At 72.3% G+C, this 52,816-nt stretch carries 49 protein-coding genes; 40 read left to right on the top strand and 9 right to left on the bottom strand.

Annotated features, from left to right (window positions below; translation table 11 throughout):
* The first annotated feature begins 140 nt into the window (after nt 1–140).
* Nucleotides 141–1,379 carry an MFS transporter gene (locus tag ACFWY5_RS31345; protein ID WP_379636221.1) on the top strand — a complete coding sequence of 413 codons (1,239 nt, stop codon included), beginning with the start codon at nt 141–143 and terminating at the stop codon, nt 1,377–1,379.
* Between the two features lie 164 nt (nt 1,380–1,543).
* On the opposite strand, the gene ACFWY5_RS31350 is transcribed toward ACFWY5_RS31345, so the two are convergent.
* The gene (locus tag ACFWY5_RS31350) at nt 1,544–4,540 is read right to left on the bottom strand and encodes a BTAD domain-containing putative transcriptional regulator (protein ID WP_379636223.1); all 2,997 of its coding nucleotides are present in this window, start codon (nt 4,538–4,540) and stop codon (nt 1,544–1,546) included.
* 115 nt (nt 4,541–4,655) lie between these two features.
* On the opposite strand from ACFWY5_RS31350, the gene ACFWY5_RS31355 reads away from it, so the two are divergent.
* From ACFWY5_RS31355 to ACFWY5_RS31370, 4 genes are all read left to right on the top strand, one after another.
* Complete coding sequence (locus ACFWY5_RS31355) at nt 4,656–5,660, top strand: sugar ABC transporter substrate-binding protein (protein ID WP_379636225.1); 1,005 nt, start codon at nt 4,656–4,658, stop codon at nt 5,658–5,660.
* Nucleotides 5,657–7,138 carry a sugar ABC transporter ATP-binding protein gene (locus ACFWY5_RS31360; protein ID WP_379636227.1) on the top strand — a complete coding sequence of 494 codons (1,482 nt, stop codon included), beginning with the start codon at nt 5,657–5,659 and terminating at the stop codon, nt 7,136–7,138. The genes ACFWY5_RS31355 and ACFWY5_RS31360 overlap by 4 nt, the downstream gene beginning before the upstream one ends.
* Nucleotides 7,135–8,067, top strand: a complete 933-nt coding sequence (locus ACFWY5_RS31365; protein ID WP_379636229.1) for an ABC transporter permease — start codon at nt 7,135–7,137, stop codon at nt 8,065–8,067. The genes ACFWY5_RS31360 and ACFWY5_RS31365 overlap by 4 nt, the downstream gene beginning before the upstream one ends.
* Before the next feature lie 75 nt (nt 8,068–8,142).
* Nucleotides 8,143–8,967 (top strand): SAM-dependent methyltransferase, encoded by an 825-nt coding sequence (locus ACFWY5_RS31370; RefSeq protein WP_379636231.1) that lies wholly within the window; start codon nt 8,143–8,145, stop codon nt 8,965–8,967.
* 12 nt (nt 8,968–8,979) lie between these two features.
* Here ACFWY5_RS31370 and ACFWY5_RS31375 read toward each other — a convergent pair whose 3' ends face one another.
* A complete protein-coding gene (locus ACFWY5_RS31375; RefSeq protein WP_379636233.1) occupies nt 8,980–10,281 on the bottom strand; it encodes an aspartate aminotransferase family protein in 1,302 nt (433 codons plus the stop codon).
* A gap of 105 nt (nt 10,282–10,386) precedes the next feature.
* On the opposite strand from ACFWY5_RS31375, the gene ACFWY5_RS31380 reads away from it, so the two are divergent.
* Genes ACFWY5_RS31380 through ACFWY5_RS31440 form a run of 13 tightly spaced genes read left to right on the top strand, consistent with a single transcriptional unit; the run spans nt 10,387 to nt 23,182 of the window.
* Complete coding sequence (locus ACFWY5_RS31380) at nt 10,387–11,400, top strand: Gfo/Idh/MocA family protein (protein WP_379614175.1); 1,014 nt, start codon at nt 10,387–10,389, stop codon at nt 11,398–11,400.
* Nucleotides 11,397–12,323, top strand: coding sequence for a Gfo/Idh/MocA family protein (locus ACFWY5_RS31385; RefSeq protein ID WP_379614177.1), 927 nt, complete (start codon nt 11,397–11,399; stop codon nt 12,321–12,323). Before ACFWY5_RS31380 ends, ACFWY5_RS31385 begins: the two co-directional genes overlap by 4 nt.
* A complete protein-coding gene (locus ACFWY5_RS31390; RefSeq protein ID WP_379636235.1) occupies nt 12,320–13,177 on the top strand; it encodes a fumarylacetoacetate hydrolase family protein in 858 nt (285 codons plus the stop codon). The genes ACFWY5_RS31385 and ACFWY5_RS31390 overlap by 4 nt, the downstream gene beginning before the upstream one ends.
* Nucleotides 13,174–14,721, top strand: a complete 1,548-nt coding sequence (locus tag ACFWY5_RS31395) for an ABC transporter substrate-binding protein (RefSeq protein ID WP_379636237.1) — start codon at nt 13,174–13,176, stop codon at nt 14,719–14,721. Before ACFWY5_RS31390 ends, ACFWY5_RS31395 begins: the two co-directional genes overlap by 4 nt.
* Nucleotides 14,721–15,680: an ABC transporter permease gene (locus ACFWY5_RS31400; protein WP_379614183.1), complete on the top strand. Its 960-nt coding sequence runs from the start codon at nt 14,721–14,723 to the stop codon at nt 15,678–15,680. The genes ACFWY5_RS31395 and ACFWY5_RS31400 overlap by 1 nt, the downstream gene beginning before the upstream one ends.
* A complete protein-coding gene (opp4C, locus tag ACFWY5_RS31405) occupies nt 15,677–16,546 on the top strand; it encodes an oligopeptide ABC transporter permease (RefSeq protein WP_184970046.1) in 870 nt (289 codons plus the stop codon). The genes ACFWY5_RS31400 and opp4C overlap by 4 nt, the downstream gene beginning before the upstream one ends.
* Complete coding sequence (locus tag ACFWY5_RS31410) at nt 16,543–17,520, top strand: ABC transporter ATP-binding protein (RefSeq protein ID WP_379636240.1); 978 nt, start codon at nt 16,543–16,545, stop codon at nt 17,518–17,520. The genes opp4C and ACFWY5_RS31410 overlap by 4 nt, the downstream gene beginning before the upstream one ends.
* Nucleotides 17,517–18,530, top strand: coding sequence for an ABC transporter ATP-binding protein (locus ACFWY5_RS31415; protein ID WP_379636242.1), 1,014 nt, complete (start codon nt 17,517–17,519; stop codon nt 18,528–18,530). The genes ACFWY5_RS31410 and ACFWY5_RS31415 overlap by 4 nt, the downstream gene beginning before the upstream one ends.
* Entirely contained in the window at nt 18,490–18,921 is a 432-nt protein-coding gene (locus ACFWY5_RS31420) for a RidA family protein (RefSeq protein ID WP_379614191.1), read from the top strand. Before ACFWY5_RS31415 ends, ACFWY5_RS31420 begins: the two co-directional genes overlap by 41 nt.
* Nucleotides 18,911–20,428, top strand: a complete 1,518-nt coding sequence (locus ACFWY5_RS31425; protein WP_379636244.1) for an amidohydrolase family protein — start codon at nt 18,911–18,913, stop codon at nt 20,426–20,428. The genes ACFWY5_RS31420 and ACFWY5_RS31425 overlap by 11 nt, the downstream gene beginning before the upstream one ends.
* Nucleotides 20,425–21,288 carry an IclR family transcriptional regulator gene (locus tag ACFWY5_RS31430; RefSeq protein ID WP_379614195.1) on the top strand — a complete coding sequence of 288 codons (864 nt, stop codon included), beginning with the start codon at nt 20,425–20,427 and terminating at the stop codon, nt 21,286–21,288. Before ACFWY5_RS31425 ends, ACFWY5_RS31430 begins: the two co-directional genes overlap by 4 nt.
* Complete coding sequence (locus ACFWY5_RS31435; protein WP_379636246.1) at nt 21,285–22,112, top strand: amidohydrolase family protein; 828 nt, start codon at nt 21,285–21,287, stop codon at nt 22,110–22,112. The genes ACFWY5_RS31430 and ACFWY5_RS31435 overlap by 4 nt, the downstream gene beginning before the upstream one ends.
* Nucleotides 22,109–23,182, top strand: a complete 1,074-nt coding sequence (locus ACFWY5_RS31440) for an alanine racemase (protein ID WP_379636248.1) — start codon at nt 22,109–22,111, stop codon at nt 23,180–23,182. Before ACFWY5_RS31435 ends, ACFWY5_RS31440 begins: the two co-directional genes overlap by 4 nt.
* Here ACFWY5_RS31440 and ACFWY5_RS31445 read toward each other — a convergent pair.
* The gene (locus tag ACFWY5_RS31445) at nt 23,125–23,604 is read right to left on the bottom strand and encodes a hypothetical protein (protein WP_379636250.1); all 480 of its coding nucleotides are present in this window, start codon (nt 23,602–23,604) and stop codon (nt 23,125–23,127) included. The genes ACFWY5_RS31440 and ACFWY5_RS31445 overlap by 58 nt on opposite strands.
* 66 nt (nt 23,605–23,670) lie before the next feature.
* Between ACFWY5_RS31445 and ACFWY5_RS31450 the strand changes: the two genes are divergently transcribed.
* The 10 genes from ACFWY5_RS31450 to ACFWY5_RS31495 all read left to right on the top strand — a co-directional run bounded on the left by ACFWY5_RS31450 (nt 23,671) and on the right by ACFWY5_RS31495 (nt 32,950).
* Nucleotides 23,671–24,486: an SDR family NAD(P)-dependent oxidoreductase gene (locus tag ACFWY5_RS31450; RefSeq protein ID WP_379636252.1), complete on the top strand. Its 816-nt coding sequence runs from the start codon at nt 23,671–23,673 to the stop codon at nt 24,484–24,486.
* Between the two features lie 126 nt (nt 24,487–24,612).
* On the top strand, nt 24,613–26,196 hold the full coding sequence (locus tag ACFWY5_RS31455) for an exo-alpha-sialidase (RefSeq protein ID WP_379636254.1): 1,584 nt from the start codon (nt 24,613–24,615) through the stop codon (nt 26,194–26,196).
* 126 nt (nt 26,197–26,322) lie between these two features.
* Nucleotides 26,323–27,084 (top strand): DeoR/GlpR family DNA-binding transcription regulator, encoded by a 762-nt coding sequence (locus ACFWY5_RS31460; RefSeq protein WP_379614207.1) that lies wholly within the window; start codon nt 26,323–26,325, stop codon nt 27,082–27,084.
* Nucleotides 27,081–28,268: a 1-phosphofructokinase gene (gene pfkB, locus ACFWY5_RS31465; RefSeq protein WP_379636256.1), complete on the top strand. Its 1,188-nt coding sequence runs from the start codon at nt 27,081–27,083 to the stop codon at nt 28,266–28,268. The genes ACFWY5_RS31460 and pfkB overlap by 4 nt, the downstream gene beginning before the upstream one ends.
* Before the next feature lie 2 nt (nt 28,269–28,270).
* Nucleotides 28,271–29,356, top strand: a complete 1,086-nt coding sequence (mtlA, locus tag ACFWY5_RS31470) for a mannitol-specific PTS transporter subunit IIC (RefSeq protein WP_379636258.1) — start codon at nt 28,271–28,273, stop codon at nt 29,354–29,356.
* The gene (locus ACFWY5_RS31475; protein WP_379614213.1) at nt 29,353–29,661 is read left to right on the top strand and encodes a PTS lactose transporter subunit IIB; all 309 of its coding nucleotides are present in this window, start codon (nt 29,353–29,355) and stop codon (nt 29,659–29,661) included. The genes mtlA and ACFWY5_RS31475 overlap by 4 nt, the downstream gene beginning before the upstream one ends.
* Nucleotides 29,654–30,070 (top strand): PTS sugar transporter subunit IIA, encoded by a 417-nt coding sequence (locus ACFWY5_RS31480; protein WP_379636260.1) that lies wholly within the window; start codon nt 29,654–29,656, stop codon nt 30,068–30,070. The genes ACFWY5_RS31475 and ACFWY5_RS31480 overlap by 8 nt, the downstream gene beginning before the upstream one ends.
* Entirely contained in the window at nt 30,067–31,062 is a 996-nt protein-coding gene (locus ACFWY5_RS31485) for a zinc-dependent dehydrogenase (RefSeq protein ID WP_379614217.1), read from the top strand. Before ACFWY5_RS31480 ends, ACFWY5_RS31485 begins: the two co-directional genes overlap by 4 nt.
* 12 nt (nt 31,063–31,074) lie before the next feature.
* Nucleotides 31,075–31,353 carry an HPr family phosphocarrier protein gene (locus tag ACFWY5_RS31490; protein ID WP_379614219.1) on the top strand — a complete coding sequence of 93 codons (279 nt, stop codon included), beginning with the start codon at nt 31,075–31,077 and terminating at the stop codon, nt 31,351–31,353.
* On the top strand, nt 31,346–32,950 hold the full coding sequence (locus ACFWY5_RS31495) for a phosphoenolpyruvate--protein phosphotransferase (RefSeq protein WP_379636263.1): 1,605 nt from the start codon (nt 31,346–31,348) through the stop codon (nt 32,948–32,950). Before ACFWY5_RS31490 ends, ACFWY5_RS31495 begins: the two co-directional genes overlap by 8 nt.
* Here ACFWY5_RS31495 and ACFWY5_RS31500 read toward each other — a convergent pair.
* The 3 genes from ACFWY5_RS31500 to ACFWY5_RS31510 all read right to left on the bottom strand — a co-directional run bounded on the left by ACFWY5_RS31500 (nt 32,929) and on the right by ACFWY5_RS31510 (nt 35,772).
* Nucleotides 32,929–33,144 (bottom strand): hypothetical protein, encoded by a 216-nt coding sequence (locus ACFWY5_RS31500; protein ID WP_379636265.1) that lies wholly within the window; start codon nt 33,142–33,144, stop codon nt 32,929–32,931. The genes ACFWY5_RS31495 and ACFWY5_RS31500 overlap by 22 nt on opposite strands.
* A gap of 182 nt (nt 33,145–33,326) precedes the next feature.
* The gene (locus tag ACFWY5_RS31505; RefSeq protein ID WP_379614225.1) at nt 33,327–34,322 is read right to left on the bottom strand and encodes a hypothetical protein; all 996 of its coding nucleotides are present in this window, start codon (nt 34,320–34,322) and stop codon (nt 33,327–33,329) included.
* Nucleotides 34,323–34,896: 574 nt separating this feature from the next.
* The gene (locus ACFWY5_RS31510) at nt 34,897–35,772 is read right to left on the bottom strand and encodes a hypothetical protein (protein WP_379614229.1); all 876 of its coding nucleotides are present in this window, start codon (nt 35,770–35,772) and stop codon (nt 34,897–34,899) included.
* 658 nt (nt 35,773–36,430) lie between these two features.
* Here ACFWY5_RS31510 and ACFWY5_RS31515 point away from each other — a divergent pair.
* Genes ACFWY5_RS31515 through ACFWY5_RS31550 form a run of 8 tightly spaced genes read left to right on the top strand, consistent with a single transcriptional unit; the run spans nt 36,431 to nt 45,312 of the window.
* Complete coding sequence (locus tag ACFWY5_RS31515; RefSeq protein ID WP_379614231.1) at nt 36,431–37,819, top strand: exopolysaccharide biosynthesis polyprenyl glycosylphosphotransferase; 1,389 nt, start codon at nt 36,431–36,433, stop codon at nt 37,817–37,819.
* Complete coding sequence (locus ACFWY5_RS31520; protein ID WP_379614233.1) at nt 37,819–39,114, top strand: O-antigen ligase family protein; 1,296 nt, start codon at nt 37,819–37,821, stop codon at nt 39,112–39,114. Before ACFWY5_RS31515 ends, ACFWY5_RS31520 begins: the two co-directional genes overlap by 1 nt.
* Complete coding sequence (locus ACFWY5_RS31525; RefSeq protein WP_379636268.1) at nt 39,111–40,640, top strand: lipid II flippase MurJ; 1,530 nt, start codon at nt 39,111–39,113, stop codon at nt 40,638–40,640. Before ACFWY5_RS31520 ends, ACFWY5_RS31525 begins: the two co-directional genes overlap by 4 nt.
* Nucleotides 40,637–41,341, top strand: a complete 705-nt coding sequence (locus ACFWY5_RS31530; protein WP_379636270.1) for a polysaccharide deacetylase family protein — start codon at nt 40,637–40,639, stop codon at nt 41,339–41,341. Before ACFWY5_RS31525 ends, ACFWY5_RS31530 begins: the two co-directional genes overlap by 4 nt.
* A complete protein-coding gene (locus ACFWY5_RS31535) occupies nt 41,338–42,468 on the top strand; it encodes a glycosyltransferase (protein WP_379614239.1) in 1,131 nt (376 codons plus the stop codon). Before ACFWY5_RS31530 ends, ACFWY5_RS31535 begins: the two co-directional genes overlap by 4 nt.
* Nucleotides 42,465–43,109, top strand: a complete 645-nt coding sequence (locus ACFWY5_RS31540; protein ID WP_379636272.1) for a hypothetical protein — start codon at nt 42,465–42,467, stop codon at nt 43,107–43,109. The genes ACFWY5_RS31535 and ACFWY5_RS31540 overlap by 4 nt, the downstream gene beginning before the upstream one ends.
* On the top strand, nt 43,106–44,209 hold the full coding sequence (locus ACFWY5_RS31545) for a GNAT family N-acetyltransferase (protein ID WP_379614243.1): 1,104 nt from the start codon (nt 43,106–43,108) through the stop codon (nt 44,207–44,209). The genes ACFWY5_RS31540 and ACFWY5_RS31545 overlap by 4 nt, the downstream gene beginning before the upstream one ends.
* On the top strand, nt 44,206–45,312 hold the full coding sequence (locus ACFWY5_RS31550) for a glycosyltransferase (protein ID WP_379636274.1): 1,107 nt from the start codon (nt 44,206–44,208) through the stop codon (nt 45,310–45,312). Before ACFWY5_RS31545 ends, ACFWY5_RS31550 begins: the two co-directional genes overlap by 4 nt.
* A 22-nt stretch (nt 45,313–45,334) precedes the next feature.
* Here the strand turns inward: ACFWY5_RS31550 and ACFWY5_RS31555 are convergent, their stop codons facing one another.
* Nucleotides 45,335–47,158 (bottom strand): glycosyl hydrolase, encoded by a 1,824-nt coding sequence (locus ACFWY5_RS31555; RefSeq protein WP_379636276.1) that lies wholly within the window; start codon nt 47,156–47,158, stop codon nt 45,335–45,337.
* 419 nt (nt 47,159–47,577) lie between these two features.
* Between ACFWY5_RS31555 and ACFWY5_RS31560 the strand changes: the two genes are divergently transcribed.
* From ACFWY5_RS31560 to ACFWY5_RS31575, 4 genes are all read left to right on the top strand, one after another.
* Complete coding sequence (locus tag ACFWY5_RS31560) at nt 47,578–48,705, top strand: ATP-grasp domain-containing protein (protein ID WP_379636279.1); 1,128 nt, start codon at nt 47,578–47,580, stop codon at nt 48,703–48,705.
* Nucleotides 48,702–49,940, top strand: coding sequence for an NAD(P)-binding domain-containing protein (locus ACFWY5_RS31565; RefSeq protein WP_379636281.1), 1,239 nt, complete (start codon nt 48,702–48,704; stop codon nt 49,938–49,940). The genes ACFWY5_RS31560 and ACFWY5_RS31565 overlap by 4 nt, the downstream gene beginning before the upstream one ends.
* Complete coding sequence (locus ACFWY5_RS31570) at nt 49,931–50,245, top strand: hypothetical protein (protein WP_379636283.1); 315 nt, start codon at nt 49,931–49,933, stop codon at nt 50,243–50,245. Before ACFWY5_RS31565 ends, ACFWY5_RS31570 begins: the two co-directional genes overlap by 10 nt.
* 71 nt (nt 50,246–50,316) lie before the next feature.
* Nucleotides 50,317–50,868: a C40 family peptidase gene (locus ACFWY5_RS31575; RefSeq protein WP_379614255.1), complete on the top strand. Its 552-nt coding sequence runs from the start codon at nt 50,317–50,319 to the stop codon at nt 50,866–50,868.
* A 224-nt stretch (nt 50,869–51,092) separates the two neighbouring features.
* On the opposite strand, the gene ACFWY5_RS31580 is transcribed toward ACFWY5_RS31575, so the two are convergent.
* Together ACFWY5_RS31580 and ACFWY5_RS31585 are read right to left on the bottom strand one after the other, a co-directional pair.
* Complete coding sequence (locus ACFWY5_RS31580) at nt 51,093–51,362, bottom strand: hypothetical protein (RefSeq protein WP_379614257.1); 270 nt, start codon at nt 51,360–51,362, stop codon at nt 51,093–51,095.
* A 257-nt stretch (nt 51,363–51,619) separates the two neighbouring features.
* Nucleotides 51,620–52,768 (bottom strand): S8 family serine peptidase, encoded by a 1,149-nt coding sequence (locus tag ACFWY5_RS31585; RefSeq protein WP_379614259.1) that lies wholly within the window; start codon nt 52,766–52,768, stop codon nt 51,620–51,622.
* Nucleotides 52,769–52,816 lie beyond the last annotated feature (48 nt).

Consider the following 52,816-nt stretch of genomic DNA (forward strand, 5'->3'; position numbering starts at 1 on the left):
GTTTCGCCCCCTTCCTGCGCGGGCCCCCCCGGGGGGGCGACAGCTTTCCACGCATCAAACGCCCCCCCTGTGCCGGGGCGGGCCGGCCGCGCGCCCCTCCTCGTGCTCGGCGCCCCGCCGCTGTCCAGGGAAGGAGCGCGATGAAGGAACTGTTGCTCGACCGGACCTACCGCCGCCTCTGGCTCGGGCAGAGCGTCTCGCTGGCCGGCGACTACCTGTTCACCACGACGATGGCGCTGTGGATCGGCACCGTCCTGCTGCGCGACCAGCCGTACGCGCCGAGCGCGACCGCGGCCAGTCTGCTCATCGTGGCCGTGGTGACGGTGGCGGGCGCGCCGGTCGCCGGAGCGCTGGTCGACCGCTGGGACAAGGTACGCGTCGCCAGAACCGCCGACGCGGTCAGAACGCTGATCGGCGGCGGCTTCGCGATCCTGGCCTGGCTGGCGGGCTCGCTGCCCGTCGGGCTGACGCTGGCCCTGTGCGGGCTGGCCCTGGCCGGGCAGTCCGCGGCGACGCAGTTCTTCAACCCCGCCCGCATCGTCATCCTCAGCGACGTGGTCTCCGATGACCGGCGCGAGCAGGCGGCGAGCTTCGCCCAGGCGAGTTCCGCGATCGCGATGATCGCCGGTCCCGCGCTGGCCGGCGCCCTGTTCGCCGCCGCCGGCCCCGGCGTCTGCTTCGGCCTCAACGCGGCCACCTTCGCCTGCTCCTTCCTCGCCCTGCGCGGGACCCGCGTGCCCATGACCGAGGCCCGCGAACGCCACCTGGGCCGGGAGATGCTCGCGCCCCTGCGCCTCCTCGCCCGCGACCGCACGCTGCGGGCCGTACTCGGCGCCGGCATGATCGTCATGCTGGGCGCGAGCGCGTTCGGCTCGCTCAACGTCTTCTTCGTCAGGGAGAACCTGAGCGCCGACCCGGCCTGGTTCGGCGTGATCAGCTCGGCGCTGGGCGCGGGCATCCTCACCGGCGCGCTCGGTTCCGCCGCGCTCCACGCGCGGCTGGGCAAGGAGCGGCTGTTCGCCGGCGGCCTGCTGCTGTGCGGCCTCACCTGCCTGGTCTACGCGCGCCTCGACAGCGCGCCCCTCGCCGCCCTGGTCATCTTCGGGTACGGCGTCGCCGGCGGCATCGTCGAGACCGTGATGTCGCCCATCCTGCTGGCCGCCACCGGCCGGGACCATCTCGCCCGGGTCCTGTCGGTCTTCACCTCGGCGCTGCGCCTGGCCTCGATCACCTCACTGGGTCTGGTGGGCTGGCTGGCCGGTGGGCGGGGCCGTATCGACCTCATCCTGCTCGGAGCGGCCGTGATGTTCCTGCTGGCGGGCGCGCACGCGGCCCTCTACCTGCGGCGGCCCGGCCCCGAGGGCCGGGCCGGCGCTTAACACCACTCGTGGTCGCCCGGACATTCGCCGGCGACGACGGTCTGGGCCGGGGGCGCGTGCGGCGGTTCGAGGTGGGCCGCCGCGGCACTGCCTCCGAGTACTACGGCGACGCTGAGCAAGAGTGCGGAAAGACGGCGCTTCATCGTCATGTCCTCCAGGACGGGTTAGGTGAGGTTGAGTGCCTTCTCCAGCCAGGGCTGGGCGCCCAGGCGTCGGAAGGCGGTGATGGCGAGGTCAAGGTGCTCGTTCGCGTCCTCGCCGCCCAGGCGGGCGAGCGCGAGGTGGGCACGCCCGGCGAGCAGGAGGTCCCCGAGCCGGTCGGCCCCCGCTAGGGACGAGGCGAGCGTCTCCCTGCCGAGAGGCCTGTCCACGTCCGCCAGCGCCTCCCCCAGGCTCAGCAGCACCCAGGCCTCGCCGATCTGGTCGCGCTGCTCCCTGGTGAGCCGGAGGGCGAGCCTGCCCGCCTCGACGGCTTCGAGGTTCTTGCCCAGCTCGTGATAGGTGTCGGCCAGACGTTTGGTCAGCAGGGCCTTCGTGCGCCTGCCCAGGGGGTGGGCCAGTGCCCGCACCAGAGGCCCTTCGGCCTGGTCCGGGCGGCCCACGGTGGTGTGGTGGAAGGCGATGCTGCCGAGGGTCACCGCCTCCGCGGTGGTGTCGCCCACCCGCTCGAAGACGGCGACCGCCTCCCACAACTCGGCCACGACGCCCTCGTGGTCGCCCTGGTAGTCGCGGGTGACGACGTCGTAGCGGCGGGTGAGGGCCAGGCCGTACTCGTCTCCGACCTCCTCGAAGATCCGCATGGCCGCCGCCAGCGTGGTCCCGGCCTCGGTGAGCTGGCGGCGCTGGTGGTGGATCTCGCCGCGCGACAGGAGCATCGCGGCCTCGCCGCGCCGGTCGCCGGTCTCCCCGCACGCGGCCAGCGCCGCGTCCACGACCGTTCGCCAGTCGTCGAAGTAGCCGGACATCTCGTAGAGGTAGACCGGGGTGGCGGCCAGCTCCCAGGCCAGGCCGGCCCAGCCGAGGCGGGCCGCCTGGGTGACGAAGGCGACCACGGTCGCGCGTTCCGCGTCGAGCCAGGCCATCGGGTCGGCGTCCAGCTGGGGCGGGGGTTCCAGGTGGTGGCGCGGTGCCGTACCCCGGACGATCATGAGGTCGTGGCGGGGATACTCGTGCCCGCGCGCGTGCTCGGCCAGTGCGAGCAGGCCGCCGATCGCGCGGGTGAGGGCCTCGGCGCGCTGGTCCCGGCTCTCCTCCGCCTCTGCCCGCTCGATCGCGAACAGGCGGACCAGGTCGTGCATGGTGTAGCGGCGCTGCCCGCTGGCGTCGCGCCGGGCGGGCTGGAGCATCTGCGCGTTGGCCAGTTCCTCGCACAGCTCCTCCGCGGCGCGCAACGACGTGTGGAGGAGCGCGGCCAGCGTCCAGGGGGCCAGGTCTCTGACGCCCTGGAGCAGGCCGATCCGCCGGAAGGCCAGCCGGGCTGTCTGCGGCAGGTCGAGGTAGCTCAGCTCGAAGGTGTTGCGCAGCTGCTCCTCGTCCTGGCGCAGCTCGTTCAGGCGGTGGCGCTCGGCGCGCAGGCTGCCGGTCAGCTCCCCCAGGGACCACGCGCTGCCGACGGCCAGCTTCGCCGCGGCGATGCGCAGCGCGAGCGGGAGGCGGTCGCACAGCTCGGCGAGCGTGGACAGTTCCTCGCCGTCGGCGTCGTCCTCGATCCGCCGCCGCCCGGCGATGCGGCGCAGCAGCAGCCGCGCGTCGGCGGGCGGCAGCACCTCCAGCGTGAGCGGCCGCGCGCCCTCCTGGACGACGAGTCCGCCGAGCCGTTTGCGGGAGGTGACGATGACGCGGCAGGTGCCGGAACCGGGCAGAAGCGGGCGGACCTGGTCGGCGGAGTGCGCGTTGTCCAGCACGACCAGCAGCCGCCGGCCGACGAGCATGCTGCGGTAGAGGGCCGTGCGCTCGGCGAGGCTCTGCGGTATCCGGCGGCCGGGCACCCCGAGCGCCCGCAGGAAGCCGTCCAGCACGCTCTCCGGTGCGGCTGGACGGCTGCCGCGGGTGAATCCGCTCAGGTCAGCGAAGAGCTGCCCGTCGGGGAAGCGCTCGGCCCGGCGGTGCGCCCAGGCCATGGCGAGGGCGGTCTTGCCGATGCCGCCCACCCCGCTCACCACGCTGACGCGCACGGCGTCGTCACCGCTGTCGTCGCCGGGGTCGAGCAACGCGTCCAGCTCATCCAGCTCCGCCTGCCTGCCGGTGAAGGCGAAGGCGGCGGGCGGAAGCTGCGAGGGCCGCACGTCGGCGACCTCGCGCTCCGGCTCACGGGTGACCGGATCCTCCAGGAGGATCAGGTTGTGCACCTCGCGCAGGCGCGGGCCGGGCTCCAGGCCCAGCTCGTCGACCATGAGCCTGCGTCCCTCGTCGTAGACGGCCAGCGCGTCGGCCTGCCGTCCGGAGCGCGACAGGGAGAGCATGAGCTGGGCGCGGGCCCGCTCCCGAAGCGGGTGCTCGCCGACGAAGCTCCTGAGCTCGGCGGTCAGCTCCCGGTGGTGGCCCAGGTCCAGCTCCAGCTCGACGCACTCCTCCAGCGCGGCCAGGCGTAGTTCCTCCCACCTGCTGGCCGCGTTGAGGAGGGCGGAGCTGGTGATCCCGCCGAGCACGGGGCCGCGCCACAGCTTGAGCATCGCGCGGAACATGGCCGCGGCCTGGCCCGGCCGCCCGCCCGCCGCCTCCTGGCGTGCCGCGGCGAGACCTTGCTCCACCGTCAGCGCGTCCAGGGCCAGCGTCCGGGGAACCCGGTAGCCGCCCGCGACGGTCTCGATCAGCGCCGGGTCTCCTCCGGCCTTGCGCAGCGCGCCGCGCAGGGCCGAGATCGCCGCGGCCACCTGCCCGCGTACGGAGGAGGGCGGCGCGTCCTCCCACACCAGGTCGACCAGGCGGCCGGTGCTCACCGTCTGCCCGCTGTGCAGCAGGAGGGTCGCCAGGACCGCCTGCGGCCGCGGACCGCCCACGTGGACGGGCCGGTCGCCGACCGCGACCTCCAGCGGCCCGAGAATCCCGAACCTCGTGCCCGGCTCTCCGCTCAGCGCCATCGGCGCCGCCCGGTCCGGCGCGCCGCGGAGGTCAAGGTCATCACGCGGCCACTCCTGATTGCGGTCTCTCTCCTGCCGCAAGGACCGTAACCGTGACCGCTTTCGATCGGTTATCGGTGGGCGAAAGCGCCCTCGGTTCCCTATGATCAAGCTCTCTGGGACGTGCACGTTCGCTGACATGCGAAGGAGACCGTCGATGGTCGCACGCTGGACCGGATTACCCCTGCTCGCGGCGGTGGTGGCGTTGGCGGCGGGCTGCGTCAACCCCAACACCGAGGGCGCTCCGACGGCGCAGCCGAGTCCCAAGGGCCAGAGCCGCGTCGCCTTCTTCGGCTTCGCGAAGGCGAACTCGTTCACCGCCGCCACGTTCGCCGGCGTCGAGGAGCATGCGAAGTCCCGCGGCGCCACGGCCGAGTTCTTCGACCCCAACTTCGACGCGCAGACGCAGGTCCGCCAGATCCAGGACGCGGTCACCTCCAAGCGCTTCGACGTCTTCGTCGTCCAGGCCAACGACGGGGCCGCGGTGGTCCCGGCGATCCGCTCCGCCGTACAGGCGGGGATCGCGGTCGTCGTGCAGTTCACCCCGCTCGGCACCCGCTACGACACCGCGGAGCCGCAGGTCGAGGGCACGATCACGCTGATCGACGTGCCCACGGTGAACGGCGCCGCCCTGGCCGAACTGGCGGTACGCGCCTGCGTGAGCAAGAAGCTGGACCCGTGCGAGATCGCCTACCTGGAGGGCCTGAAGGCGCTCCCGCTCGACAACGCGCGCACCGACGCGGCCGTCGGGGTGCTGAAGAAGGCGGGCACGAAGATCGTCGCCCAGGTCGAGGGCGGATACACCCAGGACAGCGGGCGCAAGGCCATGCAGGACGTGCTCCAGCGCGCGCCCGGCGTCGACGTCGTCGTCGGCTCCTCCCAGGCGATCGCCGGCGCCGAGGCGGTCGCGAAGGGCAAGCCCATCCTGTACGTCGCCAACGGCGGCTCCCGCCAGACGGTCACCGCGGTCCAGGACGGACGCTGGTTCGCCGCCTACTACCTCCCCGTCCGCACCCTGGGCGCCAAGGCCGCCGAACTGGGCCTGGACAAGGCGCAGGGCAAGCAGGTGCGGGCGGGCAACCTGATGACCGACGTCACGCCGGGCAAGCACCTGGGCACCAAGGAGGTGCTGGCGGGCGTCACCGGCGAGTACGACGAATGACCGGCCCGCTCCTCCTGGAGGGCATCACCAAGAGCTACGCGGGCACGACCGTGCTGCACGGCGTCGACCTGCGCGTCGAGCCGGGGCGGATACACGGCCTGGTCGGCGAGAACGGCGCCGGTAAGAGCACGCTGGTCAAGGTGCTGTGCGGCGTCACCACGCCCGGCGCCGGGCGGATCGTCGCCGACGGCCGGGCGGTGCGCCTGGACAGCCCCCGGGCCGCGCGGGCGCACGGGATCGCGCTGGTGACGCAGGAGGTGGCGCTCGTCCCCCGGCTCACGGTGCTGGAGAACGTCTTCCTCGGCCGCTGGGCCCACCGGGCGGGATGGTGGCGGCCGGGCGCGGACCGGCTCCTGCTCGACGGGCTGCTGGGCCGTACCGGATTCGTGCTCGACGCGGACCGGCCCGCGCGGGAGTTGCCCGTCGCCGACCAGCAGCGGGTGGAGATCCTGCGCGCGCTGGCGAGCGGCGCGCGGGTGCTGGCCCTGGACGAGCCGACGGCGCTGCTGCCGCGCACCGAGGCGGAGCGGCTGCTGGAGCTGCTGGGCACGCTCGCGGCGGACGGGATGGCGATCGTGCTGGTCTCCCACCGGCTGGAGGAGGTGCTGTCGGCCTGCGACGTGGTCACCGTGCTGCGCGACGGCCGGCACGTGCTCACGGCGCCGGCAGCGGAACAGACCCCGCGCTCGCTGGTCCAGCACATGGTCGGCCGCCCGATCGAGGTCCTCTACCCCGAGCCGGCCCCCGTCGCGGCGGACGCGCCGGTGGTGCTGGCGGCCACCGGGCTGCCCCAGGTGGCACGGCTGGAGGTCCGCGCGGGCGAGATCGTCGGGCTCGCCGGGCTGACCGGCAGCGGCCGGTCGGCGGTCCTGCGGCTGTTGTTCGGCGCCGACCGCCGCACGTCCGGCGACGTCGCGGTCGCCGGCCATCCGGTACGGCCCGCCTCCCCCCGCCACGCGATGGCGCAGGGCATGGCTCTGGTCCCCGAGTCCCGCAAGGAGCAGGGCCTGGTCCTGGTCCGCTCGCTGCGCGAGAACCTGGCGCTGACCGGCCTGTCCGCCCGCCAGCGCGCCGGGTTCGTCCGGCGGGCCGCCGAGGCCCGCGAGGTCGGTCAGTGGCTCGACCGCCTCGACGTCAGGGCGGCCGACCCCAAGGGCAGGACCGCCGGCCTGTCGGGCGGCAACCAGCAGAAGGCCATGTTCGGCAAGTGGCTCATGCGCGAGCCGAAGGTGCTGCTGGTCGACGAGCCGACCAGGGGCGTCGACGTCGTGGTGAAGGTGGAGATCCACCGGCTGCTGGTCGAGCTCGCGGCGCGCGGCGTCGCCGTGCTCATGGTGTCGTCGGAGATCGAGGAGGTGCTCGGGCTCTCGCACCGCGTGCTGGTGCTGCGCGGCGGCCGGGTGGCCGGCGAGTTCGCGCGCGGCGCCGCGGAGCGCGAGGACGTCATGGAACTCGCCTTCGCCGGGCGGCCGCGATGAGAGTACGCGACTCCGGGATCCTGCTGGCGCTGTTCGTGCTGGTGGTGGCGCTGTCTCTGGCCACGCAGACGTTCCTGACCCAGGGCAATCTGGTCAACCTGCTCGACCAGGCCGTCATCGTGGGGCTGCTGACCTGCGGGATCACCCTGTGCATGATCTGCGGCGTGTTCGACCTGTCGGCGAGCGCGGTGCTGGCGGTCAGCGCCGTCGTGGGCGTGCTGGCCGCGCGCGGCGGCGGGGTGGCGCTGGGGTTCGGCGCGGCGGTGCTCGCGGGCGCGCTGCTCGGGGCGGTCAACGGCGCCGCCGTCGTGCTGCTGCGCGTGCACTCGTTCATCGTGACGCTGGCGCTGAGCATCGTCTACCGAGGGCTCGCGCTGGTCATCACGGCCGGGGCGATCGTGTACCCGGATCCGGCGCGGCTGACGGAGTTCCAGTCGCTGAGCTGGCCCACGGCTCTGGGCGGGGTGACCGTACCGTCGTTGCTGCTGCTCGCCGTCTCGGCGGTGACCTCGCTCGTGCTGTGGCGGACCACGCTCGGGCGGCGCGTGTACGCCGTCGGCGGCAACCCGGAGGCGGCCAGGCTGTCCGGCATCCGGGTGGGGCCGGTGCGAATCGTCGTGTTCACGATCAGCGGGGTCTGCGCGGCGCTGGCGGGACTGGTGCTCGCGGCCCGTGGCGGATCCGCGCAGGCGAGCATGGGCACGCTGCTGGAGCTCAGCGCGATCGCCGCCGCCGTGATCGGGGGCACCAGCATCTTGGGCGGCGAGGGCGCGATCTGGCGGGGCATGATCGGCGTGCTGATCCTGACGCTGATCGGCAACGGGTTCAACCTGCTCGGATGGGATACGACATACCGCCCGATCGTCGAGGGACTGCTCATCCTTGCCGCCGTCGGCACGGACTACGCGTTACGGCACCGGAAGGAGTAGCCGAAAGATCGGAAATAATGAGTGTTCATACCGTTAGCATCTGTTCATCGGATTGCGCTGATCAAAGGTGTGACGATGAGCAACCCCACGCGCGTGCCCTCCGGGATCAACCCGAACGTGCCCAACGCCGCGCGCATGTACGACTACTACCTCGGCGGCAAGGACAACTTCGCCGCCGACCGCGCGGCGGCAGAGAAGATCATGGCGCTGGGGCCCAGCCGTCAGATCTGCCTGGCCAACCGGTGGTTTCTGGGCAGGGCCGTACGCCATATCGCCAACCTGGGCATCCGCCAGTTCATCGACCTGGGCACCGGGCTGCCCAACCAGAACAACGTGCACGAGGTCGCCCGCCGGATCCACCCGAGCGCGCCCGTGGTCTACGTGGACCACGACCCGGTCGTCATCGTCCACGCGCGGGCGCTGCTGGCCGACGTCGACGGCAACACCGCCATCGCGCACGCCGACATCCGCGAGCCGGGAACGATCCTCGACCATCCCGACGTGAAGCGGCTCATCGACTTCAGCCAGCCGGTCGGGGTGGTGTTCCTCGGCGTGCTGCACTGCATCCCCGACGAGGACGATCCGTACCAGGTGGTGCGGGCCTTCTCCGAGCGCATGGCGCCGGGCAGCTACCTGGTCGTCTCCCACCTGACCGACGACGCCCATCCCGAGGTGGGGGTGGCCGCCCGGAAGGTGTACGACAAGGCGGACACGCCCCTGCTGCACCGGAGCTTCGCGCAGATCTCCCGCTTCTTCGACGGCTTCGAGCTGGTCGAGCCCGGCGTGGTCCACGTGGCGGACTGGCGGCCGGAGGAGCCGTGGGAGGAGGACCCCGAGGGCAGCGAGTGGTGGTACGTCGGCGTCGCCCGCAAGCCCGTGGACCCTCCCCGCGCCTCCTGACCGCGGGCCCCGTCAGACGAGGCCGTCCGCGCGCATCTCCTTGAGCACGTCCCTGGCCGCGTCCAGGGTCAGGTCGATGTCGGCGTCGGTGTGCGCGCCGGAGACGTGGTTGCGCTTGAGCGCCATCGGCAGCATCAGGAAGCCCTTGGCGGTCATCCTGCGGTGGAAGGCCGCGTACGCCGCGTGGTCGTTGCGCATCAGGTCGCGGTAGCCGGAGACCGGGCCGGTGCCGAAGTAGAGCACGAACACGCCGCCGAACCCGCTGACCGTCGCGTCCACGTCGAGTTCGGCGGCGATCTGGCCGAGCCCGTCGCGCAGGCGCTGCCCCAGCCGGTGCGTCCTGAGGTAGAAGTCCGGGTTGTCACGCAGGTGGTGCATGGTGGCGACGGCGGCGTGGGCCGCGACCGGGTGGCCGTTGAAGGTCCCGGCCAGCAGGACGTCGGCGGCGAAACGCTCCATCAGCTCGCGCGGCCCGGCCAGGCCCGCCGTCGGGAAGCCGTTGGCCATCGCCTTGCCGAAGGCGGTCAGGTCCGGCAGCACCCCGCAGACCTGCTGGTAGCCGCCGAGCGCGTGGCGGAACCCGGTGATCACCTCGTCGAAGACCAGCAGCGCGCCCTCCCGCCTGGTCAGCTCGCGCAGCCCCTCGACGAACTCCTTCGTGGGCACCAGCGCGCCGACGTTGTGCGGGATCGGCTCCAGGAAGACCGCGGCGATCTGCTCGGGATGGGACTCGAACAGGGCGCGCACCGAGTCCAGGTCGTTGAACTCGGCGATGAGCGTGGCGTCCACGGCCGAGTCGAGCAGCCCGGCGGAGAGCGGGTCACGGCCGTAGGCGGACTCGGGCTTGGAGATCACGTTCCTGGCCAGGGCGTCGCCCCAGCCGTGATAGCAGCCCTGGAACTTGACCAGCAGCGACCGGCCGGTGACCGCGCGGGCCAGGCGGACCGCCTGGACGGTGGCCTCGGAGCCGCTCATCGTGGTGATCATCATCTCGGCGGAGGGGATGAGCTCGCAGGCCAGTTCGGCCAGCTCGACCTCGATCGGCGTCACGCCCAGGCCCATCAGGTCGATGCCGTCGAGGGCGGCCAGGACGGCCCGCCGTACGGCGGGATGGTTGTGACCGAGCAGGACGGCGCCGAAGGCGGCGTGGTAGTCCAGGTAGCGGTGGCCGTCGGCGTCACTCACGTAGGCGCCGTCGGCGGTGGTGAAGGCGTACGGCGCGCCCACCTGGCGGGTGGCGGAGTTGACGCCTCCCGGCAGAACCCGGCGCGCGGCCTGGTCGATCGCGTGTCCCAGCGGACGGTGTAATTCCACAACTGCTCCTTACGTGAAAAGACGTTCCATGTCGCGGAAGTTACGTGGAAGGAGATTCCACGTCAACCCTTGACATCGGCCTGGGCACGCACGAAGGATGCACGCATGGAAAGAGGTTCCACGTCGGTGGGCGTGCTCGTGATCGGTGCGGGCGCCATCGCCGACCAGCACGTCGCCGCGTTATCCAGCGATCCACGAGGGCGGCTGGCCGGCTTCGTCGACACCAGCGCCGCACGGGCGGAACAGGCCGCGCGGGCCCGGGGCGGCGTCCCCTGGACCACCGATCTGGCCGAGGCGCTCGCCTGGCCCGGCGTCGACGCCTGCGTCCTGTGCACCCCCAACGACACCCACGACGAACTCGCCGCCCGCGTCGCCGCGGCCGGCAAGCACCTGCTGGTGGAGAAGCCGCTGGCGACCACCGTCCCGGCGGCCCGCAAGACCGTCGAGGCCTTCGCCGCCGCCGGCCGCACCCTTTCCGTCGCGCACTCGCACCGCTTCTACGACTACGCCCGCACCGTCCGCGGGGAGATCGCCTCCGGCGCGCTCGGCCGCCCTCTCCTGGTACGGCTGGCGCTGCTCGGCGGCTGGATCTGGCCCGACTGGCGTACCTGGGTGATCGACCGCGAGCGCTCCGGCGGCCACGCCCTGCACAACGGCGTCCACCTGCTCGACCTGGTGACCTGGTGGATCGGCGACGAGCCGGTCAGCGTGTACGCCAGAGGCCAGCGCAGGACCGCCGCCGAACTGGACGTCCACGACCACCTGGAGATGGTCGTCACCTACGCCGGCGGCGCCACCGCGATCTGCGAGATGAGCCGCGCCCACCGCCCCGCGAGCCTGAGCGCCCGCGACGTCGTCGTCCAGGGCAGCGAGGGCCTGCTGACGATGGAGTGGGACGGCGAGGGCGTGCTGCTCGCCGACGAGCGCGGCACCCACCTGGCCGCGGAGGGCCCGGCCGCGGGCTTCGCCGCCCAGCTCTCCGCCTGGCTCGACGCCGTCACCGGCGCCGCGAGCACCGGGGTCGCCGGGGACGAGGCCCTGCTGGCGGTGGCGATGGGCGTCGCCGCCGAACGCTCGATGGAGCTCGGCCGTCCGGTGACGCTGGAGGAGGTCCGATGAGGGTTCTCGACGTCCTGCTGGCCGGCGAGTACGGCCTCGGCCACCAGAACCACCAGCGCGACATGTACGCCCCCGCCTTCGAGGCGCACCCGGGCTTCCGCGTGGCCGGCCGTACCGGGGCGGACGACCCGTTCGACCGGCCGGACGCCGACGTCATCAGCGTCTGCGTGCCCTACGAGCGGCGCGTCGAGGTGGTCACCCGCGCCCTGCGCGCGGGCAAGCACGTGCTGGTCGACAAGCCGATGGCGCTGACCGCCGCCGAGTGCGCGCGGATCGCCGAGGCGGCCGCGGGCACCGGCCTGGTCTGCCTGCCCGCCCACCACCAGCGTTTCCAGCCCGCGGTGAGGGTGGCGCGGGAGGCGATCGCCGCGGGCAAGGTCGGGCTGCCGTGGAACGTGCAGGCCGACTTCCTCGTCGCGGGTGGCGGCGCGGTCTGGCCGCTCGGCGAACTGCTCAACTTCGCCCCGTACGCCACCGACGCCATCCACGCGATGACCGCACTCCCGGTCACCGCCGTATACGCCATAGGCGGCCCCCGCTTCCAAGACGGCCCTGAGGATCTGGTCACGCTCTGCCTCACCCATGAGCGCGGAATGACCAGCACCGTCGTGGCGGGACGGACACCGGCGATGCCGGGAGCGGGCGGGCTGTCGCTGCACCGCTACCGCGTCGCGGGCTCGCACGGCACGCTCCTGGCCGACGCCAACCGCCCGGCCGCGCGCGTGCTGACCACCGCCGGGACGCCGCGTGGCACGTGGGCGGGCCCGTCCACGGTCGATCGCATGCTCACCGAACTGCACACCGCCGTCGTCACCGGCCGGCCCGCCGAACTCGGCCCCGCCGACGCCGTGGCCGCGCTGCGGATCGTCGAGGCCGCCCGCCGCTCGCTGACGTCCGGCCAGGTCGAGGAGGTCCTGTCGTGAAGCTGCTCACCTACCGCCGCGACGGCGTCGTACGGCACGGCCGCCTGCTGGACGGCGACGTGATCGAGGAGTGGGGCGAAGGCGACCTGACGAACTGGCTGGCCGGATCGCCGGAACGGCACCTGGCCACCGTGCCGCTGGCGGCCGTCGAGGTTCTCACCCCGTTGCTGAACCCCGGCAAGCTGCTCGGCGTCGCCGCCAACTACCAGGACCACGTGGCGGAGGCCGGTGCCGAACCGCTGGACAAGTCCCGGCTGGCGCCCCGGCTGTTCCTCATGCCGCCGACCGCGCTGCTGGCCCACGGCCGCCCGATCCCGCTGCCCCGGGTCAGCGAGCAGGTGGACTGGGAGGCCGAGCTGGCCGTCGTGATCGGCCGCACCGCCAAGGACCTGGACGCGGAGACGGCGCTGGACGCGGTGGCCGGGTACTGCGTGGCCAACGACGTCTCGGCCCGGTCGGTCGGCTACGGCTACCCGCGTGACCTGGACGACCCGGCCGTGCGCTTCTTCGACTGGCTGGCCGGCAAGTGGCTGGACGGCTTCGCGCCGCTGGGGCCGTACCTGGTCACCGCGGACGAGGTCGGCGACCCGCAGGCGCTCGACGTCGAGCTGCGCGTCAACGGCCGCGTCAGGCAGCGCGGCTCGACCAAGGACATGATCTTCACGGTGGCGGAGCTGGTGGCCTTCGCCTCCCGTCTGATGACGCTGAGCCCGGGGGACGTGCTGATGACCGGCACCCCGGCCGGCGTCGGCGCCACCACGGGGGAGTTTCTCGCCGCGGGCGACGAGGTCTCGGTCTCGATCTCCGGCCTCGGCACGCTGGTCAATCCCGTCTCGCCCATGGAGCCCTCATGATCCGTCCGCTCGGCGTACTGGCCGCCGCCGTCCTCGTGCTCGCCACCGGCTGCTCCGACCCCACCAACTCCGGCTCCAAGCCCGCGCAGGGCGGCGCGCTCAGCGTGTACCTGTACCAGAAGCCCAAGCGCTTCAGCCCGCTGGACCCGCTCACCGGCCCCGACCAGCAGGTCATGCAGCTCGTCTACGACAACCTGCTGACCGTCAACGACCGCTACGAGTACGAGCCCCGCCTGGCCGAGCGCTGGGACGTCACGCCCCGCAAGATCGTCTTCCACCTGCGCAAGGGCCTGAAGTGGAGCGACGGCACCCCGTTCTCCAGCAAGGACGTGCTGTTCACCTACAAGCTGCTGGCCGACGCCAAGCTCGGCAGCGCCATGGCGGGCAAGCTCGCCGGCGCCGCCTTCGAGGCGCCCGACGCGGACACGTTCGTCGTCAAGCTGGCCAAGCCGAACGTGGGCTTCCTCAGCCTGCTGGCCGGGCCGTTCGGGTTCGTGCTGCCCGAGCACGTGCTCGGTTCCGTGCCCGCCGCCCAGCTCACCGGTCACGCGTTCTTCAACAAGCCCACGGCCGGGATGGGCCCGTACACGTTCGTGCAGTACAAGACCGACCAGTACGTGGAGCTGGCCGCCAACCCGAACTACCGCAAGCCGGTGTCCATCCCCAAGATCTTCCTCAAGCCGGTCAGCTCCGACGTGGCGACCGCGCAGCTGGGCACCGGCGAGATGGACCTGGTCCAGATCTCCCCCACCGACCTGCAGGCGGTCGGCGCGCTCAAGGGCGTGACGGTGGCGGGCCGGCCCAGTCCCGGCTTCCTCAGGATGGCGGTCGACCAGACCGACAAGCGCTTCGCCGACCCCCGGGTACGGCAGGCCATGCTCCACGCCATCGACAGGAAGGCGCTGGTCGACAAGCTGCTCGCCGGCAAGGGCCGGGTGCAGAACTCCTCCTTCGTCGCCGCCTGGGCCCTGCCCGAGACGCTCGCCGGCTACGCCTACGACCCGGCCAAGGCCAAGACGCTGCTGGCCGAGGCGGGCTGGGACGCGTCCAAGCCGGTGACGCTGTCGTGGATCCCCGGCCAGCGCGACCGCGACGCCGCGGCGACCGTGGTGCAGAGCTCGCTGGCGGCGGCCGGGGTGAAGGTCGAGCTCAAGCAGGTCCAGGCGGCCCAGCTCCTGCAGTCGTACGAGGATCGCAGCTTCGACCTGGCGTTGTTCGGCGGCGGCACCTACGCCGTGGACCCCTCCAGCAGCGTGCCCATCCTCGGCTGCGGCGCCTTCTACCCGACCGGCGGCAACATCAGCGCCTTCTGCGACCCGTCGCTCGACAAGCTGACCGCCGCGGCCGACGGCATCTCCGACCAGGACGAACGCGCCGGGCTGTACCGCGAGGCGGCGGAGAAGGACAACGCGCGGGTGCCGTACCTGTGGCTGTACAACCCGGACACCCTCTGGGCGAGCAGCGCGCGGCTGCGGGGCTTCAAGCCGAGCGGCGACTTCGTCTCCGGCTTCTGGAACGCCGACGAGTGGACCCTGGCCGGCTGATGCTCGCCTTCCTCGTGCGCCGGCTCCTGGTCAACGCCGCCGTCTTCCTGCTCATCAGCGTGGGGGTGTTCGTCCTGGTCCAGTCGGTCCCCGGCGATCCCGTGCTGATGATGGTCAACCCCGAGCAACTGCAGTCGGGCGGGCCGGAGTTCCTCGCCGCCAAGCGGGCCGAGCTGGGCCTGGACGCCCCCGCGTTCGTCAGGTACCTGATCTGGCTGCGCGACGCGCTGGGCGGCGACCTCGGCTACTCCTTCGTCAGCCGCCGGCCCGTCGCCGACGTCCTGCTGGAGCGGGTGGGCCCCACGGTGCTGCTCATGTCCACGGCCCTGGTCATCGGGCTGCTGCTGGCGGTGGCCGTCGGCACCCTGGCCGCCGTGCGGCGCAACACCGCGGTGGACTACGCCGCCACCGCGGCGAGCCTGGGCACCATCTCGGTGCCCAGCTTCTTCCTCGGCATCGCGGCGATCTACGTCTTCGCGCTCAAGCTCGGCTGGGTGCCGTCCTCCGGCATGTCCACGCCGGGCGACGGCGGCGGCGCCGACATCCTGGCCCATCTGGTGCTGCCCGCCGCGATACTCGGGCTGTCGATCGCGGGGCCGTTCACCAGGTACGTGCGCGCCGGACTGCTGGCCGAGCTGGGCGCCGACTACGTGCGCACGGCCGAGGCGAAGGGCGCCGGTCCCGGCCGGGTGCTGCTGCGCCACGCGCTGCGCAACGCGCTCATCCCGCTCATCACCGTCGTCATGATCTACGTCCCGCAGCTGCTGGCCGGAGCCGTGGCCCTGGAACAGGTCTTCGCCTGGCCGGGCATGGGCCAGCTCGCGGTCAGCTCCATCGGCCAGCTCGACCATCCGGTGGTGATCGGGTTCGCGATGTTCATCGCGGTGCTCGTCCTGATCTGCAACCTCGCCGCCGACCTGCTCTACGCGGTGGCCGACCCGAGGATCAGCCTGTCATGACCACGCAGATCATCCCCCGCTCCCCCGCCCGGCTGGCGGCCAGGCGCTTTCGCCGCAACCGGATGGCGCCGGCCGGCGCGGTCTTCCTCGCCGTGATCGTGCTCATGGCGCTGGCCGCGCCGCTGGTCAGCGGGCACGACCCGAACGCGGTGGACCTGTCCGCCTTCCGCGAGCCGCCCTCGGCCGCGCACCTGCTCGGCACCGACTCGTCGGGACGTGACGTCTTCGCCAGGCTCGTCCACGCCGGGCGGGTCTCGCTGCTGGTCGGCCTGATGTCGGCGCTGGCGGCGGTCGTCCTCGGCGCGCTGCTGGGGGCGCTGGCCGGCATGTTCGGCGGCCTGCTCGACGCGGCCGTCATGCGGGTGGCCGACGTGGTGCTGTCGTTCCCCTCGCTGGTCGTGGTCGTCGTGCTGGCCGGCGTCCTCGGCCCCAGCACCGCGATGCTGGTCGTGGTCTTCGCCGCCTGCAACTGGCCCACCGCCTGCCGCGTGGTGCGCGGGCTCACGCTCGCACTGCGCGAACAGGAGTACGTGCAGGCCGCGCGGGCCTTCGGCGCCGGCCGGCTGACCATCGTCTTCCGCCACGTGCTGCCCGCCGTGCTCTCGCAGGTGGCGGTGGTCGGCACGCTGCTGGTGGCGCAGATGATCCTGCTGGAGGCGGTGCTGTCCTTCCTCGGGCTCGGCGTCCAGCCGCCCCAGGCGAGCTGGGGCAACATGCTGAACGACGCCCAGAGCCTCACCCTCATCCAGACCATGCCGTGGTTGTGGCTGCCGCCCGGCCTGGCGATCGCGCTCACCGTGCTGGCGGTCAACTTCGTCGGCGACGGCCTGCGCGACGCCGTCGACCCGAAGGGGGCCCGCGCATGAGCCCGCTGCTGCAGGTGGACGACCTGGCCGTGGAGTTCCCCACGGAGGACGGCGTGGTACGCGCCGTGGACGGCGTCACCCTCGACGTACGGCCCGGCGAGATCCTGGGCGTCGTCGGCGAGTCCGGCTCGGGCAAGAGCGTCACCGCCATGTCGGCGCTCGGCCTGATCAGGCCGCCGGGCCGGATCGTCCGCGGCTCGGTGACCTTCGACGGCGAGGACCTGCTGGCGCTCCCGGCCCGCAGGCTGCGCCGGATCCGCGGCCGCCGCATCGCCATGATCTTCCAGGATCCGATGACCGCGCTCAACCCGGTGATGCCGGTGGGAGTACAGATCGCCGAGGCGATCAGGCTGCACCAGCCGCGCCTGTCACGCGCCGCCGTCCGGGCCAGGGTCCTGGAACTGCTGACCGCCGTCGGCATCGCCAACCCCGCCGACCGGTACGGCAGGCATCCCCACGAGTACTCCGGCGGCATGCGACAGCGCGCGATGATCGCGATGGCCATCGCCAACGAACCGGACCTGCTCATCGCCGACGAACCCACGACCGCGCTCGACGTGACCATCCAGGCGCAGGTGCTCGGCCTGCTGGACACCGCCAGGCGCGAGGCGGGGGCGGCGGCCATCCTCATCACCCACGACCTCGGCGTGATCGCCGAACTGGCCGACCGGGTGGCCGTCATGTACGCGGGCCGCGTCGTCGAGCACGGCGACGTGCACCAGATCTTCGCCGCGCCCCGGCACCCGTACACGGCGGGGCTGCTGGCCAGCCGGCCGCGGCTGGAGTCGACTGGCGAGCTGACGGCCATCCCGGGCAGCCCGCCGAACCTGCTGGCGCCGCCGCCCGGCTGCGCGTTCCAGCCCCGGTGCGGGCTGAGCGAGGAGCGGACGCCCTGCCGTACGGACCGGCCGGAGGCCGCGGCGGTCGGGCCGGGCCACCGCTCGGCCTGCCACTACCACGAGGAGTTGGCGTGAGCGAGCCCTTGCTCTCCGTCGAAGGCCTGGTGAAGCACTTCCCGATCCGGTCGGGCGTGCTGCGCAGGCGGACCGGGGCGGTACGTGCCGTGGACGGGGTCGATCTGGCGCTGCACGCCGGCCGTACCCTGGGGCTGGTCGGCGAGTCAGGCTGCGGCAAGACCACCACGGGCCGGCTGGTCGTACGGCTGGCCGAGCCCACCGCGGGCCGGATCGTGTACGGCGGCCGGGACCTGGCCAGGCTCTCCCCCGCCGAGCTGCGCCCGCTGCGCGGCGAGATCCAGATCGTCTTCCAGGACCCGTACTCGTCGCTGTCGCCCCGGCTGACCGTGCACGAGATCGTCGCCGAGCCGCTGCGCTCCCAGGGCCGCTACCGCGACGGCGGCCGGGAGCGCGTCGCCGAACTGCTGGAGATGGTCGGGCTGCTGCCCGAGCAGGCCAACCGCTACCCCCACGAGTTCTCCGGCGGCCAGCGCCAGCGCATCGGCATCGCCAGGGCGCTCGCGCTGGGCCCGCGCGTCCTGGTGCTGGACGAGCCGGTCTCGGCGCTGGACGTCTCCATCCAGGCGCAGGTGGTCAACAAGCTGGCGGAACTGCAGCGGGAGCTCGGGCTGGCGTACCTGTTCATCTCGCACGACCTTTCCGTGGTGCGGCACGTGTGCGACCGGGTTGCGATCATGTATCTCGGCCGGGTCGTGGAGGAGGGCGAGCGCGAAGCCGTTTTCCAACGGCCCGCCCACCCCTACACCAGGGCGCTGATCTCCGCGGTGCCCATCTCGGACCCGTCCGCGCGCGGCGACCGGGAGCGGATCGTGCTCACCGGAGACGTGCCCAGCCCGGCGGATCCGCCGTCGGGCTGCCACTTCCGTACCCGCTGCTGGAAGGCCCAGGAGCGGTGCGCGGCCGAGGCGCCCGTACTGACGGGGGCCGACCACCGCGTCGCCTGCCACTTCCCCGAGGAGAACCCCGATGCTCGACTCCCTGCCCGACACGCCGCCGGCTCCCGCTGAGCCGGTGACCATCGAACTGGTCCGCCGCGACGGCGACACGCTGTTCGCCTCCGGCCAGGTCGCCATGGCGGGAGACACGCTGGTGGCCACCGGGCCCGTCACCGACCTGGACACCGCCCGGCACTGCGCCTGGCAGTGCGCCCGCAACCTGATGGCCGCGGTCCGGGAGCACACCGGCTCGCTGGAGAACGTCCACGCGGTGAAGCTGACCGTCTACGTGGCGAGCGAGCCCGGCTTCACCGAGCAGCACCTGGTCGCGCACGCCGCCTCGCAACTGGTCCTGGAGGTGCTGGGCCCGGAGCGGGGCCGGCACGCGCGGGCCGCGATCGGCGTGGCCGCCCTGCCACTCGGCAGCCAGGTCGAGGTAGAAGGCGTCTTCCGTGTCGGCTGACCTCCTGCTGGCCGGGGGCTTGCTGGTGGATGGCACCGGCGCGCCCGCGCGCCCGGCCGACGTCGAGGTGACGGGCGCGCGGATCAGCGCCGTCCGCCCGCCCGGCGCCGGCCGCGCCGCCCGCGTGCTGGACGTCGCCGGCCGCGTGGTCTGTCCCGGCTTCGTCGACGTCCACAGCCACTCCGACCTGGCCCTGCTGGCCAACCCCCAAGCCCACAGCAAGGTACGGCAGGGCGTCACCACCGAGATCGTCGGCAACTGCGGCCTCGGCGTGACCCCGGCGCCCGACCAGGCGGCACTCAGGGCCGCCGTCGCCTTCATCGACCTGGACCCGGCGCTGCCCTGGCCCCAGGGCGGCACCAGCGGCCACCTTCGCGCCCTGGAGGCGGCAGCCCCGTCCCTGAACGTCGCCACGCTCACCGGCCACCTCCCGCTGCGCGCGAGCGCCGTGGGCTTCGCCGACCGCCCCGCCGCACCCGCGGAACTGGGCGCGATGCGCGAGGAGCTGGCCCGCTCGCTGGAAGAGGGCGCGCTGGGCCTGAGCACCGGCCTCATCTACGCCCCCGCCAGCTACGCCACCGAGGCGGAACTGACCGCGCTCGCCGAGGTGGTCGCGGAGGCGGGCGGCGTCTTCGCCTGGCACCTGCGCGACTACACCGACACGCTGACGGAGTCGGTGGCGCAGGCGGTACGCGTGGCCGAGGCCACCGGCTGCGTCACCCAGATCTCCCACCTGGCCGCGGTCGGCCGCCGCAACTGGGGCGCCGTCGCCAGGGCGCTCGACCTCATCGGCGGCGCCCCGGTCCACGTGGACGTCTACCCGTACCTCGCGGGCAGCGCGAACCTGTCGCAGCTCCTGCCCGGCTGGGCCCACGAGGGCGGCCGGGCACGGGAACGCCTGGCCGAGCCGGGAGCCCGCGACCGCGTACTCGCCGGATGGGAAGGGCGCTGGTGGGACTGGCCGGACATCCTCGTCGACGGCCACCCGCTGGAGTCCGGCGGACAGGCGCTCGACCTGATCGCCGAGCACGGCAACGCCGTCACGATGGTCGCTTTCGGACGCTGCGAGGAGGACCTGCTGACCGTCCTGCGCCACCCCGCGACCATGATCGGCTCGGACGGCTTCGCGCTCGACCCCGGCGGCCTCACCGGCGGCGCCACGCCGCACCCGCGCAGCTACGGCTGCTACCCCCGGCTGCTCGCCCGCTACGTCGGTGAGGGCGCGCTCACGCTGGAGGATGCCGTGCGCAAGAGCACCGGCCTGCCCGCCGAGGTCTTCGGCCTCGACGGCCGCGGCCTGATCGAGGAGGGCGCGGCGGCCGACGTGCTTGTCCTCGACCCCGGCACGCTCAATGATCTGAGCACGTTCGACCGACCACACCAGTTCCCGTCAGGGGTGGAGCTCGTCCTGGTGAACGGCGTCGCCGTCGTGGAGAGCACAGGCCACACCGGCGCCGGACCGGGCCAGGTGCTACGCGCCCGCGGCCAGATCGGAGTCAGCGCATGAGGAGAGGCACCGAGAAGCGGAGCATCGACGAGGACAAGCCCGCCGCGGCCAACTACCACGCGCACGCACTCGCGCGCGGCCTGGCCCTGCTGGAACGGCTGGCCACCAGCCGCCACCCGGTGACCCTGTCGGAGCTGTTCGAGGAGACGGGGCTGCCCAAGAGCACGCTCGTCCGGCTGCTGTCCGTACTGGCCGAGACCGAGTACGTGGTGCGCGTGGACGAGCGGCCGTCGTTCCGGCTCGGCCACAAGGTGCTGGACCTGTCCACCGCCTACGTCTCCACGCTCGACGCGGGCGCCTCGGCCCGCGGGCACCTGGCAGAGCTGGCCAAGCGGACCGGGCAGACGGCCAACCTCGGCGTCCTGGACGGCACGCAGGTGCTCCATCTGTGCGTCGAGGAGCCCGACCGGCCCATCCGGTACATGGCGATGAGCGGCTCGCGCGACGACACGCACGCCACCGGGCTCGGCAAGCTGCTGCTGTCGCGGCTGGAGGAGGGTGAGCTGCCGGTGTTCCTGCCCGCGGAGCCGTACCGGAGGAGGACGGAGCACACGCGCACCACCTTCGCCGAGCTGCTCGCGGACCTGCGCGTCACCCGCGAGCGCGGCTACGCCTTCGACGACAACGAGAACAGCATCGGGCTGCGCTGCCTGGCCATCCCGCTGGAGGCGGGTGGCGAGGTCCTGGCGTCGCTGAGCGTGTCGGGGCCGGCCGGGGAACTGGAACCGGCCCGCCACGAGGCGCTGCTCGCCGAACTGCGGGCCACCGCCGGAGCCATGCTCGCCGACCACGAGCTGGTGACGGCGCTGCGCGTGGTGACCCGCTCCCTGCTCCCCGCCGCGGAAGGACGAAGCCGATGATCGACGTGCACACCCATTGCATGCTCGCCGAGGACTGGGGGTGCGAGTGGGACGACCACTGGCGGCCGGTGTACGGCGGGGCCTGGCAGGACGTGACCCCCGAGGACTACGACCGGGCGATGACCGGCGTGCGCGCGGCGTTCGTGTTCGGCATCCGGGCCACCTCGGCGGGCGTGGCCACCTCCAACGAGCACGTGGCACGCTTCTGTGCCGACACCCGTACCGAGACGGTCGGCTTCATGGCGCTCGACCCCACCGACCCCGACGTGCTCGAACAGCTCGCCGACGGGGTGGCGCGGGGGCTGCGCGGCATCAAGCTCTACCCGGTGCTGGCCCACTTCGACCCTCGCGACCCCGCGTACGACCCGTTCTACGCGGCCGCCGCGGCGGCGGGGCTGGTGGTGCTGTGGCACATGGGCGCCACCCCGAGCCCCGCCGGGGACCTGGACGTCACCAACCCGCTCACCGTGGACGCCGTCGCCCGCCGCCATCCGGAGCTGACGCAGATCATCGCGCACATGGGCCATCCCTGGCAGCGCGAGACCATGATCGTGCTGCGTAAGAACCGGCGGGTGTTCTCCGACGTGTCGGCGAGCTGGGCCAGGCCGCTGGACGGGTACCTGTCGCTGGTGCGCGCCCAGGAGTGGGGGGTGACGGACAAGCTGCTGTTCGGATCCGACTTCCCGCTGTGGACGCCGGACGAGGCGGTCAAGGGCCTGCGTTCCCTCACCGGCGTCCGCGTGCCAGGTCTGGAGGGCGTGCGGCAGGAGACCCTGGACACGCTGCTCGACGCCGACCCGCGCCCGCTGCTGGGGCTCTCGTGAGAATCCCGCTCGACGAGCTGCCCACGCCCGCGCTGCTGATCGACCTGGCCAAGCTGGAGCGCAACCTCGCGGACATGGCCGGGCTGGCCGCCTCCGCCGGGGTGGCGCTGCGCCCGCACTTCAAGGCGTCCAAGTGCGTCGAGGTGGCGCGGCGGCAGCTCGGGCACGGCGCCGCCGGGTTCACCTGCGCCACGATGGGCGAGGTCGAGGCCCTGCTGGAGGCGGGGATCGGCGATCTGGTCTGGGCGCACCAGCCGGTCGGGCCCGCCAAGGTGCGCTTCGCGGTGCGCACCGGGGTGACGGTGGCGCTCGACTCCGTGGCCGCCGCCGAGCCGCTGGCCGCCGCCGCCCGTGCGGCGGGGGTGCGGCAGCCGTACCTGCTGGAGGTGGACACCGGGATGGGGCGGGCGGGCGTCGCGCCCGCCGAGGCCGTGCGGACGGCCGCTCAGCTGGAACGGCTGGGCGGACTGAGCCTGCGCGGCGTGCTCACGCACGAAGGCCATCTGATGACCTATCTGGGCGATCCCGGCGGGCGGGAGAAGGCCGGGCGGCGGGTCGGCGAGACGATGGCGGGTGTGGCCGAGGACCTGCGCGCGGCCGGGCACGACTGCGCGATCGTCTCGGTGGGTTCGACGCCGGGGGCGGCCAGCGCGCCGTTCGTCCCCGGGGTGACGGAGGCGCGGCCCGGCACCTACGTCTTCTACGACGGCAACCAGGTGGCGCTCGGCACCGCCGAGCAGTCACGGTGCGCGCTGACCGTGCTGACCCGGGTGGTGAGCGTGCCGCGGGGCGAGGACCTGGCCATCGTCGACGCCGGGCTGAAGGCCATGAGCTCCGACGCCTCGGTCGGGGGCGGCGGGTTCGGCACCGTGCTGGGCGTCTCGGGCGTCGCCTTCGGCAAGGCCAACGAGGAGCACGGCTATCTCACCGGGGCGGGCGGCCTCCGGGTCGGGTCCCTGGTGTCGGTGCTGCCCAACCACGGCTGCGGAGTGGTCAACATGTGGAGCGGCGCCTACGTCGTCGACGACGGCTTCGCCGTGGACCGCTGGCCCATCACCGGCCGCCACTGAAACGCCAGGACGGCGCCGCCGAGCACCAGCAGCCCGGTCCCGGTGCCGACGACCGAGCTCGAATGCGCGATCCAGCGCTCGCCGCCGGGCAGGCGCGTGGCGGTGACCCGCGGCGGATCGGTCCGTCCGTCGTGGTCGACGAACGTCAGAGCCGTGCGCCGCCTCGGCTCGCCAGGAGGGCTGCCCTCGCGGTGGGCGCGTAACGCCGCGAGTTCGGCCCGGCGGACGGCCGCGTCGTTGGCGCGCAGTTGTTCCGGGCTCTCGCCGTCGCAGTGCCAGACCGTGCCGCCCTTGACCATGACCGAGCGGCACTCGATCCGGGTGAACACGTGGGTTTCCAGCCCGAACGCGCCGGTCCCGACGGCGATCACGCCGACCCCCAGCGCCGCCGCGACCGCTCCGGCCGCCACCATCGCTCGCATGACGCCTCCACCCTACGGCGCGAAAGTCGTTGGCGGCGGACCGCGGCGGCTGGGCATGATGGCGGGATGATCGACACCGGGCTGCGTGGACGTGTGGCGCTCGTGACGGGCGCCAATCAGGGGATCGGGGCCGCCACCGCGGTCGCGCTGGCGGGGCAGGGGGTCGCGGTCTTCCTGACGTACAAGCGGCTGGAGCCGGTGGACCACCCGGCCTTCCCCGCCCAGTACGACGAGCTGCGCGCCGCGAGCGCCGACGAGGTGGTCGAGCGGATCCGGCGGGCGGGCGGGGTGGCCGAGTCGGCGGAGGCGGACCTGTCCGACCCGGAGGCGCCCCGCGCGCTCTTCGAGCGGGCCGAGGAGACGCTGGGGCCGGTGGAGATCCTGGTCAACAACGCCACCGGCTGGATCGGGAACACCTTCGAGCCGCGCGCCGCCGACGACCTCGGCCGCCCGCTGCTGCTGGTGGACGCGGCCGGTCACGACCGCCAGTTCGCGGTGGACGCGCGGGCGGTGGCCCTGCTGATCGCCGAGTTCGCCACCCGCCACATCGCCCGGAAGGCGGACTGGGGGCGGATCATCGGCCTCACCTCGGGCGGCCCCGGCGGCTTCCCCACCGAGGTCTCGTACGGCGCGGCGAAAGCGGCCCAGGAAAACTACACGATGTCGGCCGCCCACGAACTGGGCAAGTACGGCATCACCGCCAACATGGTCTACCCGGCGGTCACCGACACCGGGTGGATCAAGAAGGAGGACGAGGCGACGCTGCGCGGGCTCAGCCCGCTGGGGCACATCGGGCAGCCGGAGGACGTGGCGGACGTGATCACGTTCCTCGCCTCCGAGCAGGCGCGGTGCGTCACCGCTCAGCTCGTCAGGCTGTACTGAACGGCCTGCCCAGGGCGGGCAGCACGAGCCGGTCGACGATCGCGGCCAGTTTATACATGGAACAACCTTTCACGTTGACATGGAACGGGATTTCGCGTTCGATCGCGGCAACCCCCAGGAGGTCGTATGTTCCTCAAGGCGTTAGCCGTCGCCACCCTGCTCCTGACCAGCACGCCGGACGTCCAGATCATCAGCCCCGGCAACAGCACCTGCCGCCCGTGGGACCCCGCCCTGACCCGGGAGCAGAACGAGACCGTCGAGTGCCCCTGGTTCCCGTCCATCGTCACGCTCGCCAACGGCGACCTCTACCTCGCCTACAGCTGGAGCGTCTCCCACTCCCACTCGGGCGCGATCGCCGCCCGGCGCAGCACCGACGGCGGCCAGACCTGGTCCGCCCAGCAGGTCATCGCGAGCGACCCCGACCCGCTGACCGTCGACGTGAAGGAGCCCAGCCTCACCGTCCTGCGCGACGGCACCCTGCTGATGGCCTACTACGACTACCGGCCTTCACGCGGCAACCGCCGCCAGGTCTACGTCAAGCGCTCCACCGACAACGGCGTCACCTGGTCGGCGCCGATCATGCCACCCAGCCTCATGTACGACAGCGGCAAGGCCAGCGTCGCCGTCAACGGCGAGATGGTCGAGCTCGACAACGGCGACATCCTTCTCCCCGTGTACGGCTACCGCCACTACTCCGGCTCCCTGGGCGGCGCCGGCGCCCACGTCCTGCGCAGCCGGGACGGCGGCCTGACCTGGGCCAAGAGTGACGAACGTGTGGCCATGTGGGAGGGCCCCGTCTACGTCCCCGGCACCACCATCGGCTACGCCGAGCCCGCCCTGGCCAACCTCGGCGGCGGCCACGTGATGATGGTGGCCAGGACCTCCAACAACGGCGACGTGATGCGCGTCAGCCACTCCTACGACGGCGGCGACACCTGGAGCGCCCCGGTCGACGAGCCCACGCTCAAGGGCCACGCGCCGCACCTGCTCAAGCTGCGCGGCGGCAGCCACCTGCTGACGTACGGAGACCAGTCGGCGACCTGGGTCGGCGGCCGTCCCGTGGCCGGGCGCATGTACATCGACTCGCGCGGCTGGTCCGCCACCCAGAGCCAGCTCATCTACCGCAACCCCGGCATCTTCTCCGACATGAGCTACCCGGGCAGCGTCCAGCTCGCCGACGGCCGCGTCCTCACCGTCTACTACGACCGGGGCCAGGGCATCCTCGGCGGCAACCACATCACGCCTGCCCCGGACCGGCTCGACCTGGCCGCGCTGCACCAGGCGGGGACGCTGACCGTGTCCACCGACCTCACCCACACCGCGCCGAGCCGGCCGTCGATGGGACCGCTGGGGCCGATCGACGGTGACCTCACCTACTGGCACGCCGCGGGGGCCGGGACCGCCGCGCCGCCCGCCCGTTACTGGCAGGCCGATCTCGGCGGGCCGTACCCGATCACCGGGGTGGGGGTCGTGCTCAAGCCCGGCTACCACGAGTCGGCCAAGGTCGAGGTGTCGGCGACCGGGTCCGGCGACTGGCAGCAGGTGCGCGCGTACACGATGGCCCGCACCGACACGCTCGACTGGACCACGCTGGCGGCGCCGCGCGAGGCCAGGTACGTGCGCGTGACCATCACCGACACGACCGGCAACGGCCACGCGATGCTCACCGAAGTCGCGGTCCGTGTCGCCCCGACGGGCTTCACCGGCTAGAAGCCGGCGGAGGGCGCGTGATCCGATCAGGATCGCGCGCCCTTTTCGCTGTCCAGACCTTGACGAACAACATATACAGGTCTAAAACAAAGTGAAACCACATGGAAACGGCGGTGAACCAACAGCATGTACGCCGAGGAGCGCCAGCAGGAGATCCTGCGCAGGGCGCGCGAGGCCGGTCGCGTGGACGTCGTGGCACTGGCCGAGAGCTTCGACGTCACGACGGAGACCGTCCGCCGCGACCTCACCGTGCTGGAGCGGGCCGGTGTGCTGCGCCGCGTGCACGGCGGGGCCATCCCGGTCGAGCGGCTCGGCTTCGAGCCCGCGCTGGCCGCCCGCGACGAGGTGATGACCGCCGAGAAGGAACGCATCGCCAAGGCCGCCCTCGCCGAACTGCCCGACGACGGTTCCGTGATCATCGATGCGGGCACCACGACCGGCCGCCTGGCCCAGGTGCTGCCGGCCGACCGGGAACTGACCGTGGTCGTGAACTCCCCGCCGCTGGCCACGGTCCTGGCCACCCGGGCCAACCTCACCGTGATCATGCTGGGCGGCCGGGTACGCGGGCGTACGCTGGCCACGGTCGACGACTGGGCGCTGCGCCCGCTGGCCGACCTGCACGTGGACGTGGCGTTCATGGCCACCAACGGCTGCTCGGTCGCCAAGGGCCTCACCACGCCCGACCCGGCCGAGGCGGCGATCAAGCGGGCGATGATCGCGGCCGCCGAGCGGAGCGTGCTGCTCGCCGACCACACCAAGTTCACCAACACCTACCTCTCCCGCTTCGCCACACTGAACGAGATCGACGTGGTGATCACCGACACCGGCCTCGACCCGGCCACCGCCGCGGACCTGGCGCAGGCGGGGCTCGAGGTGGTCCGCGCATGATCCTCACCCTGACGCTCAACCCGAGCCTCGACCGCACCATCGAGGTCGGCGAACTGACCCGCGGCGCGGTGATCAGGGCCGGAGCGGCCAGGCTCGACCCCGGCGGCAAGGGCGTCAACGTCTCCCGAGCCCTCCTCGCCAACGGCGTCGTCTCGTGCGCGGTGGTGCCGTTCGGCGGCGACGAGGGCAGGCGGCTGGTCCACCTCCTGGCCGACGAGGGCCTGGAGATGGTGATGGTCCCGGTCAGGGGCGCCACCCGCTCGAACGTGGCCCTGGCCGAGCCCGACGGCACCGTCACCAAGATCAATGAACCGGGCACCGCGCTGTCGGCCGACGAGCTCGACACCGTCGCCGAGGCCGTCCTGTCCGCCGCGCACTCGGCCGACTGGGTGGTCGCCTCCGGCAGCCTGCCGCCGTCGGTCCCCCAGGACGTCTACGCCGTGCTCTGCCGCCGCTTCACCGGCGCGGGCATCCACGTGGCCGTCGACACCAGCGGCCCCGCCCTCATGGCCGCGGTCGCCGCCGGTCCCGCGCTGGTCAAGCCCAACCGCGACGAGCTCGCCGACGTGACCGGCCGTCCGATCACCCGCCTGGGCGACGCCGTGGAGGCCGCGGAGAAGCTGCGCGCCGCCGGCGCGCGCTCGGTGCTGGCCAGCCTCGGCGCGGCCGGCGCCGTCCTGGTCGCGGAGCACGGTGTCTGGTACGGCGACTGCCGCGTCGAAGAACCCCGCAGCACGGTGGGCGCCGGCGACGCCATGCTGGCCGGCTTCCTGGCCCACCTCTCCCGCACAGCCCACCCGCCCCGCACAATCCACTTGTCCCGCTCAGCCGGCCCGTCCCGCTCAGCCGACTTGTCCGGCTCAGCCGACTTGTCCGGCACAGCCGACCTGCCCCGCTCAGCCCACTTGTCCGGCACAGCCGACCTGCCCCGCTCAGCCCACTTGTCCGGCGCAGCCGACGTGTCCGGCACAGCCGGCCCGTCCCGCTCCGCCCGGCCGTACGGCTCCCCGGGGGACGCGCTCCTGGCTGATCCGGTCGCCTGCGAACGCGCGTTACGCGAGGCCCTGGCCTGGGCTGCCGCCGCCGTGGAGCTGCCCGGGAGCCGCATGCCCCACCCCTCCGACATCCGCCGCGACCGTGTCCGGCTGCTTCCCGCAGATCCGTCCACCCCCCTGGGAGAGTAACCATGGCCGACACCTACACCCCTCCGGTCACCGGGACCGGCGTCAAGGCCACCATCCAGCGCATCGGAGGCTACTTAGCGGGCATGATCATGCCGAACATCGGCGCGTTCATCGCCTTCGGCCTCATCACGGCCCTGTTCATCCCGACCGGCTGGCTGCCGAACGAGGACTTCGCCAAGCTCGTCACCCCGATCATCAGCACCCTGCTCCCGATCCTCATCGGCTACACCGGCGGCCGGATGGTCCACGGCCAGCGTGGCGCGGTGGTCGGCGCGGTCGCGACGGTCGGGCTGATCGTCGGCGCGACCATCCCCATGTTCCTCGGCGCGATGATCATCGGCCCGCTGGCCGCGTACGTCCTCAAGCTGGTGGACGGGTTCACCGAGGACCGCACCAAGGCCGGCTTCGAGATGCTGGTCGACAACTTCACCGCCGGCATCGTGGGCGGCGCGATGGCGTTGCTCGGCGCCTGGGGCATCGGCCCGATCGTCAAGGTCGTCACCGACGCCGCGGGCGGGGCGGTCGGGTGGCTGATCGGCAACAGCCTCCTGCCCGCCGCCTCGCTGCTCATCGAGCCGGCCAAGGTGCTGTTCCTCAACAACGCGATCAACCACGGCGTGCTCGGCCCGCTCGGCGTCGCCGAGGCGGCCAAGACCGGGCAGTCCATCCTGTTCATGCTCGAGTCGAACCCGGGCCCGGGGCTCGGCCTGCTGCTGGCCTTCATGTTCTTCGGCCCCAGGGTCATGCGGCCCACCACCCCGGCGGCGATCATCATCCACTTCTTCGGCGGGATCCACGAGATCTACTTCCCGTACGTGCTGATGAAGCCCCGCCTGATCCTCGCGGTCATCGCGGGCGGCGCGGTCGGCATCTTCACGTTCATGATCACCGGCTCCGGCCTGGTGGCGCCGCCCTCGCCGGGCAGCATCTTCGCCTACCTCACGGTGACGCCCAGGGGCGGCTGGCTCGGAGTGGGGGCGGGCATCCTGCTGTCGACCGCGGCCAGCTTCGTCATCGCCGCCCTCCTGCTCGGCTTCGGGCGGGGCGAGAAGAAGGAAGAAGAGAAGGAAGAGGTCGCAACGGCATGAGCAGCATCGAGAGCAAGGACATCCGCAAGATCGTGATCGCCTGCGACGCCGGCATGGGCAGCAGCGTCATGCTCGCCACCACCGTACGCAAGCAGCTCAAGGGCACCGGCGTCCTGGTGGAGCACACTCCGGTCAACTCCATCCCCGACGACGCCGACGTGGTGCTCACCCACGCGGGGCTCGCCGCCCGCGCCCGGGCGGGGGCGCCGGGGAAGGTCATCATCCCCTTCCAGATCTTCCTCGGCGATCCGGCCGTCACCCGGCTCGTCGAGACCATCAAGAAGGGCGGGACCGTCGGTGCGTGAGGTGCTGGAGGCGCGAGCCGTACTCCTGCACGAGAAGGCGGCGACCCGCGAGGAGGCCGTCGCCCGGTGCGGTGAGGTGCTGGTGGAGACAGGGGCGGTGGCGCGGCCGTACGTGGAGGCGATGCTGGAGCGCGAGCGCTCCATCTCCACCTACGTCGGCGAGGGCGTGGCGATCCCGCACGGCATGTCCAAGGAGCACGTGCTGCGTGACGCGATCTGCGTGCTCCGCTTCCCCGCCGGGATCGACTGGGACGGCGAGCGGGTCACGCTCTGCGTCGGCATCGCCGCCAAGGGCGACGGCCACGTGGCGCTGCTGGCCGGACTCGCCGAGATCCTGCTCGATCCCGATCGGGCCCGCACGCTGCGCGAGGCCCCCGACGTCGAGACCGTCATGAAGGAGCTCACGTGAAGGTCGCCCGTTTCCACGCCCCAGGCGACATCAGGATCGAAGAGGCCCCGCGCCCCGAGGGCGGCCTGGTGATCCGCGTGCGCAACTGCTCGACCTGCGGCACCGACGCGAAGATCTACAAGCACGGCCACCACCACATCGCGCCGCCGAGGGTGATGGGCCACGAGATCGCCGGGGAGGTCGTGGGCACGGGCGAACGCGTCCAGGTGATCGCGGCCATCCCCTGCGGCACGTGCGCGGAGTGCCGGCGCGGCCGGATGACGGTCTGCCCGAACCAGGAGTCGATGGGCTACCACTACGACGGCGGTTTCGCCGAGTACATGGCGATCCCCGACAAGGTCGTCGCCGTCGGCGGCGTCAACCCGATCCCCGGCGGGGTGTCCTTCGCCGAGGCCTCGGTGGCCGAGCCGCTGGCCTGCGTGCTCAACGGCCAGGAGCTGGCGCGGGTGTCCGGCGGGGACGACGTCGTGGTGATGGGCGCGGGTCCGATCGGCTGCCTCCACGTACGGCTGGCGCGCGCCCGCGGCGCGGCCAGGGTCTTCCTGGTCGACGTGAACGCCGACCGCCTGGCCAAGGCCGCCGCCCTGGTCGAGCCCGACGCGGTGATCGACGACGACGCCGCCGATCAGGTGCTCAAGCTGACCGGCGGGCGCGGCGCCGACGTGGTGATCACCGCGGCCGCCTCGGGGGCCGCACAGGAGCAGGCGCTGACGATGGCGGCCAGGCAGGGCCGGATCAGCTTCTTCGGCGGCCTGCCCAAGGACGACCCGATCATCCGGTGCGACTCCAACCTCGTGCACTACCGGGAGCTGACCATCGTCGGGGCGAACGGGTCGAGTCCCGCCCACAACGCCCGCGCGCTGGACCTGATCGCCTCAGGACAGGTTCCGGTCGCCGACCTCATCACCCACAGGCTGGGCCTGGATGACGTGCTGGAGGCGATCGCCCTGGTCAGCAGGGGCGAGGCGATCAAGGTCACGATCGAGCCGTGAAGGAGCAGTGAGATGGCAGAGCGTACGGTGGCCGTGGCCGCGCGGGCGGGCCTGCACGCGCGACCGGCCAAGCTGTTCGTCCAGGCGGCGATGAAGCTGGGCGTGCCCGTCAAGATCCGCGTCGGGTCGGGCAAGGAGGTCCCGGCCAACAGCATGCTGGGCGTGCTGTCGCTGGGCGCGGTCCAGGGCACCGAGGTGACGCTGTCGGCCGCCGACGGCCCAGAGGGCGAGTCCGCCCTGGACGCGCTGGCCGCCATGCTGGCTCGCGACCTGGACGCCGCAGATGCCTGACCTGCGGGGACTAGGCGTCAGCCCGGGGCGTACGGCGGGCCCCGTCCTCCTCATGGCCGCCGCGCCCGCGCTCCCGCCTCCCGGTCCGCCGCTGTCCACCGAGGCCGGGACCGCCGCCGTGGCGGCCGCCCTGTCGGCCGTCGCGGCCGAGCTCGACCGGCGGGCAGGCCGGGCCGGTGGCGAGGCCCGCGACATCCTGGAGTCGCAGGCCATGATGGCCGCCGACCCCACGCTGCTGCGGGCGGCCGAGGAGCACGTCATCGGCGGCATGGACGCCGCCCACGCCCTTGACGCGGCGTTCACCGGCCATCGCGCCGCCCTGGTCGCCGCGGGCGGGTACTTCGCCGAGCGTGCCGCCGACCTCGACGACCTGCGTAACCGCGCCGTGGCCGCGGTGCTGGGCCTGCCGATGCCCGGCGTGCCCGACCCCGGCCACCCGTTCGTGCTGGTGGCCGAGGACCTCTCCCCCGCCGACACCGCGGGGCTGAGCGACGACGTGCTGGCGCTGGTCACCGAGAAGGGCGGGCCGACCAGCCACACCGCGATCCTGGCCCGTGGCAAAGGACTTCCCGCCGTCGTCGCCTGCGCGGGCGCCCGCACGCTGGAGGAGGGCACGCTGGTGAGCGTCGACGGCGCCACCGGCGAGATCCGTACCGGCCTCGACGGCCCGGCCGCCGAGGAGATCAGGCGCCGGGCGGAGGCCAAGCGCGCCAGGCTCGCCCACAGCCGCGGACCCGGCCGGACCGCCGACGGGCATCCGGTCAAGCTGCTGCTCAACATCGGCACGGCCGGGGACCTGGCGCCGGAGGCGGAGGGGGTGGGGCTGTTCCGTACCGAGCTGCTGTTCCTGGATCGCCGGACGGCCCCGGGCTTCGAGGAGCAGGTGGCCGCGTACGCGGCGGTGTTCAAGGCCGTCCCCGACGCGATCGTCAGGACGCTGGACGCGGGGACCGACAAGCCGCTGCCGTTCCTGGAGCTGGCCGCAGAGCCGAACCCGGCGCTCGGCATCCGCGGACTGCGCGTGGACCGGCTGCGGCCGGACGTCCTGGACACCCAGCTCGCCGCCATCACCGAGGCGGCCCGCGCCACCGGCGCGGAACCCTCGGTGATGGCGCCCATGGTCAGCACCCCGCCGGAGGCGGCGCGCTTCGCCGGGCGGGCGCGCGCGGCCGGGGTGCGCCGCGTGGGCGTGATGATCGAGGTACCCGCCGCCGCGCTGCTGGCCGAGGCGATCCTGGCCGAGGTCGACTTCCTCAGCATCGGCACCAACGACCTGGGCCAGTACGCCTTCGCCGCCGACCGGCAGCATCCCGCCCTGGCCGACCTGCTCGATCCCTGGCAGCCCGCGTTGCTCAGGCTGGTGGAGATGTGCGCGGCGGCCGGCCGTGGCGCGGGCAAGCCCGTCGGGGTGTGCGGCGAGGCCGCCGGTGACCCGCGCCTGGCGCCGGTCCTGGTCGGGCTGGGCGTGACGAGCCTGTCCATGTCGGCCGTCCGCGTCCCCGCCGTACGCGAGGCGCTGGCCGGGCACACCCTGGAGGAGTGCCGGGCCAGTGCGGCAGCTGCGCTACAGCGGGATCACGCCACCGGCGTCGTGTGATCGAAAGCGATCAGCACCCGCCCGGCAGCGGATGGGCGACCACCTCCGCCCGCACCCGCCGTCAGCGCCTCGCCGGCGGCCCCGGGGCCACGATCCGCCCCTTCGTGCAGGACGTGGAGCCGATCGCAGACCGTCGCCGCGGCGTTGAGGTCGTGCAGGGCGGCGAGCGTGGTGGTCCGCTGCTCACGCAGCATGGCCAGCAACTGTCCCGACGGTCAACAGAACGGATACCGCGTCTCAAGGGATCGCAAAACGGACCGGTGCGGGATCCGCCGTGCTCTACCGTTTTCCGCGTGGCCCCCACCGCCACTCTGGATGGTTCCCCCGTCCGCAGAAAGAAAATGGGGGAGCCCGGCGTCGCGCCGGGCTCCCTGTTTCACAGCAGTGCTTCCACGTCCGTCCACAGATATGTGACGTCGACCCAGTCATTCGTGGTCATGCCGAGGTCCTGCCAGAAAAGCTCGTCCGCCAGGTCTATGCCCGCCGGATTGCGCACCTTTCTCGACCTGTCGTCGCGGCCCGCGTTGTATCCGTCGAGATATGCCGCCTGTGCCTGGGGTTTTCCCTGCGGCAGATCCGCCCACATATCGCGGGTGGCGGCGGCGTTCCAATAATCGTCGCGGATATTCCACGGGCCCACGTCCCAGATCGGCGCGACGACGCAGCGTGTGGCGTAACAGATCTTGACCTCGTAGGCGCGTTCCGTGGTGTTGGCGTTCAGTGCCCGCCTTGAGGGCAGGGCGACGAAGCGGTCCGTGGTGCCGATCGTGTGGCCGTTGGCGGTCTTGTCGCCGATCTGGCCGATCCGGGTGGCGAAGACGCGGCTGGTCAGCGGCTTGGGGGCGGGCTCGGTTTCGGCCGGGGGCTGGCCTCGGGCGGGGTCGACGACCAGCAGGCGCAGGCCGTACACCTCCGGGCCCTGGCCGGCGCCGCGCTGCGTCAGCGTGATCCTGGCCTGGAGCTGGGTGGACGAGGCGGGCAGAACGACCTCGTCGGAGCCCTGCCTGGCCTCCCGCCACTCCGTCCAGCGGGCGGAGCGGGTCTGGCCGCGCAGTTCGAGCATGACGTCCGCGCCCGGCGGCGTCTCGGCCATCATGATCGGCCGGATGCGGTTGGCCAGGGAGCGCGTGCCGATCGCGGTGGTGACGTAGAAGCCCTGGCGCTCTTCGCCCTCGGCGGCCGTGGCCGCGAGCTGGGGGCCGAGTCGCAGGCCACGCGTGGTGTGGGCGACGTTGAACTGGCTCACGCCGTCCGTGGTGAGGTCGACGGCGAAACTCTGGCTGGCCGTGGCCACGCCGGGTGGCAGGAGCCAAAAGGCGGCGATTCCCGCCGCCGCCGCGGTTTTACCGATCCTGCTGAGCACTTTCCGCATTCCCGCCCCGCTCCTCGCTTGCCGTACGCGATGCATCTTCAGGGCGCTTATTGACTTAGTCCGACATCTCCGTCTCTGGCGCCCCGACGGGTCATACCCTCGGGCAATGGCGCCATGGGAAAAGCACGGTATGGACGCTGTCAGGAAAGAGGATTTGCGCGGGAGAAAGAAGCTATATCGGGCATTCTGCTAATTTTCCCTGGGAAACGCGACGGCCGACGGCCGTGCTCGGGCACGGCCGTCGGCGGTTGTCCACGTGAGCCAAACCACCGGGCTCGGGTGAAGCGGGCACCATCACCTCGCTCGGCGGGCTGCGCTGTCAGGAACGCAGCTGTCACGCCACACAGCAGTTCGTGGCGCCGATGTTCCCGTTCCCCTCCAACAGCGAGGGCATCGACGTCACCAGGTCAGATCCCACCGCGCACAGCGGCGCGGGCAGGTCGTGACCGCAGCCGATCTGTTCACGCCCGGCGAAAGGCACCATGACGCCGGACGGGTGCGGAAGACGGATGGGGGGCTGCTTGCTCTGTGCGGCGAAGGGCCTGTGGTTCCTTCAGCGCACCAGGGAGTGACTCTAGTGAGCCGCTGCCATGTCGCCGACGGCGCCGGTCGTCGGGACCGAGGCCCCCAGCGCGTCTCCCACAGCCTCAGGAGCGCCCTTCGACTTCGCCAGCGGCGTCGCGGCGAGCGGGCCTTCGACGAGCGGGGCGATCTCGTCGAGCGGGACGTCGGTCCGCGGGCCGGCGGCGCGCTGCGCCATCGGCTGCCTGACCTCGGGGCTGCCCACGATGGGAGCCAGCTCGGTGGACACCGCCTCGGGCAGCGCGGACCTGAGCGCCGCGTTCGGGCCGCTGAGCAGATCGTGCGCGGAGACGGAGCCGACCTGGTGGGCGGCGGTCTTCGTCATGAACGCCGCGTGGTCGGCGTGACCGGACAGGCGCTCGGTGATCTGCGGCATCGCCGCCTCGGCGGCGGGCTCGAGCGCGGGGGCGTGCAGGATCTCGTCGGCGCGCCCGGTCAGGGAGCTGACGACACCCGGCACCGGCTCGTCCTGGTGCTCAAGACCGACGACCTCGCGCCCGTCCAGCAGCGCGAAGTCCAGCGGCGAGCTCGCCGCGCCGGTGAGGGCCGGCGCCAGCGGGTCGCGGTGCTCCACACCGGCGGCGTTGGAGGCCTCGTTCAGCGGCAGGCCGTTACGGAAGGTCCCCTGGGGGAGAAGGCGCGCCGCGCCCTCCACGGAACGGGCCGTGCCGTCAGCGGAACGGGTGAGCCCGTCCACCGGGTTGTTGCTCTGGGTGAGCCCCGCGAGCGGGCTCGTGAGCGACATCAGCGGGTTCTGCCCCTTCCCGCCGAGCAGGCTGCCGCCGCCGCCTCCGCCGAGGAGGCCGCCGAGCGGGTCCCCGCCGCTCCTGGCCGCGGCCATGGCGGGTCCGGCCAGCGCCGCTGCCATTCCCAGGCAGGCCACAGCTATGGCCGTGCTTTTGACTATGCGATTCATGATTGCCTTTCCGGGCTGTGATCGGACGTGTTCGCGATTACGCATGACCTACGAACCGATTACTCCGAATGCCGCGACGTGCGCCCTGTGGACACCGCACAAAGCGCTATCGCGACCGAGCTACCGGGAAAGTTCTATCACCGCGTCTCGGCCCCATCCGACGACGTTGAACTATGTGGGCACAGGCTTTGCCTTAATCAGCCGCCGATTACCACAGTTAATTCGCCTGCGACTTCTTCATCGACCGGCGCCGCGCCTGACGGCATGTCCGTCTTCACGGGACAAGGCCTGCTCTGGCCGTATTGCCGAGAACAAAGAAGTTGTCCGTTTGCTCCGCGCGGGCATTGAATAACTCGCACAGTCGCGCGCCACAATTCCAGCGCGGCTGGCAGTGGCGAAAGATTTGCCCACCCATGAACCCCGCGCGAGCCTTCCATCGGCCAGTTCCAACGCTCGCGCCGATACCATCTCAACGATCTTGGGGCGCGAATGAACGCCATTCTTGTGTCCTCGCACAAGCGCCTGCAGAGAAACAGCCACGACTGCCAGCCCCTGCCACTACCCCTCATCCCGCAGCACTGGCGTGTGACCGCGACCTTGGAGGCAACAGATGACCGTAGCTGTTGGCACCAGCGAACCGACTGAGGACTTCCTGGATTCCGAGCCCGCGATGGCACCCGAGGCGCCCGCCTCAGCTCGACCCGACTTCCCCCTGCGCGACCTCACCCGGCGAGCCGCCCAGCTCGGCCTGCTGGCCGCCTGCCTGCTGGCCGCGACGAGCGTCACCGGCTGGCGGCTGACCAACGTCGCGGCGGCGGTCGCGATCGCGGTCGCCCTGCACATCCTGCTGCCCAGAGCCCGGTTCACGGGCTGGGCGGCGGCCGCTCTGTGCACGCTGAGCCTGGAGGCGTGGCTGTGCTCGCCCGTCCCCGCGCCGCCGTCCGCGGCCTGGCTGCTGGCGGGCCTCTGCTACGCCGCGCTCATGGCCCTGGCCCACGGCGCCGCACGCGCCTGGCGGCACGTCGCGGCCCGGCGCCGCGCGCCCCGCAAGGCCGTGATCCTTTCCACCGGCGAGCACGGCGTACGGCTGGCCAGGACACTCCTGCAGCACCCCGAGCACGGCATCGAGCCCATCGGCCTGGTCGGCGCCAGCGCGTCGGCCCACGGCCCCGCCGACGACCTGCCGGTGCTGGCCACCTACTCCACCTGCGCCCAGATGCTGCGGCGCTCGGCCGTCAGCGTCGTCATCCTGGCCGGGCAGCCGCCGATCTCGCGGGCCGTGCTGCAGGAGATCAGGGCCACCGGGTGCCAGATCATGCTCGCCCCCGGACCGGACGACCTCGTCCAGGACTTCGTGGCGCCGGGCCGGCAGCTTCAGAGCTTCCCGCTGATGGACATGCGGCCGCCCGCGCAGCGCCGGCCGTACTGGATCGCCAAGCGCGTCTGTGACGTCACGCTGGCCCTGCTCGCGCTGCTCGTGCTCGCGCCCGTGCTGGGGCTGTGCCTGCTGGGCGTCCGGCTGGAAGGCGGGCCGGGCGTGCTGTTCCGCCAGCGGCGGGTCGGCATGGGCGGGCGCTGCTTCGACATGCTGAAGATCCGTACGCTCAAGCCGGCCAGCGCGCGGGACTCGGCCACCCAGTGGACCGTGAGCCAGAGCCGCCTCAGCGGCCCGTTCGGCGGCTTCCTGCGCAAGACGTCGCTGGATGAGCTGCCGCAACTGTGGAACGTGGTCACCGGCGACATGAGCATCGTGGGCCCGCGGCCGGAGCGGCCGTACTTCGTGCAGCAGTTCTCGAAGACGGTCGAGCGCTACGACCGCCGCCACCGGGTGCCCGTCGGGATCACCGGATGGGCCCAGGTGCACGGCCTGCGCGGTGACACCTCCATCGAGGAGCGCGCGCGCCTGGACAACCACTACATCGACACCTGGTCGTTCGGCCTGGATGTGAAGATCGCGCTCAAGACGATCGGCTGCGTGCTGCGCCTGGGCGGCGCGTAGTGGCGCTCGCCCTGCGGCCGCGCTCCTCCCCGCACGCGCCGCACTGGCAGCGGCCCGGCGTCCTGGCGGTGCTGGCGGTGGCGCTGGTGTGCGTGCCGCAGCAACGGGCCCAGCTCGACTCGTCCTTCAACGTGACCGCCGCCGACGTGGCGGCCGGCTGCCTGGTGGTGGCCGCGCTCGTCCACGCGCTCAGGGGGCGGCTCCGGCTGCCCAGGCGGGCGTACCTGCTGGCTCCGCCCGCCGTCGCGGTGACGGCGGCGACGCTCGCCGCCGTGGACGTGGTCGCGGCGCTGCCGGGGTTCGTGCGCTACCTCGAGATCTTCGTGATCGTGCCGCTGGCCATGGCGATCGTCGTCCGCGACGAGGTGGACCGGCGGCTGGTGGCCGCCGCGGTGCTCGGCGCGGCCCTGGTTCAGGCGCTGCTCGGGTGCTGGCAGGCGTACTCGGGCAGCGGCGCCTCCTACGGCGGGCAGAGCATCAGGGCGATCGGCACGTTCGGCGCCGTCGACGTCATGGGCATGGCCACCATCGTCTGCTACGGCGCGATCGTGGCGCTGGCCCTGGCGCTGACCACGCGCGGACGGCCACGGGTCGCCGCGGCGCTGGTCCTGCTCGTCCTGCTGGCGGCGCTTGCCCTGTCACTCAGCAGGGGCGCGTGGCTGGCGTGGCTCATGGCCGGCGTCGTCATGATCCTGCTGTCGGGCAGCAGGAGGGCCGTCGGCGGCGCCCTCGCCGGGGCGCTCGTGCTGGGCCTCGTGGTGTTCGGCGGCTGGGGTTCGGGGACCGTCACCCAGCGGCTGGCCTCCATGACCTCCGTCGTCTCCCAGCCTGACCAGTCGGTCAACGACAGGTACGGCCTGTGGGAGACGGCCGCGGGCATGTGGCACGACCATCCGCTGCTGGGCGTGGGCCCGCGCGGCTTCGCGGCCTGGCGCGACAACTACGCGCCCCTGCACGTCTCGGCCAGTAGCGACACCGCGGACCCCGTGAACGGATTCCAGCGGCAGGAGCTGCGCTCCCCGCACAACATGTACCTGCTGGTGCTGAGCGAGCAGGGTCTTCTCGGGCTCACCGCCTTCGCGCTGCTGTGGGCCGGTCTCGCCGTGCTGGCGGCCAAGCGGGCCCGGCGCGCCCGCACCTCGGCCCAGCGGGCCGCGGGGCTGTGCGCGGCGGGCTTCCTGACCTGGCAGCTCGTCGACTTCGTCTACGCCGACGTGGGCGGATCCCCCACGGTCGTCATGTCGATCATGATCGGCCTACTGCTGTCCTGGGTGGTCGCGGCGGACACGGCATGAGCGCCACCACCGAGGAGACCCGCGGCCCGCTGGCCAGGGCCACCACGGTCACCATGCTGCTGGTCATCGCCGGCTCGGCGTCCGGGTTCGCCCGCGACCTCCTGGTGGCGGGCGTCTTCGGCGCCAGCGCGGGCACCGACGCCTTCATGGTCGCCTGGACCATCCCGGAGACGGCCGCGCCCCTGCTCATAGAAGGCGCGCTGTCGTTCCTGCTCATCCCCTACTTCAGCCGCTCCGTGGAGGAGGGCCGGTCGCTGCGCGAGGTCGTCTGGGCCACGCTGCCCAAGGCCGTCCTGGCGTTCGTGCTGCTGAGCGCGGCCACGGCCGCCGCCGCGCCGCTCATCGCGCGCGGCCTGGCGCCGGGCATCCAGGAGCACGACCTGGCCACCCGGTGCACCCAGATCACCTCGCTGACCGTGCTGGGCTTCGGGCTGGCCGGGTTCTGCAGCGCCGCGCTGCGTACCCAGCGGATCTTCGGCCCGCCCGCCGCCATCTACCTGGCCTACAACGCCGCCATCGTCGGCGCCATCGCCATCGGCCACGACGGCTGGGGAATCACCGCGGTGGCGTGCGGCGTGGCGGCCGGCGGCCTGCTCATGGCGCTCATCCAGGCCCCGTCCTTCATCCGGCACATCGGAACCCCGGTCAGGACCGGCCTCGCGACGTCGATCTCCTGGACGGTCTTCGCGCCCATCGCCGCCTTCACCCTGCTGCGCCAGGCGCAGGTGTTCGTCGAGCGGTTCGTCGCCTCCTCGCTGCCGCCCGGCTCGATCTCCTACCTGAACTACGCGCAGAAGATCGCCCAGGTGCCCATGGTGGCCTCGCTCATCCTCGCCACGGTCTCCTTCCCGGTCCTGGCCCGCTGCGTCGCCGCCGGTGACGGCGCGGGCGCCGGCCGGCGGGTGCTCGCGGACACGTGGGTGGCCGCCGCGATCGTGCTGCCGGCCACGGCGTTCCTGGTCGCGCACGCGCCCGGCGTGGTGGGCCTGCTGCTGGAGCACGGCGCCTTCACCCCGGACGACACCGCCGCGACGGCGTGGAGCATGCGCCTGTACTGCCTGGGGCTGCTGGGCCAGGCCGTGGTCGGCGTGCTGTGCCGGGTCTACTTCTGCGCTTCCCGGCCCTCCTGGTACCCGGCCGCCGCCATGGCCGCGGGTCTGGCGCTCACCGCGGCCGCCGCGCCGTTCCTGGCGGTCCCGCTCGGGGTGGGCGGGGTCGCGCTGGCCAACGCGGCGGGCATCAGCCTGACGGCCGCGCTCCTGCTGGGCGGGCTCGGCGCGCCGCTGCTGGTGCTGCCCAAGCGCGCGCTGCTCGTGTCCGTCGGCCGCCTTTCCGCGGCGGCCGCCGTCGCGGCGGGCGTCTCCTTCCTGGTCCGCCCGATCACCGCGGACCTCTCGTTGATCGTCGCCGTGCCGTGCCAGGCCGCCGTCACCATGGCGGTCTTCGTCACCGCGGCACTACTCACCGGTTCCAGGCGGGACCTCGGCGACGCGCTGAGGCCCCGCGAAGGGGGAGTGCGATTGTGAGCCCAACCAGGCAGCAGGTCCTGATGTACCACTCGGTCGACGACTTCGACGAGGATCCGTACCTCATCACCGTCAGACCCGCCCGTTTCGCCGCGCAGATGGCGTGGCTGCGCGGGCGGGGGCTGCGCGGCGTGTCCATGCGCGAGCTCCTGCACGCCCAGCGCGAGGGTACGGCCCGCCGCCTCGTCGGCCTCACCTTCGACGACGGGTACGCCGACTTCGCCACCCACGCCCTGCCGGTGCTCCTGCGCCAGGGCTTCACCGCCACGGTCTTCGCCGTCACCGGCCGCCTGGGAGGCGACAACGCCTGGGATCCCCTCGGCCCGCGCAAACCGCTCATGACCGCGGAACAGCTCAGGCAGGTCGCCGGCGAGGGCATGGAGGTCGCCTCCCACACCCAGACGCACCTGTCGCTGGCCGGCGCCCCGACCGGGGACCTCTACCACGAGGTCAAGACCAGCCGCACGGACCTGGAGGCGATACTCGGCCACGAGGTCCTCGGCCTGGCCTACCCGTACGGCCACGCCGACCGCGAGGCCGTCGAGGCGGTACGCGCCGCCGGCTACGCCTACGCCTGCGGCATCAAGCCCGGCGAGGCGGACCGGCTCTGCCTGCCCAGAACCCACGTGAGCGACGACGACCGGCGGCTCCGGCTGACCGTCAAGCGGGCCCTGCACTACTGGAAGTGGGGCCGGCGATGAAGGTGCTGCACGTCATCACCGGGCTGGAGGCGGGCGGGGCCGAGCGGCAGCTGCGCGACCTGGTGGCCAACCACCACGTCACCGCCGAGGTCGCCGCGCTCACGAAGCCGGGCCTGATCAGCCAGGCCATCCAGGCCGAAGGGGTGACCGTCCACCATCTCGGCATGACCGGCAACCGGGACCTGCGCGTCCTGGGCCCGCTGTGGCGGCTGGTCCAGCGCGGCGGCTACGACGTGGTGCACACGCACCTGTTCCGCGCCGGGTTGTACGGCCGCCTGGTCGCCCGGCTGGCCGGCGTGGCCGCGATCGTGGCCAGCGAGCACTCCATCGGCGAGCGGCACCTGGAGGGCCGTCCCATCACCGCGCCGGTGCGCGTCATGGCCCGCGCCGGCGAGCGGCTCGGGCACGTGACGGTCGCGGTGTCGTCGGCGGCGGCCCAGCGGCTGGTCCGGTGGGGGGTGCCCGAGCAGCGGATCGAGGTGATCGCCAACGGGATCGACCCGCGGGCGTTCCGCTTCGACCCGGCCGTGCGGGAGACGACCCGCAGCCGGCTGACGATCCCGCCGCACATCACGGTCGTGGGCGGGGTGGGCAGGCTGGAGCCGGGCAAGCGGTTCGACGTGCTGATCGAGGCCGTGGCCGGGTTGCCGGACACCGTACTGCTGCTGGTGGGGGACGGGCCAGAGCGGGCGAACCTGGTCGCGCACGCGCGCCGGCTGGGGATCGCGCACCGGATGGTGCTGGCCGGGCAGTCCAGCCAGGTTCCGGCGCTGCTGTCGGCCATGGACGTCTTCGCGGCGCCGTCGCAGGAGGAGACGTTCGGTCTCGCCATCGTCGAGGCGCTGGCGTGCGGGCTGCCCGTGCTCTACAGCGCCTGCCCGGCGCTGGACGAACTGCCCGCGAGCGCCTCGCCGAACGCGCGGCGGCTGCCCTCGGCGGCGGAGCCGTTCCGGCAGGCCGTGGAGGAGCTCATCGCGGCCGGCGCGCCGCGGCAGCTTCCCCCGCAGGCCGTGGACCACTACGGCATCGGCCATCACGTCAACCGCATCGAAGCGCTGTACCTGCGCGTGCACGAGCAAAGATCCCGATCGAAGACCATCGCGCCAGCCTGGGGAGAGCAACCATGAGCGTGACCCGCCGTGTATCCGCCGCTGCCCGGCGGTGGTGGCCGCAAGGCTGCGCCGTCGTCCTGGGCCTGTGCGCGGGACTCCTGTACACCGCGCTGACCGACCGCGTGTACACCGCCCAGGCGTACGTCGTCGTGGTGGCCGACGCCCCGTCGAGCATCGAGCAGACGACGAAGTTCGCCCAGGCCTTCACCAAGATCGCCACGCAGCCCGCCATCGTCGGCGCCGCGCTGCGTCCCGGCCTCGCCGCCCGTACGGTCGGCGAGCTGCAGCGCACGGTACGCGTCTCCGCCTCCCCCGACGCCCCGATGATCAGCCTGGCCGCCTCCGCGCCCGACGCCGCGCAGGCGGCGGGTCAGGCCAACGCGCTGGCCCAGGCGCTCATCACCTACGCCGGCGCCCGCGCCACCGACACCGGTGTGCGCATCGCCAACCTGTCCCAGGCCCTGGCGCCCGAAGAACCGTCGGGCCCCGACGCGCTCATCAACCTCACCGTGGGCGGCGCCGCGGGACTCCTGCTCGGCGGCTTGTTCTATCTCGTCACCCCGCCCGCCAGACAGGGCCGTGACAAGGGCGCCGCCCGCGACGAGCCCGCCGCCCGCTCCCGCGAGCGCTCACGCAAGCGGCCGGTCGGCGCATGACGCCCAGCCTCCTGGCCGGCGGCCAGAGCAGCGTCGTGACCGACCCGAGCGCCTTCGCGGCCATGAAGCCGGAATGGGACGCCCTGTACGAGCGCTGCGCCACGTCCACGCCCTTCCAGTCGCACGCCTGGCTCACCTCCTGGTGGCAGTGGTACGGCGGGCGGTCCCGCCTGCACGTCCTGCTGCTGCGCCACCAGGACCGGCTGGTGGCCGCGCTGCCGCTGATGCGCACGCGGCGCTGGGGCTGCCGGGTGCTGAGCCCGCTGGGCGTCGGCCTGTCCGACTACACCGACGTACTCCTGGACGAGGCGCATCGCGACGGCCTCGCCAGGACCGCGAGCGAGGCGCTGCTCGGCCTGCCCGGCTGGGACGTCATGGACTTCCCCGAGGCCCAGCCGGGCGCCGCCCTGGAGACGTTGCACGCGTGCTGGCCGGGCCGCCGGTGGCTCATGGAGGGCTCCTCCTGCCTGTACATGCCCGCCCTTCCGCTGGAGGACCAGCTCGCCGCGCTCGGCACGCGTACGGCCGGCAAGCTCCGCCGCGGCCTCTACAAGATCGACAAGCTGGACCTCCAGGTGCACGCGGTGACCCCGGAACAGGTGCCCGCGGCCATGGAGGACCTCCTGCGCCTGCACGCCCTGCAATGGGCGGGCCGCCCGATCAACAAGGAACACCTCAGCCCCCGCTTCCAGGCCCACCTCACCAGGTCCGCCACCGAGCTCATCGCGACCGGGCGGGCCGCGCTGACGGAGTTCCGGGTCGGCGAGCGCCTCGTGGCCGCCGACTTCTGCCTCATCGGCGCCGACTTCGCCGGTGGCTACCTGTACGGGGCCGACCCCTGGCTGCGTACCCGCGTCGACACCTTCGCCATGGTCCTGCGGCACGGTCTTCGCCAGGCGCACGCGCGCAGGCTGGAGAAGCTGAGCCTGCTGCGCGGAGCCGAGCCGCACAAGGCCAAGTGGGGCGCGAAGGCCATCGGCAACCGGCGCATGATCTTCGGCAGGACCCACCGGGCCGGCCCCTACGCGGCGCTGGTGCGCGCCCGCATCCGCGCCGCCCGCACGCTCAAGGAACGCCTCCCAGCGAAGGCCGGCTCATGACCATCTCCGTCCTGCACGTCAGCCAGCCCGTCGAGGCGGGCGTGGCCGCCTACGTCAGCGCCGCCGCCGCCGACCAGGCCCGGCGCGGCTGGCGGGTCACGGTGGCCGCGCCGTCCCGCGGCACTCTCCCCGACCGGCTCGCCGAGCAGAGGATCCCGCACGTGGCCTGGGAGTCGGCCCGCTCCCCCGTGCGCTCGTGCAAGGACGAGACCGTCGCGCTGCGCCGGATCGTCGACGAGCTCGAACCGGACATCATTCACCTGCACTCCGCCAAGGCGGGCCTGGTGGGACGGCTGGCCGTACGGGGCCGGCGGCCCACGCTCTTCCAGCCGCACGGCTGGTCGTGGCTGGCCTGCCGGGGCGCGACGGCCAGGACCGCGATCGCGTGGGAGCGCACCGCCGCGCGCTGGGCGGCCGCGATCGTGTGCGTCGGCGAGGGCGAGGCTGAGGCCGGGGCGGCGCGGGGGGTGGCGGCCCGGCTCGTCGTCGTACGCAACGGCGTCGACCTCGACCACTTCACCCCCGCCGGCATCGAGGCGCAGCTACGGGCCCGCGCCGAACTCGGCGTCCCCGAGCACGCCCGGCTGGCCGTCTGTGTGGGCAGGCTCACCCGCCAGAAGGGCCAGGACCTGCTGCTACGCGCCTGGCCGAGGGTGCTGCGCTCGTGCCCGGACGCGCAACTGGCGCTGGTCGGCGACGGCGAGCTCAAGGCCCAACTGGAGGCCGACGCGCCCCCCGGAGTCCGCTTCGCCGGGCCCAGCGCCGACGTGCGGCCCTGGTACGCGGCCTGCGACCTGGTGGTCATGCCGTCCCGCTGGGAGGGGCTGCCGCTGACCGCGCTGGAGGCGATGGCCAGCGCGCGTCCCGTCGTCGGATTCGACATCCCCGGTCTGCGCGAGGTGATCGGCGAGGAGACCGGGGCGTTGGTGACGGCCGGCGACCTCAGGGGGCTGGCCTGCGCGCTGTCCTCCCGCCTGTCCTCCCACGACGGTACGGCGTGGCGCGAGGGCCAGGTCGCCGCGCTGCTCAGCAAGGAGTTCGACGCCCGGGTGACCATGGAGGTGCTGGCCGGGGTGACCGCCGGAGTGCTCGGGCGAGGCTGACCTCGCCCGAGCGGTCCCGCGTTCAGGTCGGCAGCTCATCCCCTGGTACGGCCGGCGGCATCACCGTGGGGCTGGGCAGGTTGCCCGGCACCTCCAGCTGTACCGGCGGCGGCACGACGACCATCGTCAGCAGGCTCCGCCACAGGCCGACCAGCCAGGTGAGCATCGGCTCCCTGGTGACCTGCGGGGGCAGGGTGATGGCCGGGAGGGTGGGCGGCATGGGGTTCCGGATCGAGGGCGGCACGGGGTTGGACGTCACGCCCAGGGGCGGGACCGGCCCGGCCGGCGTCCCGGTCGGCGCACCCGGCGCACCCGGCGCACCGGGGTCACCCGCGCCGAGCGGGATCGCGGGCGCGGACGGAAGCGCGGACGTGCTGGGCAGCGCGGGCGCTGAAGGCAACGCCGACGTGCTGGGTAGCGCCGGCGCCGACGGCAACGCCGACGTGCTGGGTAGCGCCGGCGCCGACGGCAGCGCCGAGGCGCTCGGAAGCGCCGACGTGGACGGGAGCGCGGGCTTCGACGGCAGCCCCGGCGTGCTGGGCAGCGCGGGCGCCGACGGGAGCGCGGAGGTGCTGGGCAGCGCGGGCTTCACCGGCAACGCCGACGCGCTCGGCAACGCGGGTGCGCTTGGAAGCGCCGACGTGCTCGGCAACGCGGGCTTCGACGGCAGCCCCGACGCGCTGGGCAGCGCGGGCTTGGGCGGCAGCGCGGGCGCGCTCGGCAGCGCCGACGTGGACGGGAGCGCGGGCTTCGACGGCAACGCCGAGGTGCTGGGCAGCGCGGGGGCTGACGGGAGGGCCGAGGTGCTGGGCAGCGCGGGCGCCGACGGGAGGGCCGACGTGCTGGGGAGTGCTGACGTGCTCGGGAGCGGTGGGGTGGTCGGTGTGGGCACGGCCGGGGTCGGCAGCATCTGCTGCAACAGCGTCCGGAACCCCGCCGCCGACCGGGGGTTGGACGAGCACTGCCACACCCCGTGCGGGCAGTAGTCCGACAGCGAGTGGTAGGCGACGTTGTGCCGCCCGATCCAGTCGAGCATCTGCCGGACGTAGGTGGGCCGGTCGCCGTACCGGAACAGGCCCCATTCGGGGAACGACATGGGCTTGCCGTGGGCGGCGGCGAACTCGGCGTGGTGGCGCAGGCCGTACGGCTGGGAGACGTAGGACTGGAAGCCGTCGGAGGGCGGCTGGTCGTAGTTGTCCATGCCGATGATGTCGACGACGTCGTCGCCGGGGTAGCACTCGGTCCACGGGATCGCGTCGCGCCCGCGGTTGGCGGTGAAGTCGAAGCGGAAGCGCTCCCCGGTCACCGACCGCATGCTGGTCACGATCCGCCGCCAGTACGCCTTCCACGCGGTCGGGTCGGGCGCGCATCGGCTGGAGTACGTCGTGCCGTTCATCTCCCAGCCCAGGACGATGATGGAGTCCTCGGCCCCCTCGGCGACCAGCCGGTCGGCCAGCTTCCTGAAGGTGAGGTCGAAGGCGCCGCCGGCTCCGGCGTTCAGCAGCACGGAGACCGCGGCGTCGGAGAGCTTGCCCTCGTTGGGCGCCACCATGGGCACGTTGATCGCGAGGATCCTGCCCGGCTGGGCCGCACGCCACTCGGTCCAGGGCTTCAGGATGAAGTCGGGGCCGTGGAAGGCCGCCCACGTCTCGCCGGGGATGTAGGTCCTGCCGACGGTCACCTCGCGGCCGAGCCAGCGCTCGAAGCCGGGCAGGCGGGCGGCGCCGTGGGCGTCGGAGCCCATGAAGACGCCCAGCGCCGCCCGCTGCTTGGTCACCGCCAGCAGCTTGGGCTCGGGCTCGGCGACCGCGTCCGGCTGTACTGCGACGGCGGCCACGAGCAACATGGCGGCTCCAAGCGCGCCCCTGTGCCTAAGTCCGGGGAACATGTGCCTTCTCATGCGGCTAACTCACCATTCCTGCCCGTCAAAGCATTACTGCGGGCTTCCATTCCCCTTCCTGCTTGATGAGAACATCAAATCCTCTCCGGAATTTCGCAAGCAATGCACAGGATGACCGATTCGCCACATAAGAGCTTTTCGCACCATCTCGTCCCTGACATTGGAGAAACAATAACGCCCGCATGAAAAACAATTCACCGTGTCCATGATAGGAAAGACCGGTGAACGACGCTCCCCAACAGAAGCGGAATAACGATATCCGCAACTGCCTGCCCGTCGCCCCGAGGGCCCCGGCACTGGTCGTCAGGATGGATCGCAACCCATTCCATCACGGCACCCTCGCCGCCATTCGGTCGCTGGGTCGCATGGGCGTCGATGTGCACGCCGTTCTCGAAGGGCCGCACGGTCCAGCGGCCCAGTCGAAATACCTCTCCAGCTGCGGCCACTGGGACACGGCGCCCACCGCGGCCGAGAGCTTTCTCCGCACAATGCTTTCAGCCGCCGACCGCATCGGCGGAAATCCGGTCCTGCTGCCAATGGACGACATCACCGCCATCTATACGGCGCAGCACGCACAGGACCTGTCCCCCAGATTCCGGATATCGAATCCGGCCGGCGAACTCCCCGCCCAGCTCGCCGACAAGCACGCGCTCGCCACCATCTGCGCCCATCTCGGCGTCGCCCATCCGGACACCCACGTGGCCGAGACCCAGGACGACCTGCGCTTCGCCGAGCGCGCCTACGGCTTCCCGATGATGGCCAAGTGGGCCAGGCCCTGGCTGGCCGCCGGCGCCCGCGGCCTGCGCAGCACCACGCTCCTCCAGTCGCACGACCAGCTCCGCGCCCTGGCCGCACGGGCCCCGGAGCAGGACAGCGAACTGCTGCTGCAGCGCTACATCCCGCCGACCCGCGACGCCGACTGGTTCTTCCACGGCTACTTCCGCGAGGACTCCACCTGCGACTTCGCCGGCTCGGGCAGGAAGGAGCGCGCCTACCCCCCGGCCGCCGGGATCACCACGCTCGGCCGCTGGCTGCCCAACCCCGAGATCGACCACACCGCCAGGACCCTCGCCAAATCCCTGCGCTACGCCGGAATCCTCGACATGGACTTCCGCTTCGACGTCAGGGACGGCAAGTACTACCTGCTGGACTTCAATCCCCGCGTCGGCGCGCAGTTCCGCCTCTTCGGCGACTCCAACCGCATCGACGTCATCAGGGCCGCCTATCTGGACCTGACCGGGCAAGACTCAAACTTCGGTTCTCCCCAGTACGGCAGGACGTATCTGGTGGAGAATTACGACCTCCTGCGGAAGCTGGCCAGAAGGCCCGGCGGAAACGGCCGCCGCCGCCCGGGATGGCTGTCGTCCCTGCGCCGGGCCGACGAGCTGGCCTGGTACGCGAGGGACGATGTCAAGCCCTTCACCGGAATGGTGAAACAAACGTTTCTCCGCGCCATGAGGGCATGCACACCAACGATCGAAAGAATGCCATGAACACCGAAACCGTCGACGTCGCGGTCATCGGAGCCGGGCCCTACGGCCTTTCCGTCGCCGCATACGCCATCAGCGCCGGCCTCGAGACCCAGGTCTTCGGCCAGCCGATGAACGCCTGGGACAAGCACATGCCCACCGGCATGCTGCTGAAGTCCGAGCCATTCGCCTCGCACCTCGCCGACCCGGCCGGGGATTTCACGCTCGCGGCATACTGCCGTTCGCACGGATTCCCCTATGCCTATGCCCGGCCCACTCCCGTGGAACGTTTCGTCGACTACGGGAAATGGTTCTGCGAGCAGGCCGTCCAGGACCGTGTCACGCCGGTCAACGTGGTGGACGTCGCCAAGCGGGACGAACTGTTCACCGTCACCCTGGAGACGGGCCGGCAGGTCCAGGCGCGGGCCGTGGTGCTCGCCGTGGGCTTCCTGCCGTTCGCCCGCATTCCGGCGGCGCTGGCCTCGCTGCCGTCGTCGGTGCTGGCCCACAGCTGCCAGCTCAACGATCTCAGCTGCTACGCCGGCGAGAAGGTGGCGGTGATCGGCGCCGGGCAGTCGGCCATCGAGACCGCGTGCCTGCTGCAGGAGGCCGGCGCGTACCCCCATCTGATCGCGCGCACGGCGGCGCTGAAGTGGAACGAGACGCCCGTCGAGGAGCGCACGATGCTGGCGCGCTGCCTCGCCCCGCGCTCGGGGCTGGGGACCGGCTGGCGGTCCTGGATGTGGTCGGAGAAGCCCGCGCTGGTGCGCCATCTGCCCGGACGCGTGCGCCGGCGCATCGTGCGCACCACGCTCGGCCCGGCCGGCTCCTGGTGGCTGAAGGACCGCTTCACCAGCGTCCCGACCAGCCTCGGCGCACAGTTGCGGCGGGCCGTACCGGGTGAAGGGGTCGATCTGCGCCTGCAGGACGGCGCGGGGGGCGTCTTCCACCTGCACGCCGACCGCGTCGTCGCCGCGACGGGGTACGTCGTCGACGTGCGGCGCTTCAGCGTCCTGGAGCCGGGGCTGCGTGACTCCGTCGCGCACGTGGGCCACGCGCCCGTGCTGAGCAGGACGTTCGAGTCCTCCGTGACCGGTCTGTTCGTCGTGGGGCTCGCGGCCGCGCCCACGTTCGGCCCGGTCATGCGCTTCGTGCACGGCTCCCGTTTCGCCGCCGCCACGGTCGCCCCCGCGCTGGTCGCCCGGGTGTCCGGCCGCCGTCCTTCCTCCCTAGTCACCGTGGAGCCGTCATGCCGATGACCAACCGCCGCGCCGCGTTCGCGCTCGCCGCGGGTCTGTGCGCGCTCGCCTGGCTGGGTTCTTCCGGTACGGCCGCCGCCACCGCCACCCCGACCATCGTCGTCACCTCGCCCGCGGACACCCCGGTCAGGGCACGGACCCTCGGCACCCCGGTGACGGTCGAGCCGAGGAGCCCCGGCCAGTACTCGATGTCCGTGGTCAGGGCGAGCGACTTCTCCGTCACGGCCCCGGCCGCGCGTACGGGGCCCGGCAGCGCGATGCTGCACGGCGACCCCCACGTCGCGGTCCTGGGCCCGGCCCGCTAGTACGGGTAGTTTTGCGATAGATGATCGGCCTTTGAGGCTGATCGACCGCGCCCGCGGGCACCTTAGGTGCCATGAAGTTCGAGTTCATCATCGGCGGAGCTCTGTTCGTGGGCGCGGTCCCCCCTTTTCCGCTCGACCCCGTTCCCGAGCTCTTCCAGTGGTGCGCTTCCTGGTACACCTCGGCCTGCGAGCGGTCCGCGGGAGTCGCCCGCGGCCGCCTGGCGGCGAACACCGCGCTCGGCACGCTCGGCACACCCTATTCATGGGGCGGCGGCGGGCCCTCAGGAGCCACGTACGGGACCGGCAGGGGAAAGCGCGTCAAAGGCTTCGACTGCGCCGGACTGACCGAGTACGCGTGGTCTCAGGCCGGTGTGGGAATCGGTTCGAGCACCTATGAACAGTGGCGCTCAGGAACCCGGATTCCCAGGACCCGAATTCAGGTCGGTGACCTGGCCTTCTTCGAGACCGATTCCAAGCGCCCAGGTCCTGACCACGTCGGCGTCGCCATCAAAGCGAACCAGATGGTGGTCGCGCCATTCACCGGCGAGGTCGTGCGCATAGAGCCGATCGACCGGCGCAATTTCGTCGGGCTGGTCAGGCCCGCGCGGCAGAAGCCCGGATGATCTTCACGGGCAAAAAGAAATGCCCCTGATCCGGCTCCTCGGGAGTTGGGAGCCGCATCAGGGGCAGCGTCGACTGTTGGTGAGGGAGAGTGCCCGTCTACCGCTCACCAGTCGGTTCGCGTGCGGCCTCCTGACCTGCCGTCACTCGAGGTCCGCGCGAATGCCGGCGCGCTGTCATCGCTGCCAGCGCACCGGCACTTCACACGGACTTTCTAGCGTCCGGCTCAGCCGTCCTTACCCTCGATGTCGGTGAGGCTGGTGTTGTTGGTCAGGAGCTGCAGGTTGATGCGCTCCAGGTGCGCGATCGTCAGGACGTCAACCTCGTTGTTGTTGAGGGCGTGGTTGAGAATCGGAACGACGATCGACGCCGGGCTGTGGGCGTTGCCGACGTTGTCGTCGTTGCCCTTCTCCCACGTGGCCGCAGAAGCTGCGGTGGACGAGGCAGCCAGGAAAGCGCCTGCGGCGAGCGCACCGATGACAATGCGACGAAGCATGTTTACTTCCTCCAGTGTGCGAATGGAATTGGTGGCGCCGCCTGTTGAGTTGGCAGCTGCGCCATGCATGACTACCTTGCCGCGCCACGCATACTAATTCCACCGATCCTTGCCGTATTAAAGTCAAAGACCGCCATGGATTCCTTGGCACAGCAGAAGCAATACAATCAGCCATTCGGCCTTTTCTCAGAGCGCCAAGAAAGGCTGTTGACCGCCGCCCGATATATGTCCAAATCAGGCCATATCGCACCCCAGGGTCAGGGCTTGGGTTGGGTATCCCCGACGTAAAGCAGCCTGTTGGGCGTATCACGCCGGAGTCCCGATACGACGTTTCTCGTCGACGTCTCCATGAGCACCGACGCGATGTCGGCAGGGGTGGCACGCGGGCTTGTGGCCAGCAACAACGCCACCGCTCCCGAGACGTGCGGCGCGGCCATCGAGGTGCCGCTCGCCGACCGTGCCGAGGTGTCGTCGGTGAACCACGCCGAGTCGACGGCCACCCCCGGAGCGAAGAGGTCCACGCACCGGCCGCCGTTGGAGAACGGGGCCCGCTCGTCCGCGCGCGTGGTGGCCGCGACCGTGATGGCCTCCCTGGCGCCCGAGGGTGAGGCCTCGCAGGCGTCGGCATTCTGGTTGCCCGCCGACACCACGTACGGGATGCCGGTCGCGATCGAGCTCCGCACGGCACGGTCGATGGTCGAACTCCTTCCGCTCTGCAGGCTGATGTTGACCACGGCGGGGCGCTGGGCGTTGCCGGTCACCCAGTCGATCCCGGCCACGATCTCGGCGGTGGTGCCGTAGCCGGCGCAGTCGAGCACGCGTACACCGACCAGCGTGACGTCCTTGGCCACGCCGTAGGTGGCGCCGCCGAGGATGCCGGCCACGTGCGTGCCGTGGCCGTAGCAGTCCTGGGCGACGAGGTCGGAGTCCACGGCGTCGTAGCCGTAGCGGGCCCTGCCGCCGAACTCCGTGTGCGAGAGCCGCAGTCCGCTGTCGATGACGTACGCCGTCACCCCGGCCGCGCTGCCGCCGCGCACGCCGACGCCGTCCAGGGGCAGGCGGCGCTGGTTGACCCGGTCGAGGCCCCAGGGGCTCGCCTGGGAGGTGAACACCTGGTTGTGCTCGATCGTGGCCACGCGCCGGTCGGCGGCCAGCTTCGCGGCCTGCTCAGCGGTCATGGACGCGGAGAACCCCCGCAGGGCCGAGGCGTAGATGTGGTGAACCTCGCCGCCGTACTGCTTCGCCAGGGCGGCGGCCTGGGTCTCGACGCCCGCCTCGTCGCCGTCCGGCGGGAGCCGTAGCGCCACGACGAAAACGTCGCGGTCGACGGCGCCGCGCACGGGCGGCGCGGCGAGCAGCCCCAGGCACAGGGCGAGGCAGGCTGCGGAGAATCTGGCCCAGATCACATGCGTCTCATTTCTACGATCGGCAGGCGCGGCGCCGGCCCTGAGGGC

It is taken from the genome of Nonomuraea sp. NPDC059007, assembly GCF_042740555.1.
Lineage (GTDB): Bacteria > Actinomycetota > Actinomycetes > Streptosporangiales > Streptosporangiaceae > Nonomuraea.

Bases quoted from the DNA above. Each gene is read 5' to 3' on its own strand.
- ACFWY5_RS31345 (WP_379636221.1), top strand. From the start codon at position 141: ATGAAGGAACTGTTGCTCGACCGGACCTACCGCCGCCTCTGGCTCGGG.
- ACFWY5_RS31355 (WP_379636225.1), top strand. From the start codon at position 4,656: ATGGTCGCACGCTGGACCGGATTACCCCTGCTCGCGGCGGTGGTGGCG.
- ACFWY5_RS31360 (WP_379636227.1), top strand. From the start codon at position 5,657: ATGACCGGCCCGCTCCTCCTGGAGGGCATCACCAAGAGCTACGCGGGC.
- ACFWY5_RS31365 (WP_379636229.1), top strand. From the start codon at position 7,135: ATGAGAGTACGCGACTCCGGGATCCTGCTGGCGCTGTTCGTGCTGGTG.
- ACFWY5_RS31370 (WP_379636231.1), top strand. From the start codon at position 8,143: ATGAGCAACCCCACGCGCGTGCCCTCCGGGATCAACCCGAACGTGCCC.
- ACFWY5_RS31380 (WP_379614175.1), top strand. From the start codon at position 10,387: ATGGAAAGAGGTTCCACGTCGGTGGGCGTGCTCGTGATCGGTGCGGGC.
- ACFWY5_RS31385 (WP_379614177.1), top strand. From the start codon at position 11,397: ATGAGGGTTCTCGACGTCCTGCTGGCCGGCGAGTACGGCCTCGGCCAC.
- ACFWY5_RS31395 (WP_379636237.1), top strand. From the start codon at position 13,174: ATGATCCGTCCGCTCGGCGTACTGGCCGCCGCCGTCCTCGTGCTCGCC.
- ACFWY5_RS31400 (WP_379614183.1), top strand. From the start codon at position 14,721: ATGCTCGCCTTCCTCGTGCGCCGGCTCCTGGTCAACGCCGCCGTCTTC.
- opp4C (WP_184970046.1), top strand. From the start codon at position 15,677: ATGACCACGCAGATCATCCCCCGCTCCCCCGCCCGGCTGGCGGCCAGG.
- ACFWY5_RS31410 (WP_379636240.1), top strand. From the start codon at position 16,543: ATGAGCCCGCTGCTGCAGGTGGACGACCTGGCCGTGGAGTTCCCCACG.
- ACFWY5_RS31420 (WP_379614191.1), top strand. From the start codon at position 18,490: ATGCTCGACTCCCTGCCCGACACGCCGCCGGCTCCCGCTGAGCCGGTG.
- ACFWY5_RS31430 (WP_379614195.1), top strand. From the start codon at position 20,425: ATGAGGAGAGGCACCGAGAAGCGGAGCATCGACGAGGACAAGCCCGCC.
- ACFWY5_RS31435 (WP_379636246.1), top strand. From the start codon at position 21,285: ATGATCGACGTGCACACCCATTGCATGCTCGCCGAGGACTGGGGGTGC.
- ACFWY5_RS31445 (WP_379636250.1), bottom strand. From the start codon at position 23,604: ATGCGAGCGATGGTGGCGGCCGGAGCGGTCGCGGCGGCGCTGGGGGTC.
- ACFWY5_RS31450 (WP_379636252.1), top strand. From the start codon at position 23,671: ATGATCGACACCGGGCTGCGTGGACGTGTGGCGCTCGTGACGGGCGCC.
- ACFWY5_RS31455 (WP_379636254.1), top strand. From the start codon at position 24,613: ATGTTCCTCAAGGCGTTAGCCGTCGCCACCCTGCTCCTGACCAGCACG.
- ACFWY5_RS31460 (WP_379614207.1), top strand. From the start codon at position 26,323: ATGTACGCCGAGGAGCGCCAGCAGGAGATCCTGCGCAGGGCGCGCGAG.
- pfkB (WP_379636256.1), top strand. From the start codon at position 27,081: ATGATCCTCACCCTGACGCTCAACCCGAGCCTCGACCGCACCATCGAG.
- mtlA (WP_379636258.1), top strand. From the start codon at position 28,271: ATGGCCGACACCTACACCCCTCCGGTCACCGGGACCGGCGTCAAGGCC.
- ACFWY5_RS31475 (WP_379614213.1), top strand. From the start codon at position 29,353: ATGAGCAGCATCGAGAGCAAGGACATCCGCAAGATCGTGATCGCCTGC.
- ACFWY5_RS31490 (WP_379614219.1), top strand. From the start codon at position 31,075: ATGGCAGAGCGTACGGTGGCCGTGGCCGCGCGGGCGGGCCTGCACGCG.
- ACFWY5_RS31495 (WP_379636263.1), top strand. From the start codon at position 31,346: ATGCCTGACCTGCGGGGACTAGGCGTCAGCCCGGGGCGTACGGCGGGC.
- ACFWY5_RS31500 (WP_379636265.1), bottom strand. From the start codon at position 33,144: ATGCTGCGTGAGCAGCGGACCACCACGCTCGCCGCCCTGCACGACCTC.
- ACFWY5_RS31505 (WP_379614225.1), bottom strand. From the start codon at position 34,322: ATGCGGAAAGTGCTCAGCAGGATCGGTAAAACCGCGGCGGCGGCGGGA.
- ACFWY5_RS31510 (WP_379614229.1), bottom strand. From the start codon at position 35,772: ATGGCAGCGGCGCTGGCCGGACCCGCCATGGCCGCGGCCAGGAGCGGC.
- ACFWY5_RS31515 (WP_379614231.1), top strand. From the start codon at position 36,431: ATGACCGTAGCTGTTGGCACCAGCGAACCGACTGAGGACTTCCTGGAT.
- ACFWY5_RS31525 (WP_379636268.1), top strand. From the start codon at position 39,111: ATGAGCGCCACCACCGAGGAGACCCGCGGCCCGCTGGCCAGGGCCACC.
- ACFWY5_RS31535 (WP_379614239.1), top strand. From the start codon at position 41,338: ATGAAGGTGCTGCACGTCATCACCGGGCTGGAGGCGGGCGGGGCCGAG.
- ACFWY5_RS31540 (WP_379636272.1), top strand. From the start codon at position 42,465: ATGAGCGTGACCCGCCGTGTATCCGCCGCTGCCCGGCGGTGGTGGCCG.
- ACFWY5_RS31545 (WP_379614243.1), top strand. From the start codon at position 43,106: ATGACGCCCAGCCTCCTGGCCGGCGGCCAGAGCAGCGTCGTGACCGAC.
- ACFWY5_RS31550 (WP_379636274.1), top strand. From the start codon at position 44,206: ATGACCATCTCCGTCCTGCACGTCAGCCAGCCCGTCGAGGCGGGCGTG.
- ACFWY5_RS31555 (WP_379636276.1), bottom strand. From the start codon at position 47,158: ATGTTGCTCGTGGCCGCCGTCGCAGTACAGCCGGACGCGGTCGCCGAG.
- ACFWY5_RS31560 (WP_379636279.1), top strand. From the start codon at position 47,578: ATGGGCGTCGATGTGCACGCCGTTCTCGAAGGGCCGCACGGTCCAGCG.
- ACFWY5_RS31565 (WP_379636281.1), top strand. From the start codon at position 48,702: ATGAACACCGAAACCGTCGACGTCGCGGTCATCGGAGCCGGGCCCTAC.
- ACFWY5_RS31570 (WP_379636283.1), top strand. From the start codon at position 49,931: ATGCCGATGACCAACCGCCGCGCCGCGTTCGCGCTCGCCGCGGGTCTG.
- ACFWY5_RS31575 (WP_379614255.1), top strand. From the start codon at position 50,317: ATGAAGTTCGAGTTCATCATCGGCGGAGCTCTGTTCGTGGGCGCGGTC.
- ACFWY5_RS31580 (WP_379614257.1), bottom strand. From the start codon at position 51,362: ATGCTTCGTCGCATTGTCATCGGTGCGCTCGCCGCAGGCGCTTTCCTG.